Below are 53,989 nucleotides of genomic sequence, written 5' to 3' on the forward strand. Positions count from 1 at the left end.
CGACCTCGGCGACCCGAACCTCCGGGTGGGCGTCGTCGAGGCGGGCGACACCGTCACCAACCCGGCGGACGAGACGGTCTCGTCGATGGCGAAGCGCACCCACGCGGTCGCCGGCGTCAACGGCGACTACTTCGAGATCCACGCGAGCGGCCGTCCGCTCGGCGGCGTGATGACCGACGGCCGGCTGCTGAAGAGCCCGAAGCCGGGCTTCGCCTCCCAGTTGGGCATCCGCCCCGACGGCTCCATGGTGATGGGCCCCGAGTCCTTCTCCGGGACGATCACGGACGGCGCCGCCACCCGCGCGCTCACCTCGGTGAACACCGTGGGCGACCTGACGGCCGACGGCATCACCGAGGTCACCCCCGACCTCGGCGCCGCCACGGGCCTGGCCGCCGGCACCCTGGTGCTCGGCCACGCGTCCGCCGGGGGCTTCACCGTCGACAGCCTGCAGACCGGCGTCACCTCCCTGCCGCAGCTCGGCAAGGACCAGCTGGGCCTGCTCGGCGGCGGAGCCGGCGGCACGTGGCTGTCGGCGAACCTGCACACCGGCGACACGGTCGGCATCACCACGCGACTGTCTCCGGACAACGATGTCACGCAGCTGGTCAGCGGCGTCACCACGCTGGTGAAGGACGGCAAGGTCTACAAGGACCCGACCGGCACCCCGCCGAGCGGAGCCAACCCGGAGACCGCCGTCGGCATCACCAAGGACGGCAAGCACGCCATCGTCGTCGCCGTCGACGGCCAGGGCGGCGCCACCGCGGCCTTCGGCGTGACCTCCGAGCAGGCGGCCGGCTACATGGTCGCCCACGGCGCCGACACCGCGATGCTCTTCGACGGCGGCGGCTCGACCACGATGGCCGTCCGCGCGCCCGGCGCCGAGCGTGCCGAGGTCGTCAACACCCCGTCCGACCAGCCCGGCAACACCGAGCGCCCGGTCGCCAACGGCATCTTCTTCTACTCCACGGAGCAGGAGCCCGGCGAGGCCCACAAGGTCGTGGTGAACGGCGGCGACCGCATCACCACCGTCCCCGGCAGCACCATCCCGCTGTCGGTGTACGCCACGGACAAGGTCGAGAACCCGACCGACGGCGCCGTGGACGTCCGCGTCGAGCCCGCGTCCCTCGCCTCGTACGAGAACGGCAGGCTCACCGCGCACACCAGCGGTGAGGGCGAGGTCATCGCCACCAGCGACGGCCGCAGCACCTCCGAGAAGCTGGAGGTCGCCGACACCCTCAAGGACCTCTCCCTCTCGCCGGACACCGTCGACATGGGCAACGGCGGCACCCAGCAGCTGACCCTGACGGGCACCGTCAAGAGCGGCCGCACCACGGACATCTCCGCCGACGCGGCCGACTGGACGGTCACCCCGTCCTCCCTCGGCACCGTCGACGCGCACGGTGTCTTCACCGCGGACGCGAACAACGGCGGTCTCGCCGAGGTGACCGCCGAGGTCGGCGGCAGGACCGCCACCGCCTCGGTGGCCGTCGGCAGCGTCAGCAAGACCATCGACCCGGTGAGCAGCACGAGCGTCTGGCGGCTCAGCAACAACACCACCGGCAATCCGGCCACCCTGACCGCCGACCCGGGCGTCGTCCCGCCGGGCTCCACCGAGTCCGGCTCGCTGCGCCTGGACTACTCGATGCCGGCCGGTTCCGGCGTCAAGCAGCTGGTGCTGTCCCCCAACGTCACCCTGAAGACCGACACCAACGGCGGTCACGTCCCCACCGGCATCGGTGTGTGGATCAAGGGTGACGGCAACGGGATCGAGCTCGCCGAGAAGTACATCAACGTCAACGGGTCGTCGACCACGCTGTACCCGACGTTCGTCACCTGGAACGGCTGGCACCTGGCGGTCGCCCAGCTGCCCGCCGGCATGCAGTTCCCGCTGACGATCAGCTTCATCGACTTCCTGGCGATCAGCCCGAGCACCGCCTACAGCGGCTCGCTCAACGTCTCCGGGTTGCAGGCCCTGTACTCGCCGCGACCGGTCACGGTGCCCGACTACAAGGCGATCCCGGACAACCCGTCCTGGCTGAAGTTCGAGGAGAACGCCGACGACTTCGCCAAGAGCGGCAACACCGTCCTCGCCGGCGACGACGCGCACATGCTCGCGAGCGACCCCGGCTCGGTCAGCAGCAACGTGATGGACTCCATCGCCAAGCGGCTGCCCGCCCTGAGCCCGCAGGCCCACCCGGACGCCGCCCAGTTCCTCGGCGACATGGCCGATGACGGCAAGCCGGCCGACCTGCGGTTCGCGAAGTCCAAGATGGACGCCCTCGGCATCCCCGAGCGCGACATCGTCGGCAACCACGAGATCACCCAGGGCGCCGACTCCGAGAACGGCAACTACAGCGACACCTTCGGTGACACGCGCTACGCGTACACCCAGGGCGAGGCGCGGCTGATCGTCACCGACAACTCGCACGGCAGCCTGCAGTCCTCGGACCCGTTCCAGGACCCGGCCGGCGCCCAGTACCCGTGGCTCGTCCAGCAGTTGACGGACGCCACCGCCAAGGACGTGCTGGTCGTCACGCACATGCCCGCCTACGACCCCCACCCGGCCGCGAACAGCCAGTTCACGGACCGCTGGGAGGCGCGCATGTACATGCGTCTGGTGCAGAAGTTCCAGCAGTCGCACCCGGCGCAGCACGTGATCATGATGTACGGCCACGCGCGCGGCTTCTCCGAGCAGATCCTCGACCCCGAGGGCCACAGCGTGACCACCGCCCAGGGCGGCATCCCGCAGTTCGCCTTCGCGGACCTGGGCATGCCCGCCTACGCCCCCGCGGACCAGGGCGGCTTCTACCACTTCGGCCTGATCCGCATCGGCTCCGACGGCAACCTGCAGTACTCCGTCGAGCCCTCCCTGGCGTCCATCGCCATCACGGCGCCCACCGCGCCGATGGAGCGGAACGACGAGGTGACCCTGACCGCGACCGGCCTCCAGACCGGCGGCGACAACATCGCCCCGCTCAGCATGCCGATCGCGGACCCGGCGTCCCACGTCTGGTCGTCCAGCAACACCAAGGTCGCCGAGGTGGACTCCACCACCGGCCGCCTGAGGGCCCACCGCGCCGGCACGGCCACCATCACGGTGACCAGCGGCGGCGTCACGGGCACGGTTCAGATCACCGTCAAGTGAGGTACTGACCCCGCACGGTTCCGCCTCTCCCGGCCCACCAGGCCCGGGAGAGGCGGCCGTGGGGCCCGCACCCGAACGCCCCGGACCGATCCGCGGTCCGGGGCGTTCTGCCGCTTCAGAGCCTGCGGGAGCCGGCGCCGCCCTCGCCCTCACCGGGGGTGGGGACCAGGTGGCGCCCGCGTCGTCCAGGGTGCGCACGATCCACCGGCGCCCGGCCGGGTCCGCGGTCCTCCAGGGCCACACCAGCGGGCGATGCCGCCGCCTCCGCCACGGCGGCCACCGACGCGTCGGTCCGACACCTCCGGCGACGTTGTGGACCAGGTCCGCCAGCCAGGCGATCCGGGCCACGCAGTCGTCGTCCGGCCGACTGCTCGGCGCCTTGCGCCTCCTGGCCATGGCCCGGACCTCAAGGACGTCGCAGTGCGTCAGGTACCGAGCCGCCTCCTGATCGTCCACCGGCCGCTTGCCGTGCACCCCTGTCGCCTCCCGCACACCCACCAAGAGCGCCAGTCAGGCCCTGGAACGGGCGACGCAGGACGGTACGTGGGCCGTGGCCTTCGACACAGCGACCGGATGGGTTGTCCGCATTCGGGGCAGGCGGGACGTCAGATGACCGATGCCCTGCAGGGATCGGTGGGCACGATCCCTGCCTCGTCGAAGAGTTGCTCCAGTGCCTCGTGTCCGTGGCGTCGGCGGAACTCGATTTCGGCGGTCGTCACTGGCATGGTCCACACCTCCGGCCCAACAGCAGCGTCCCTTCGCGAAGGTTGCTCGAAGTGCCGCTGCGACTACCCCTGAGACAGCGTGCCCTGGTCCGTCTCCCACAGGGATATGCCGCGTCGAATGTCCTCACGGGTGTACGGCATCGGCGGGAAGCCTTCCACGGTCATCACGTAGTTCTCGGACGCGCCAGGCACCTTGAAGAGGAAGCCGAATTCGCACGTCTTGAGGGCGAATCCGTTGGCAAAGCCCGGCTCAAGCCGGGAGGTGCCGAGAATCTTGCCATCGCCATCCGTCACACGGACCTCAGCCCCGGACTTGACCTTGGAGCCCGGCGGAGGCGTACACGGCTTGCCGGTGTCGGGACCCTTGCCATGGGTGGACAGTTCGACCTTTACCCTCCCGCTGATGGCGAGAGTCACGGCGGATGGCGTGGCACTGGGCACTGCTTCCTTCGATGCCTCGCTTGTGCCGGAGCATCCGACGAGCCCCGCCATGCCAAGTGCCAGGCCGCAGACCCACAGTTTCCTCATGCGCTTCCCACCCCTCGTGACCTGCGGCGGAGTATCCAGTGCAGGCAGCATGCACCCTATCGATGAGCTCATAGTTAGTCGGTTCCGGGGCTGGCGAACGACATTCAGCGGGGCCTGAGCGACATCAACTGGTAGACGCCTCCTGAACGCACGAAGGCGCCCCGCCACCCGTGAGGGCAGCGGGGCGCGATCAGTTCTGGAACAGGGCGAACACGGCGGTGACGGCGCCGCCGACGAGGGCTGCGATCGTCGGCAACGGCCAGCGCCCCCGTTCCAGGGTGCGCAGCCGCGTCTCGTGATCGGCGAGGGTGTCGCGGCTGTCCCGCATATCACCGATGATCTCGTCGAGTTTGGCCTCCATGCGGATCTGGCCGTCAGCGATGCGCCTTACCTCCGCGTGCGTCTGGGCCGGGCTGATGTACACGCCCAGGTCTTGCGGGGTCACGGGCTCAGACCTTGGTGGACAGCGACGCGCTGTTCGGGTCGCCGAAGACCTTCGCGGCCAGGCCCTTCACGAGGGAGAGCGCCGCGGCGACGCCGCCCATAGCGGCGGCCTGCCACATGTGCAGGTCGAACGGCGTGGTCAGGACGAGGCCCCCGACGAACACCTGCAAAGCCGTAGGTGGTGACGTCCTTCTCCCTCGACCTCGACCGCGACCTCGGCCTTGGAGGTGTAGGTAGACAGGTCGGTGCCGCTGATCGACAGAAACTCACTGGTCAGCACCATCTTGGGCATGACGGTTCTCCTTACGGGGCGATGCCGACAGCGGCAGGCCTCGATGAACGGCTGGGCATGGGCAGCGATGGTGGTGATGAGCTGGTCGGGGCGCCTCCAGACCACGTACTCGCGGCCGCGGGGCGCAGGCCGAGCGGCGCGGGCTCCGGCGCCGGCGGCCGGGTACTCGGCGGCGATCCACTCCAGGTTCATGGAGATCCAGCGGCACGCCGCGCCACGTGGGGCAAGCGGTCCCGCCCGCCGGCCGCCGAGCGTGAGCGCCTGGCCGCAGAGCGGGCCAAGCTCGACGAGATGCCGCCGCACCGGAAGCTCACCGGCCCGGCGACAAAGCTGGAGATCCGCAACACGCTGCGCTCCGCCCTGAACTTCGCGATCCGCCGGCAGTACGTCACGTTCAACCCGGCCGCCTTCGTCGAGGTCGGCACCGTGCGCAGGGCCAAGGGCGTGCTGTGGACCGAGGAGCGGGTCGCCCGCTGGATGGAGACGGGCGACAAGCCGTCCCCGGTCATGGTCTGGTCGCCCGCCCTGTTCGGTCAGTTCCTCGACGCGGCCGAGTCGCACCGCTTGTACTGCCTGTTCCACGTCATCGCGCACCACGGCCTGCGTCGCGGCGAGGCGGTCGGCCTGGACTGGGTGAACATCAACTTCAAGGCGCGGACGATCGGCGTGGCACGGGAGATCGTGGTCGACGGCTGGAAGCCCGTGGAGACGGCCCCGAAGACCGAGGGCTCAGCGGCGGACGTGAAGGTCTACCGGGCCACCGTGGCGGCGCTGCGGGCGCACCAGGAGCGGCAGGCCGCGGAGCGTGCCGCGCGGCTGGCGGACGGGCTGCCGTGGACAGACACGGGCAAGGTCTTCGTCCAGGAGGACGGCAACTGGCTGCACCCGGACTCGGTGTCGGACGCGTTCCGGGAGATCGTCGAAGAGGCTGACCTGCCGCCCATCAACCCGCGTGACCTTCGTCACGGGGCGGCTGCTCTGGTGAAGGCTGGCGGGGGCGATCTGCACGACGCGAAGAAGAAGCTGCGGCACTCGACGATCGTGCTCACGTCCAACACGTACATGGAGCTATTCGAGGAGTACGAGGACGAGTTGATGGAGAAAGCGGCCGCGGCCGTACCGAGGGCCCGGAAGCCCGCTGTTGACACCGCCGCTCACGCATCGCTCAAGCAGAAGCCCGGCGAGTAGATCACTCACCGGGCTTCACGGGCCCTGAGCTGGGCCTTAGTTGAGCCGCCTGTCGGATTCGAACCGACGACCTTCGCTTTACAAGAGCGGTGCTCTACCAGCTGAGCTAAGGCGGCACAGGTGGCCCCGCGCCCGCCGTGCTGACCGGTGGGTGGGGTCAGGGAGAAGTGTACCCAGGCGGGGAGGGGGGGAGGGTCGGGGAATTGGGAGGCAGGGGGGTGCTGACAAAGCGGGGCGCGGGGGGTAGCGTCACGGAAAGTCCACCCCGCGTGGACTAGACCTTATTTTCCTTTACTCGGATCGTCCGGCACGTTCCTGCCGGTGAAGGGACCACTGCACCATGGCTACTGTCACTTTTGACAAGGCGACCCGGATCTACCCCGGGACCGAGCGCCCCGCCGTCGACGCGCTGCAGATCGACATCGCGGACGGCGAGTTCCTCGTCCTCGTCGGCCCCTCGGGCTGCGGCAAGTCGACCTCGCTCCGCATGCTGGCCGGCCTCGAGGACGTCAACGACGGCATCATCCGGATCGGCGACCGGGACGTCACCCACCTGCCGCCCAAGGACCGGGACATCGCGATGGTGTTCCAGAACTACGCGCTGTACCCGCACATGACCGTCGCGGACAACATGGGCTTCGCCCTGAAGATCGCGGGCATCAACAAGGCCGACATCCGCAAGCGGGTGGAAGAGGCGGCCAAGATCCTGGACCTCACCGAGTACCTGGCCCGCAAGCCGAAGGCGCTCTCGGGTGGTCAGCGCCAGCGTGTGGCGATGGGCCGCGCGATCGTGCGTGAGCCGCAGGTCTTCCTCATGGACGAGCCGCTGTCCAACCTGGACGCCAAGCTCCGTGTCCAGACCCGTACGCAGATCGCCTCGCTGCAGCGCCGCCTCGGCACCACCACGGTCTACGTCACCCACGACCAGACCGAGGCCATGACCATGGGCGACCGCGTGGCGGTGCTCAAGGACGGTCTGCTCCAGCAGGTCGACACCCCGCGCCACATGTACGACCGGCCTGCCAACCTCTTCGTCGCGGGCTTCATCGGCTCGCCGGCGATGAACCTGGTCGAGGTGCCGATCGCCGACGGCGGCGTGAAGTTCGGCAACTCGGTGGTGCCGGTCGAGCGCGACACGCTGCAGGCCGCGGCCGACAAGGGCGACCGCACGGTCACCGTCGGCGTCCGCCCGGAGCACTTCGACATCGTCGACGGCGACAGCTCGGCGCTCTCGAAGGACGAGCCGGCCGGTCTGGCCGTGACGGTCAACGTCGTCGAGGAGCTGGGCGCGGACGGTTTCGTCTACGGCTCGGCCCAGGTCGGCGGCGAGCACAAGGACCTGGTCATCCGCGTCGGCGGCCGCCAGGTGCCCGAGAAGGGCTCCGTGCTCCGCGTCGTGCCGCGCGCCGGCGAGACGCACGTCTTCTCCACCTCCACCGGTGAGCGCCTCAGCGACTGACGCGCAGACGGTACGCACCGTGGCCCGGCCCCCGCGCAAGGGGGGCCGGGCCACGGTCGTTCCCACCCGCCGCAAGGGCCCCGGGAGACCACACCATTTACGGGCACACAGCCGCGTTTCGAGCATGTTCGTCAATGGCCCCATAGTCGATCAAGAGGTATTCATCACTCGTCAGAGTGGCTAAATGTCGCCAAATCATCACTCCTCGCTACCATCACTGCCGTGAACCAGGTAGCCCGCCGTATCGGCAAGTCACTCGCCCTCGTCCTCCCGGTCGTCCTCGTACTGTCCGGCACCCTCGCGGTCACCCGCGTCCCGTGGGCCACTTCGGCCTCCGAGGCCCAGGTGCTCACCGCCTCCCACGACAAGGAGGCCGTCTCGGCCGGCAGGTCGGCCCCGCAGGAGGTGCTGCGCCGCAACCTCCTGTCGGAGCTCCAGGCGAAGAACCCGGGTGTCGCCCTCACCTCGCTGCAGCGCGAGATGGCGGCCCGCCCGTCGCTGGCCCAGTACTGCGGCTCCCTGGCCAAATCGCTGGGGCGTGCCGCGGTGGCCAAGTACGGCTCGCAGCGCGCGCAGTCCTGGTCGCGGCCTGTCTGCGACACCGCCTTCGCCACGGGCGTCGCCTCCGTCGGATGACCCGACGCCCCGGTCCCGTAGGGTGCGGCCATGACCGGCGCGCCCACGACCTCCCAGGCGGTGACCCAGGCCGTCCTCCTCGCCGGAGGACAGGGCTCCCGTCTGCGCCCGTACACCGACACCTGCCCGAAGCCGATGATCGAGATCCCGGGAACCGGGACACCGATCATCGGCCATCAACTCGCCTGGCTGGCCGCCGAGGGCGTCACCGACGCCGTGATCTCGTGCGGCCACCTCGCTGAGGTCCTCCAGGACTGGCTCGCCGGCGCGGCGGCGGCTCTGCCGCTGCGCATCACGACCGTGGTCGAGCGCGAGCCCCTCGGGCGCGGTGGCGCCCTGAAGTACGCCGCCGCCTCCCTGCCCCGGCCGGACGAGGCCTGGTACGCCACGAACGGCGACATCTGGACCCGGTTCTCCCTTGGCGAGATGGCCGACTTCCACGTCGAGCGCGCCGCGGTCGCCACCCTTGCTCTCGCCCGCCCCCGCATTCCGTGGGGCGCCGTGGAGACCGACGAGTTCGGCCACGTCCTGGATTTCGTCGAGTCGCCGCCCTCGCCCTTCCTCATCAACGCGGGCGTCTACGTCTTCTCCCCCGGCTTCACGGCGCTGCTGCCGGACCGCGGCGACCACGAGCGCACGACGTTCCCCCAACTCGCCCGGGAACGGCGGCTGGCGGGCTTCTCACTGCCGCAGGGCGCCTACTGGCGGGCCATCGACACCGAGAAGGACCTCACCGAGGCCGCCAAGGAGCTCGCCTCCCGGCCCTGAGAGCGCCCGACACAACGACGAGGCGGCCGGAGGAGCACGTGTGCTCCTCCGGCCGCCTCGTGGGCGTACAGGCCGTTATGCGACCTTTCCTGACCCCGCGGGGCGCGCCGGGGCGCCGAGCAGCCAGCCGGAGGTCTCTCCGCTGCCGAGCAGGCCGCCGAGGGCGCCACCGCTGTCGGAGGAACCGCCGCCGCTGCCACCGCCGCTGCTCGAACCGCCGCCGGTGGAGGTCGGCGGGTTGCTGGGCTGGGTGGGCCGCGGCTGGGTCGACGGCGTGGTGTGCGTCGGGCTGCTGCCGGTGCCGCCGCCCGCCGAGCCCGTGCCGGCCGAACCGGAGGTGGAGCGGCTGACGGTCGGCGCCGACGACGGAGCGCTCGGCGTGGAGGGCGAACTGGACGGCGAGGGCGACGCCTTGCCGGACCGGGAGGCCGAGGGCGCCGCGGACGGCTTGGCCGAGCCCTCACCGGGCACCTCGGGCAGCGGGGAGCCGTTGAGGTCGTTCGTCGGCAGGTCGGTCGGGCCGGGCAGTTGGGAGTGCGGAGACGTCGACCGCACGGCGGTGCCCAGCGTGGCACCGACCACCAGCGCGACGCCGGCGAGCACCGTGGCGAGCACCGCACCGCGCCGCAGCACACGGCGCCGCAGCTCCCACAGCGGCGCACGCGGGCCGAGCCGGCGCCAGGCCTCGGAGGCCAGCCGCCCGTCGGCGGAGTAGACCGGCGCGCCCGCGATGATCAGCGGGCTCCAGGCGGCCAGATAGACGATGTCGGGCGCGTCGTACGCCGGGACGGTCCGCCAGCTCACGGTGACCAGCAGCGCGGCCGACAGCAGGGCGCCGATCGACGCCGCGAACCGCTGCCAGAGCCCGAACACCGTCAGCACACCGGCGATGACCTGGAGGAAGGCCACCGTCAGCCCGGCCCCGATGGGGTGCGCGAGCGCGAGGTCGCGCAACGGCTCGGCAGCCGCCCACGGGTCCAGCGAGTTGAGCCAGGTGACCATGGAGCCGCGCTTGCCGCCGTCGAAGTAGACGGGGTCGCAGAGCTTGCCCATGCCGGCGTAGATGGAGATGAAGCCGAGGAAGATCCGGAGCGGCAGCAGCACGATGCCGAGGTTCATCCGGCGCCCGGGGTAGTAGGCGTGCCGGATCGGCTCGCCCCGGTCGGCCCGGCGCGTGCGGCCGTGGCCCTGGCCGTAGCCCTGGTCGTCGTCCGGGCCGAACTCCGCCTCGTCGTCGCGGTCGTAGGGACCCGAGTACGCGAACTCGCCGGTGTCCTCGGCCGCGTCGCGGTCGTCGAAGGCGCCGCGCGCGGGGCGCAGGCCGCCGAGCATCTCGTCGGGCGCCTGGGGACGGCGGGGCGCGCCGACGAGGGGCTGCGGGTGCTCCTCGATCCGCGGCAGCACCTGGGTCGTGGCGCCGGCGTCGAGGTGGTCGGAGTTGCTCTGCCTCACGGCCGAGAGCAGTTGTGTGGCGGCCGCGTCGCCGGGGCGGCTGCGCCCGGACCACACCAGCGGCGCGCCGCGGCGCTGCGCGGCGGCGGAGGGATGCACGGACGTGGGAATGACCGGGACGCGCGCGGTCCTCGCCATCGCACGCGCGGACGACGCGCCGAGCTGCACGCGGAAGCTCGCGTGATTGACGATGACCTGGGCCGGGTCGGACGCGATCTTGTGCATGGTGAGCACGGGCTCGTCGGGTGCCGCGGCCCGTCCCCCCGGAGGAGTGCGGGGTGTTCTGGTGTCCACACTCATCTAACCGAGTGACACCCGATAAGGACACTGTGTGACGGGCCTCTTCTGTCCGAGGCCCGTCAACCAGCGGTTTTGTCGTGAATCGAAACGGTCAGGCCCGGCGGCGCGCCGCCTCGTAGAGCACGATGCCCGCGGCGACACCCGCGTTCAGCGACTCCGCGCCACCCGGCATCGGGATGCGTACCCGCACGTCGCAGGTCTCGCCCACGAGCCGCGACAGCCCCTTGCCCTCGGAACCGGCGACGACGACGACCGGGCCGGCGAGCGCTTCCAGTTCGTGCAGCTCGACCTCCCCGTCGGCGGCGAGGCCCACGACCGTGAGCCCGGCCTTCTGGTACGCCTCCAGGGTGCGGGTCAGGTTGGTCGCCCGGGCCACCGCGACCCGGGCGGCGGTGCCGGCCGAGGTCTTCCAGGCGCCGGCGGTCATGCCGGCCGCGCGGCGTTCGGGGACGACGACCCCGTGCCCGGCGAAGGCCGCCACGGAACGCACGACCGCGCCGAGGTTGCGCGGGTCGGTGACCCCGTCCAGCGCCATGATCAGCGGGGCCTCGCCCGCGTCGAAGGCGGCGGCGGCCAGGTCCTCGGGGTGGGCGTACTCGTAGGGCGGGATCTGCAGCACCAGGCCCTGGTGGTTCAGGCCGTTGGTGATGCGGTCAAGCTCCGGGCGCGGGGCCTCCATGAGCGGGACGCCGCGCTCGGTGGCGAGCTTGATCGCCTCGCGCACCCGCTCGTCGTTGTCGATGAACTGCTGGACGTAGACCGCCGTGGCCGGGATGTCGGCGCGCAGCGCCTCGACCACCGGGTTGCGCCCCGCGACCAGTTCGGACGTGGACTTCGCGCCGCGTCCCGAGGGACGACGGGACTGCGTGGAGGTGGCGCGCTTCACCTTCGCGTTGGCGGCACGCTGTTTGGCGTGCCCCTTGCGCGCTTCGGCGGGCGGGGTGGGGCCCTTGCCCTCCAGGCCCCTGCGCCGCTGCCCGCCGCTGCCGACCGTCGCGCCCTTCTTGTTGGCGGTGCGGCGGTTCCTGCGCTGGCTGTTGCCGGCCATGGGTCACCTGTTTCCTGCTACACAGCCGGGTACGGCTGCTCCTGCGTGAACGTACGTATCAATGATGGCCCGGAGGCCGGGCGCGGCGCCTACCGCGAGCCGAGCGACCAGCGCGGGCCGGAGGGCGTGTCCTCGATCTCCAGACCGGACTGCTGGAGCTGGTCGCGGATGGCGTCGGCGGTCGCGTAGTCCTTGCGGGCCCGCGCCCCCTGCCGCTGCTCCAGCACCAGGCGGACCAGGGAGTCCACGACCCCGTGCAGGTCCTCGCTGCGCTCGCCGCCGGACCAGTGCTCGTCGAGCGGGTCCAGACCGAGGACGCCCAGCATCGCACGGACCTCGGCGAGGCGGGCGACCGCGGTCTCCTTGTCGTCCGCGGTCAGCGCCGAGTTGCCCTGGCGGACGGTGGTGTGGACGATCGCCAGCGCCTGGGGCACACCCAGGTCGTCGTCCATCGCCTCGGCGAACGCGGGCGGTACCTCGGCGGCCGGCTCCACGGGGCCCGCCATCTCGACCACGCGCTGCACGAAGCCCTCGATCCGGGCGAACGCCGACTCCGCCTCCCGCAGCGCTTCCTCGCTGTACTCGATCATCGAGCGGTAGTGCGGGGTGCCGAGGTAGTAGCGCAGCACGATGGGCCGCCAGCGCTTGGCCATCTCGCTGACGAGCACCGAGTTGCCGAGCGACTTGCTCATCTTCTCGCCGCTCATGGTGACCCAGGCGTTGTGCACCCAGTAGGCCGCGAAGTCGTCGCCGTACGCCTTGGACTGGGCGATCTCGTTCTCATGGTGCGGGAAGATCAGGTCGATGCCGCCGCCGTGGATGTCGAAGGCGGGGCCGAGGTACTTGTGGGCCATCGCGGAGCACTCCAGGTGCCAGCCGGGACGGCCGCGGCCCCACGGGGTGTCCCAGGACGGCTCGCCGGGCTTGACGGCCTTCCACATCGCGAAGTCGCGCGGGTCCCGCTTGCCGGTCTCGCCCTCGCCCTCGGGCTGGCGCAGGTTGTCCAGTTCCTGGTTGGACAACCCGAGGTAGCCGGGGAAGGAGCGCACGTCGAAGTAGACGTTGCCCTCGGCGGCGTAGGCGTGGCCGCGCTCGATGAGGCCGCGCATCATCTCGATCATCTCGGGGACGTGCCCGGTGGCGCGCGGCTCGTAGGTGGGCGGCAGGCAGCCGAGCGCGTCGTAACCGGCGTTGAACGCCCGCTCGTTGTCGTAACCGATCGCCCACCATGGGCGGTTCTCGGTGGCCGACTTGACGATGATCTTGTCGTCGATGTCCGTGACGTTGCGGACGAACGTCACGTCGTAGCCGCGGTGGGCGAACCACCGCCGCATGATGTCGAAGTTGAGCCCCGACCGGATGTGGCCGATGTGCGGGGCCGCCTGCACGGTCGCGCCGCACAGGTAGATCGAGACGCAGCCCGGCGTGAGCGGGGTGAAGTCACGGACCTGGCGCGCGTTGGTGTCGTACAGGCGAATAGTCACGCATCAAGGGTAGTGGTCCGGGACCCCTGCGGCGGACGGCCTGACACCGGCTTCACGGGGTTGTGACACCGGGCGTCACCCGTATGTGTGCCGTGGGGCGCTACACCCGGTAGACCAGTGCGGTGGCGACGGCCGCCAGCCCCTCGCCGCGGCCGGTGAAACCGAGGCCGTCGGTGGTGGCACCCGACACCGACACCGGCGCGCCGACCGCTCGGGCCAGCACGGCCTCGGCCTCGGCGCGGCGCTTGCCGATCCTGGGTCGCGGGCCGATCACCTGCACGGCGATGTTGCCGATGCCGAAGCCGGCCTCGCGGACGATCCGGGCGGCCTCCGTGAGCAAGGTCACACCGGACGCTCCCGACCACTGCGGGCGCCCGGTACCGAAGTGCGCACCGAGGTCGCCCAGACCGGCGGCGGAGAAGAGCGCGTTGCACGCGGCGTGCGCGACGACGTCCGCGTCGGAGTGGCCCGCCAGCCCGTCGCCCTCGCCCTCCCACAGCAGTCCCGCGATCCACAGCTCGCGGCCCGCCTCGAAGGCGTGGATGTCGGTGCCGATGCCGACCTGGGGGATCAGGCCGGGAGTCCGGTCAGTACTCATCGGAGGCCCTCCGTCGTGCGAGGACGGCCTCGGCGAGGACCAGGTCCAGCGGGCGCGTGACCTTGAAGGCCTCTTCGTGGCCGGGGACGACCAGCACCGGGACGCCCAGCCGCTCGACCATGGAGGCGTCGTCCGTGACCTCGCCGGTGACCGTGGCGTGCGCCTTGGCCAGCGTGACGCGGTCGAAGCCCTGCGGGGTCTGCACGGCGCGCAGCAGTGCGCGCTCGGGGGTGCCGACGACGGCGCCGGTGGCGGGATCGATCTGCTTGACCGTGTCGGCGAGCGGCAGGCCCGGCACCACGGCCGCGGCACCCTCGCGGACGGCGGCGGCCACGGCCTCGACCATGTCGACCGGCACCAGGGGGCGGGCCGCGTCGTGCACCAGCACGACCTCGATCTCGCCCGGGAGGGCGGCCAGCCCCAGCCGTACCGATTCCTGGCGGGTGTCGCCGCCGGGAACGATCCTTATGTCCTTGGCCTCGGGCAGCCCGTGGCTGTCCAGCAGCGCCCTGACCTCGGCGACGCCGTCCGGGGGCGCCACGACGACGACCAGCGACACCGCGCGGGCACGGCTCATGGCGCGCACGGCGTGCACGAGGATGGGAACGCCGCCCAGGGTGCGCAACGCCTTGGGCGCACCGGGGCCGAGCCGGACTCCGCGTCCGGCGGCGGGAATGACTGCGGCGGTAGTCAGGTTTGTGTCCTTGGCCGAGATGGGTATCGCCTCAACGTGCCGGGCACGAAGCCCCTGTCGGACCCTTCCGTGACACCGACAGGGCCAACTGCCCGGGCCCGGCACTCAGTATGCAGGGGGAGTCGACGCACGAGCGAACGCTGATGGACGTCAGGTGCGCCGAACGGTGTCCGCATCGGGCCCGCGCACGGCACGGGGGACCATCCCGCACCCCGTTTCACGGGTCATCCGGCCATGCCGCCGCGCCGTCCCACCGGACGGCCGGGGCCTGACGGGCGGCGCGCCGCGCAGGCCTGTGACGGCCTCCGGGTACGCAACAGTGCCCGGCGTACGGGACGCGCCGGGCACTGCGGAAATCCGCGTCAGGACGCGAGCACCTCGTCAAGAAGGGTCTCGGCCTTGTCCTCGTTGGTGTTCTCCGCGAGCGCGAGCTCACTCACCAGGATCTGACGGGCCTTGGCGAGCATGCGCTTCTCACCGGCCGACAGTCCTCGCTCCCGCTCGCGCCGCCACAGGTCGCGCACGACTTCCGCGACCTTGATGACGTCGCCGGAGGCGAGCTTCTCCAGATTTGCCTTGTAGCGGCGGGACCAGTTGGTCGGCTCCTCGGTGTACGGTGCCCGCAGCACCTCGAAGACCCGGTCCAGCCCTTCCTGACCGACCACGTCGCGCACGCCGACGAACTCCGCATTGTCCGCGGGCACACGTACCGTCAAGTCGCCCTGGGCGACCTTGAGCACCAAGTAGGTCTTGTCCACGCCTTTGATCTGGCGAGTTTCGATGGCCTCGATCAGCGCGGCCCCGTGATGGGGATAGACCACGGTGTCGCCAACCTTGAACGTCATGTGACAGGTACCCCTTCCGTGGCTATCCAGGGTAACACGGAAACGGCCGGTTCTGAATGGCGTTTTCGCAGGTCAGGGCATATCTCGGGGCTTGACAAGGGCGCCCGGGACGTGCTGCGGAAGCCGAACGGAAGGCGGTATTCGCAGGTCGGAGCGGGTATCAGGGGAGGCTGAAACACGCCCGTCACACCGCGCGGAGACCCCGATCATGGGCCGTAACATCCGGTTTTGTCCCTCCCTTGCGGGGGGTCTGCCGCTACTCCGTTCGGCCGCCACGGACTGCGGTGATCCATTTTCGCACCCCTCCGCATTTCCGTCCGGGGGATCAACGGTAAATCGATCATGCCGGGCCGGCGGGAATCGTTCGGCGTAATGCCGGAATGGATTCCGGGAGGGTGCGGGCGGGGCACTCGGTGGGGTCCCGCGGCGGCCCGAGGGGGCTATCGGGACACCCGGGAGGGTGAGGCCGCCCCGCCGAAGGGTGGCCCGGTGCGGGCCCGGGAGGCGGGCTCGGTAACCTGAGCCCGCACTTGGTAAGTCGTCAGTCCCGTACGTCCCTACACCTGTACCTCCGTACCCTGCCCAAGGAGATGCCGTCGCCGTGAGCCTCCCCCAACCTCCGGCCGGGGGCGCCCCCTGGCTTCGACGTGGCGCCCTCGCCACCGTCCTCGCGCTGTCGCTGTTCCCGCTCGCCGCGTGCGCCGCCGGGAACCACGCCGACACGCTGCAGGTCCGGCCCGACCACGCGGCCACCAGCGTGGGCGACATCGAGGTCCAGAACGCCGTTGTCCTGACCCAGGCCACCGGGTCGACCGGCTCGTCCGTGATCTCCGCCAAGGTGTTCAACAACGGCGCCGACGAGCAGACGATCGAATCCGTGACCGTCGGCGACCAGCAGGCCGAGCTGTCCGGCTCGATCAAGGTCCCCGGCCACGGCTCCGTGCTGATCGGCGGGGACGGCAACCCGTCCGCCACCGTCGCGGGCGGCACGGAGAGCAAGAACAACGGCGACTTCCAGAAGGTCGTCTTCGACTTCAGCAGGACCGGCGAGGTCACGCTCCAGACCCTCGCGCTGCCGGCGACGGGCTACTACGCCTCGTTCGGTCCCACCGGGTCCGCCGCGAGCCCCACCGGGTCCGCGTCCGCCGGCGCCACCGGGAAGCCCTCCGGCAACCCCTCGACCCGCGTCAGCGAGTCCGCCACCGGGTCGCCGACCCCGTGACCACCTGACACCGCGAAGGGGCCCCGGGAGCACACGCTCCCGGGGCCCCTTCCGCGTTGCGGACGCCCGGAGGTCCGGAGGTAGCAGCGGTTTACGGCTCGAACTTGTAGCCGAGGCCGCGCACCGTCACCAGGTAGCGCGGCGCACCCGGGTCCGGCTCGATCTTGGCGCGCAGGCGCTTGACGTGCACGTCCAGGGTCTTGGTGTCACCGACGTAGTCGGCGCCCCAGACCCGGTCGATCAGCTGCATACGGGTCAGGACGCGGCCCGCGTTGCGGAGCAGCATCTCCAGGAGGTCGAACTCCTTGAGCGGCAGGTCGACCTTGCCGCCGCCGACGGTGACGACGTGGCGGTCGACGTCCATGCGGACCGGGCCGGCCTCCAGGGCGGAGGGCGAGATCTCCTCCGGCTCGCCGCGCCGGCGCAGGACGGCGCGGATACGGGCCACCAGCTCGCGGGAGGAGAAGGGCTTGGTGACGTAGTCGTCGGCTCCTATTTCGAGGCCGACAACCTTGTCGATCTCGCTGTCCTTGGCGGTCACCATGATCACCGGGACATTGGACTTCAGCCGCAGCTGGCGGCAGACCTCGGTGCCGGGCAGACCCGGCAGCATCAGGTCGAGCAGGACGAGGTCGGCGCCGTTGCGCTCGAACTCGTCGAGCCCGTCGGGGCCGGTCGCCGCGATGGCGACCTCGAAGCCCTCCTTGCGGAGCATGTACGACAGGGCATCACTGAAGGACTCTTCGTCCTCGACGACGAGTACTCGGGTCACGGGAGGACCTCCGGAGCGGGGATGTGATCAGGGAACGTCTCGTAGAGAGCGGAGGAGGTTTCGGAGTCCTCCGACGGCACGGCGGCGGCGGAGCGGTCCCGGGACTCCCGGGATGTCGCGGCCTCCGGCAGCCGTAGGGTGAAAGTGGAGCCCTGGCCTTCAGCACTCCACACCGTGACCTCCCCGCCGTGCGAGGCGGCCACGTGCTTGACGATGGACAGACCGAGCCCGGTGCCGCCGGTCGCGCGCGAACGCGCCGGGTCCACCCGGTAGAACCGCTCGAAGACGCGGTCCCGGTCCTTTTCTGAGATACCCATTCCCTGGTCGGTCACGGAGATCTCGATCAGGTCCCCGCCCGGGGCGGGGATCCGACGGCCCGCGATGCCCACGCGGGTGCGGGCCGGGCTGTAGTTGACCGCGTTCTCGACGAGGTTGCCGAGCGCGGCGGCCAGCTGGCCGCGGTTGCCCCAGATGAACAGATCGGGGGCGCCGCCGGTGGCCATGGTGATCTGCTTGGCGTTGGCGGGGTGCCGGCAGCGGTCCACCGCCTCGGCGACGAGGTCGTCGACGGCGACGGGTTCCGCGTCGTCGAGGGGGTTGTCGTCCTGCACCCGGGAGAGGTCGATGATCTCCTGGACCAGGCTGGTCAGCCGGGAGGCCTCGATCTGCATCCGGCCCGCGAAGCGCTGCACCGCCTCCGGGTCGTCGCTGGCGTCCATCACCGCTTCGGAGAGCAGCGACAGTGCGCCGACCGGCGTCTTCAGCTCATGGCTGACGTTCGCGACGAAGTCGCGGCGCACCGCCTCGATCCGCCGGGCCTCGGTGAGGTCCTCGACGAGCAGCAGCACCAGGCGGGAGCCCAGCGGTGCCACTCGTGCGGACACCGCGAGGCCTTCGCCCCGTCCGGCACCGCGGCGTGGCAGGTCCAGTTCCACCTGCCGTATCTCGCCATCCCGCCGGGTCTCACGGGCCATCTGCAGCATCTGGTCGACGGCGAGCCTGCCGCCCCGGACCAGCCCCAGGGCGTACGCCGCCGAGCTGGCCTTGACCACCGTGTCGCCCTCGTCCAGGACGACGGCCGACGAGCGCAGCACGGAAAGCACCGTGTCCACGCCCGGCGGAAGTACGGCTGCGGCGTCCTGCCGCAGGGATGTGCGCGTGGGGCGGGCCTGTTCCCGCTCGCTCCAGCGGAACGCGAGCACAGCGATCACACCGGTACAGAGACCGGCGATCGCACTGGCTGCGGCAACTGCCGCGTTCACGTCCATAGACCCAGGTTAGGCGGACGGAATGAGTGACCCACAGCAGTCGGAGCTTCTTATCGAACGCGCGTTGCCAAGAGTTCACCGTGGTGTCAGGGTCGATTCATTCCCGGGGCTCGAGCGATACGCGTGCGGGGGCGAGCGTGTGAGCGTGCCGGCGTGGAGGACAATCCTCTTTGTTTGATCGGGAACGGAAGGAACGCGATGCGCGACGCATACCACGAGGAACTCGACTCGATCGGTGACGGCCTGGTCGAGATGGCCCGGCTTGCCGGCTCTGCGATCGGCCGGGCGACCACGGCGTTGCTCGACGCCGACCTCAAGCTGGCGGAGAGCGTGATCGCCGCCGACGAGAAGATCGACGACCTGCAGCGCGAGCTCGAGAGCCGGGCGATCACGCTGCTCGCCCGCCAGCAGCCGGTCGCCACCGACCTGCGGATCGTCGTCACGTCGCTGCGCATGAGCGCCGATCTGGAGCGCTCCGGCGACCTGGCCCGCCATGTGGCGAAACTCGCACGGCTGCGGTTCCCGGAGAGCGCGGTGCCGAGCGACCTGCACAGCACCATCCTGGAGATGGGCCAGCTGGCACAGCGCCTGATGGCCAAGGCCGCCGAGGTCATCGTCACCAAGGACGTCGACGACGCGCTCCAGCTGGAGCAGGACGACGACCGCATGGACGAGCTGCACCGGACCCTCTTCCAGCACCTGCTGGACGACCGCTGGTCGCACGGCATAGAGACCGCGGTCGACGTGACCCTGGTCGGCCGCTACTACGAGCGCTTCGCCGACCACGCGGTCTCGGTGGCCAAGCGCGTGGTCTACCTCGTCACGGGCGAGCACCCGGACGAGCTGACCCCGCCGCCGGTCCCGATGCCGGCGGACTAGCCTCCGGCGGTCCGGCGGTGGAAGCGGCATATTCCGGACGCGCCGAAATGCTTCCGCGCGCCGTTGATGCGCCCGTGGGGGACGCCCTTCACTGGTGGATGGCATGCACGCAGCCGTTCACCGGACCAGGAGGGTAAAGATGCCCGAATCCCCCACATCGTCCACCGCCCGCGACCAGCCTTCCGCGGAGGGAACCCCGCACTCCCCCGGTGTCCGTGAGCTGCCGCTTCTCGGAGCGTGCGGCTGCGGATCGGGCTGCGGGTGCGGCTGCCAGTCCGGAGCGCCCTGCCGCTGCGGCGGGTGCAGCTGCTGACCCCACCCGTGAATGCTTTCCGTGGCCGAGGGCCCGTCCGGTCGTTCCGGACGGGCCCTCGGCGTGTGCTCGCTCACTCCCCGGCGTACGCCCGCCGCAGCGCGGCGAGGTCCATCCTCTTCATGGACAGCATCGCCTCGGTGGCCCGGCGGGCCTTCTGCGGGTCCGGGTCGGCGATCATGTCCAGCAGCGCTTGCGGGAAGACCTGCCAGGAGACCCCGTACCGGTCCTTCAGCCATCCGCAGGGGCCCTCCTCGCCGCCCTCGGTGAGCCTGTCCCAGTAGTAGTCCACCTCCGCCTGGTCGGCGCAGCGGATCTGGAACGAGATCGCCTCGTCGAAGGTGAACTGCGGCCCGCCGTTCAGCGCGACGAACTTCTGGCCGTTGGCCGTGAACTCCACCGCCAGCACGGAGCCCGCGGGACCCGGGCCGGCCTCGTTGTAGCGGCCGATCGTGCCGATCGCGGAATTCTTGAAGACCGAGACGTAGTAGTTCGCCGCCTCCTCGGCCTGCCCGTCGAACCACAGGCACGTGGTGAAACCCTCGGTGGTCATCGGTACCTCCCTGACGCGGAGCGCGCGTGAGCACTGTCACACGTACCGACCGCCCGGGCGCGGCGAACTCATCGGTCGCCGCGATCGCCGTCCGCGGGTCAGGGCAGTCGCAGCGTCACGAACGGGATGGTGTCCCCCGGCAGCACGTACCGCTCGACCTCCACGAAACCCTGCCGCTCCGCGAAGCGCAGCCCCGCCTCGTTCGAGGCCAGCACCACCGTCTCGACCACCCCGGCGCCCGTCTCCCGCGCCGTGCCCAAGCCCCGCGCGTACAACTCCGCCCCGAACCCGCGCCCGCGGTACCCGGGCAGCACCCGCGCGATCACGGTGGCCGCGGCCTCCTCACCCTCCGGCGGCCGCACGGTCGTGCACCCCACGGGGGTGTCCCCGAGGTACGCCACCTCCAGGTGGTTGCGCCCGGCGCGCTCCCGCACGTCCTCCAACGACAGCACGGCCGTCGGGATGATCTCGTTGTGCACGCGCTGCCAGTCAGCGAGCGCGGCGTCGCTGTGCGGCTGCTCGATCCGAAGCTGGGACATCCCGGCAGTGAACCGGCGCCCGGCGCCGGGCGTCAACCGCTTTGCCGTTGGCCGAGGATGCAGAACTCGTTGCCTTCGGGGTCCGCCATCACGACCCAGGCCTGGTCACCCTGGCCGATGTCGACGCGCTTCGCGCCATGAGCCTCGAAGCGGGCCACCTCGGCGGCCTGGTCGTCGGGCCTGAAGTCGGGATGCAGCCGGCTCTTCGCCGTCCTGTCCTCCTCGGCCCGGACGAAGTCCAGCCCCGGCAGGCGATCCGGCTCCGGGCCGATCTCGAACTCGTCGTCGGAGGAGTGGACCACGACCCAGCCGAGAGCCTCGGCCCACCACTGCCCCAAGGCCGCGGGATCCACGGAGTGAACGAGCGGGCATCCGCGCGCGGGAAGTCACCCAGGTCGTGCACCGGCTGACGGAGCTGAGGGTTCCGGCCTCACGGATCTCCGCCGGGATACTCGACGGCGTACTTCAGGAAGGCGCTGCGGCAGCCGTCGCGGCCCTCCGCGAGGTGGGAGCACAGCCGGAGAGGAGGGCCCGGAGTCGGCCCCGGAGCAGCAACGAGCCCCCTCCCCGCGGAGAACCCGCAGGCAGGGGGCTTGATCGCGTCGAGTTACTTCTTCTTGCCCTGGTTCTTCACGGCCTCGATCGCCGCCGCGGCCGCATCGGGGTCGAGGTAGCGGCCGCCCGGGGTGACGGGGCGGAAGTCGGCGTCGAGCTCGTAGGCGAGCGGGATGCCGGTGGGGATGTTCAGGCCCGCGATGTCGGTGTCGGAGACGCCGTCAAGGTGCTTGACCAGGGCGCGGAGGCTGTTGCCGTGGGCGGCGACGAGCACGGTGCGGCCGGTCAGGAGGTCCGGGACGATGCCGTCGTACCAGTACGGCAGCATGCGCTGGACGACGTCCTTGAGGCACTCCGTGCGCGGGCGCAGCTCCGGGGGGATGGAGGCGTAGCGCGCGTCGTCGGCCTGCGAGAACTCGCTGTCGTCGGCGATCGGCGGCGGCGGGGTGTCGTACGAGCGGCGCCAGAGCATGAACTGCTCCTCGCCGAACTCGGCGAGGGTCTGCGCCTTGTCCTTGCCCTGGAGGGCGCCGTAGTGGCGCTCGTTGAGGCGCCAGCTGCGGTGGACGGGGATCCAGTGCCGGTCGGCGGCCTCGAGGGCCAGCTGCGCGGTGCGGATCGCGCGCTTCTGGAGGGAGGTGTGGACGACGTCGGGGAGCAGACCGGCGTCCGCCAGCAGCTCGCCGCCCCGGACCGCCTCCTTCTCGCCCTTCTCGTTGAGGTTGACGTCAACCCATCCGGTGAAGAGGTTCTTCGCGTTCCATTCGCTCTCGCCGTGGCGGAGGAGGATCAGCTTGTACGGAGCATCAGCCATGCCTGGAGTCTAAGAGAAAACCCTTTGGTCCCCCGCGGAGGGCACCTGTAAGCTGCGCAGGCCGCCTTGGCCTATTACGCTCACCAGCCGCGAGGAGTCGCCGCCGTGCCCGCTGTCGTACGAGTTGTACGGGAGACCGTGTCGGGGCTTCCCCGGACCTTCTGGTGGCTGTGGACCAGCACGCTGATCAACCGGCTCGGCGCCTTCGTGGTGACGTTCCTCGCGCTGTACCTGACCCTGGACCGCGGCTACTCCGCCACCTACGCGGGTCTGGTGGCCTCGCTGTACGGCCTGGGTGGCGCGGTCGGCGCGGTCGTCGGCGGCGTGCTGACCGACCGGGTCGGCCGGCGGTCGACGATGCTCCTGGCGCAGCTCGGTGCCGCGGCCGGGACGGCGGCGCTGGCTTACACGAACGGGCAGGTGGCGATCGCGGCGGTGGCGACGGCGCTCGGCATGGCGAGCAGCGCCTCGCGGCCGGCGGTGCAGGCCATGATGGCGGACATGGTCCCCGCGAAGGACCGCGTACGGGCCTTCTCCCTCAACTACTGGGCGATCAACATCGGCTTCGGCGTGTCCTCGGCGGCGGCCGGGCTCATCGCGTCGCAGGGCTACTTCTGGCTGTTCCTCGGCGGCGCCGTGATGACGCTGCTGTGCGCCCTGGTGATCTGGGCCAAGGTCCCGGAGACCATGCCCGGGAGCGACGGCGCCTCGGTCGCGGCGGCCGCGACGTCGCGGGCCGGCCTCGGCATCGTGCTGCGCGACCGCCGCTTCATGGCGTTCGTCGCGCTGACCTTCCTGCTCGGCACCGTCACCCAGCAGGGCTCGACCACGCTGTCGGTCGACATGGGACGGCAGGGCTTCAGCGCGAGTCAGTACGGCCTGGTCATCGGCCTCAACGGGCTGCTGATCGTGCTGTTGCAGATCCCGCTGACCCGCATGGTCGAGGGCCGCAGCCGGGCGGCGCTGCTCACCGCGGGCACCGTCCTGATGGGCTGGGGCTTCGGGCTGACCGCCTTTGCCGGGTCGGTGGCCTTCTACGCCTTCACCGTCGCGGTGTGGACGATCGGCGAGATCCTGCACGCGCCCGCCTCGATGTCGCTGGTCGCCGACCTCTCCCCGGCCCACGCCCGCGGCCGCTACCAGGGCATGTACTCCATCGCCTGGCCGGCCGCGTCCTTCGCCGGGCCGCTGCTGGGCGGCATTGCGCTGGACCGCTGGGGCGGCGGCGTGGCGTGGGGGGCGTGCGCGGTGGTCGGCACGGTGGCGGGTGCCGGGTACTGGCTGCTGCTGCGGGAACGTACGCGGCGGCGCGAGCCCGTCGGCGCGGTGCCGCAGGCCCTGGACCGCGTGCCGGAGCCGACGGCCGACCACTAGTCAGGGCCTGCGCAGCGCCCGCTTGGCCTCGTACAGATTGCGCGGGGTGACGGCCGGATTCCCCGACGAGGCCGGCCGCGAGTCCAGCGGCCCGGTGACGTCGGGAACGTCGGTCCGGCCGAAGGCGGTGACCTCGCAGATGCCGGCGGTGGCGCTGCGCGGGGCGATGCCGTCGTTCTTCACGCAGCCTGCGCGGCCGTCGGTGACGGTGACGTTCCAGTGCGCGAAGCCCGCCCCGTACAGCGGTCCTGCCGAGGCGTCGCCGCCATGGGAGCCGTCGGTGTTCACGGTGATCTCGGTGCTCTCGGTGCGTACGTTGGCGAAGGGCAGGCCGCGGCGGGTGTCGGGTGCCATGACCCCGTAGCGCGGGGAAGAGTTGCGACGCGTGATGGCGAGCGAGGTTACTGATCGGCCTTGCCGGTCAGATGCGTGAACGCCTCCAGGTTTCGCGTCGACTCCCCGCGCGCCGTCCGCCAGGCGTGCTCCTTGCGGATCGCCGTCGCGAAGCCCAGCTCCAGAAGGGTGTTGAAGCTGCCGTCCGCGTGCTCCACGACCGCGCCGAGCAGCCGGTCGACCTCCTCGGGGACGACCGCGACCAGCGGCAGCCGGCCCGCGAGATAGACGTCGCCGAGCCCGTCGATGGCGTAACTCACCCCGTACATGCGGGTGTTGCGCTCCAGCAGCCAGCGGTAGAACGCCTCGTGGTTCTCGTCGGGACGGCGTACGACGAAGGCGTTGACGGAGAGGGTGTGCCGGCCCACCGCCAGCGCCACGGTGGTGGAGAGCTTGCGCGTGCCGGGCAGCTTGACGACGTACTCGCCGGACACGCCAGTCTCCCAGTCGAGTTCGGCCTCCCTCAGCGCCTGCTCGACCGCCGACCGTGCCGCCGCCTGCTCCCGCTCACCCATGCGGCGATCGTAGGCGACGCCGCCGCTCGGCCATCGCACCCGCGTAGACCTCGGCGGTCCTGGCCGCCGCCGCGCCCCAGCCGAAGCACTCCGCGTGGCGGGCCGCGGCCACGCCCATCGTGTCGACCAGATGCGGGTGGTCGATGAAGCGGCGCAGCGCGCGGGCGTAGTCGCCGGGATCGTGGCCGGGTACGAGGAAGCCGGTCTCCCCGTCCTTCACGGCCACCGGCAGACCGCCGACCCGGGCCGCCACCACCGGCGTGCCGCAGGCCTGCGCCTCGATGGCCACCAGCCCGAACGACTCGCTGTACGAGGGCATGACCAGCACCGAAGCGGCCCGGTACCAGTCGGCGAGCCGGTCCTGGCCGACCGGCGGCTGGAACCGCACGAGGTCGGAGATGCCGAGCCGCGCCGCCAGCTTGTGCAGCCGCTCCGGCTTCGCCAGGCCGCTGCCGCTCGGGCCGCCGACGACCGGGACCACCAGCCGGTCGCGCAGCGAGGGATCCTCGCCGAGCAGGATGGCCACCGCCCGCAGCAGCACGTCCGGCGCCTTGAGCGGCTGTATCCGCCCGGCGAACAGCGGGATCACCGCGTCCTGCGGCAGCCCCAGCCGGGCCCGCGCGGCGGCACGCCCGTCGGAGCCCCCCAGCGGATCGGGGCGGAAGCGGTCCAGGTTGACGCCGGGGTGGACGACGGCGACCTTGTGGGGGCCGGCGTCGTAGTGCCGGATGAGTTCGTCCGACTCCTCCGCCGTGTTGGCGATCAGCCGGTCGGCCGCCGTGACGATCTGCGTCTCGCCGATCACACGGGCGGCGGGCTCGGGCGTGTCGCCCTCGGCCAGGCAGGCGTTCTTGACCTTCGCCATCGTGTGCATCGCGTGCACCAGCGGAACGCCCCAGCGCTCGGCGGCGAGCCAGCCGACGTGCCCGGACAGCCAGTAGTGGGAGTGCACGAGGTCGTAGTGGCCCTGCCGGTGGCTGGCCTCGGCGAGCATCACGCCGTGCGTGAAGGCGCACAGCTGGGCCGGCAGGTCCTCCTTGGCCAGGCCCTCGTAGGGGCCGGCGTCCACATGCCGCACCAGGACACCCGGGGCGAGCTCCACGGAAGGCGGCAGCGCGGCCGTGGTGGCCCGGGTGAAGATCTCCACCTCGATCCCGGAACCCTCGGCGAGCCGTTTGGCCAGCTCCACGATGTAGACGTTCATCCCGCCCGCGTCGCCGGTGCCCGGCTGGTGGAGCGGAGACGTGTGCACGCTGAGCATCGCCACGCGCCGCGGCCGGCGCCCGCCGACGCCGTGCCGGCGCAGCCGGCGGGTCGCACCACCGCTCAGGACCCTCGCCACGTACTGGCTCACGTCGCCGTGCCTCCTTGTTGTTCTCAGGGCGGGCCGCCGCTTGCGCACGGACCGGCCCCGAACCTGTACAACCGGTCATTGGCCGGGATCCATTTCCGCTTTGCCAAAGCGTGACCCTGCGGGCCAGGCGGGCACGTCGCGGGCGGCATCCCCCGGTGGCTCCGGGCGTCCCTCCCGCGGCCACCGGGGGATGCTGCCCGGTCGCCGCCGTCGCACGCCTCCACGCCGTCGGCGGCCCCGCGGGGCTCGCATAGGCTCGGCATATGCGAGCGAGGCGGCCGGTCGGGGAAGTGACGCGGGGGACGACCAATCCGAACCGCCTGCGCCGCATGGACCGGTGGATCGTGGCGGCGCACGGGGCCGCGCTGCGGCGCGCGGAGGATCCGCTCGCCGTGGACCTGGGGTACGGCGCGGCGCCGTGGACGGCGCTGGAGCTCTTGCAGCGCCTGCGGACGGTCCGCGCGGACGCCGAGGTCGTCGGCATCGAGATCGACCCCGGGCGGGTCGAGGCCGCGGCCCCCTATGCCCGCGAGGGGCTCGCCTTCGCGCACGGCGGCTTCGAGGTGCCGCTGCCCGGCGACCGCAGACCCGCGCTGATCAGGGCGGCGAATGTGCTGCGGCAGTACGACGAGACACGGGTAGCGGAGGTGTGGGACCGGTTGCGTTCCCGGCTCGCCCCGGACGGGCTGCTGGTGGAGGGCACCTGCGACGAGATCGGCCGCCGTCACGTGTGGGTGGCGATCGGCCCGGAGGGCCCGCGCACAGTGACGTTCGCGACCCGGCTGGGCTCCCTGGAACGCCCCTCCGACCTGGCCGAACGGCTGCCGAAGGTGCTGATCCACCGCAATGTGCCGGGCGAGCCGGTGCACGCCTTCCTCACCGACTTCGACCGGGCCTGGGCGGCTGCCGCGCCCTTCGGGTCGCTGGGCGCGCGCCAGCGCTGGATCCGGACGGTGGGGAGCCTGGCCGGCCCGGGCGGCTGGCCGGTGACGGACACCGCTGCGCGCTGGCGGCAGGGCGAGGTGACCCTGCGCTGGGAGGCGTTGGCACCCGCCTCCGGCTGATCACGGGTCCCCGCGACGGGAGCGCATGACGATCCGTCAGACCTTCTTTCGGGCGGGCGGGCGTCGATGGGGGTTGTCGCCGATGCCGGCGCCCTGCGCCACCCGCCGGCCGCCCCGGGCCGAGGCCGGGCGGCGGAATCTTGTCCACACCCTGTGGACGGACGCCGCTCCGGTAGCCCTGTCCCGCCGGCCCGGACCGGCCGGAAGGCCCCCTGCGCCTTCGCCGGAAGCCGGATGACCTGCGGCGCACGGCCCGCACCCACGTGACGGGCGCCACTCGGCCTCCGCGGGGACGTGACGTTGCTCATGTCCGATTCACCCCCCGAAAGCCGAAATCCCCAGCTCGCAGGCGCATATGACACGGGCGGTTCACCGGCCGGCCCTCCCCCGCGGGCACGCGCTACCGCTATGGTCGCCCTTCAGTGTGCTCGGAGCCGACGGTGGCAACACCGTTCCGGGACGTTGCCCTCGGGGGGAGGGAAGGAATTGTCCGATGTCGCCGATGCCCGCGACCGAACGGCGAGCCGACCGGTTCGCCACCGTGCCGGGGCCGCGCCAGGAAGTGCTGCCCGCCGAGGGCCGGACCTCCCCTGCCCTGACGCTGCTCGTCATCGGTGAGGACCCCTCCGGCACCTTCACCGTCCCCGACCTCCTGGACGTCTCGGGGACCCGGGTCCGTATCCGCCGCGCCCGCAACCTGACCGAGGCCGAGCGGCTGCTGCGCGACGACGTCAACTGCATCCTGCTGGAGCTCGGCCCGGACACCGCCGCGGGTCTCGACGGGCTGCGGCAGCTGCTGCGGCTGGCGCCGCACACCGCCGTGCTGGTCCTCACCACGGGCAGCGACACCGACGCCGAGCGCGCCGCCGAGGCGGTCCGCGTCGGCGCCCAGGACCAGCTCACCCCGGCCGACCTGCAGCCCTCCCATCTGACCCGGGCCATCCGCTACGCGGTGGAACGGAAGCGGGCCGACGTCGCACAGCGCCAGCTCACCGAGACCCGGCTGCTCGCGCAGGAGAACTCCCGGCTGGAGCGCGGCCTGCTGCCGACCCCGCTGCTGCACGGCGCCGACCTGCGCTTCGCGTCCCACTACCGGCCCGGCCGCAGCCGCGCCCTGCTCGGCGGCGACTTCTACGACACCGTGCGCACCCCCGACGGCACCGTGCACGCCATGATCGGCGACGTCTGCGGCCACGGCCCGGACGAGGCCGCTCTCGGCGTGGAACTGCGGATCGCCTGGCGTGCGCTGACCTTCGCCGGGCTCTGCGGTGACGCGCTGCTCTGCACGCTGCAGCAGGTGCTGGAGTACGAGCGGCCCGACGAGGAGATCTTCGCGACCCTCTGCCAAGTCGACATCGCCGCGGACGGGCGCTCCGCCGACCTCTATCTGGCCGGCCACCCCGCCCCGCTGGTCTCGCTGTCCGGGATGGCTCCGCAGCTGCTGCCGTACGAGCACGGCGGCCCGGCGCTCGGTCTGCTGCCCGGCGCCTCGGGCTGGGAGCGCGCGCGGATCGAACTCGGCGAGGCGTGGAGCCTGATGCTCTACACCGACGGACTCATCGAGGGCCGCATCGGCCGTGGCCCGCAGCGACTCGGCCAGGAGGGCATGGTCGAACTCATCGGGCGGCAGCTGGCCGCCGGGCTCGGCGGCGAGGAACTGCTGGACGCGGCCGTCACCGAGGTGCGGGCCCTCAACGGCGAAGAGCTGACGGACGACGTCGCTCTGCTGCTGCTGGAGTCCGGCGCCTGATCCGGCGCCGGATCACAGGGACCGTCAACGGCCCCCGCGGGCTCAGCGGTTGAACGGTCCGTACGGGCCGTCGCTGCTGCTGCCGCCGCGGCGCCCGGGGCCGTTCTTGCCCGCGACCTCGCGGAGCTTCGGCCGCACGTCCACCATGTACACGATCACCGCGACCAGGCCGATGACCGGTAGGAACGACAGGATCGAGAAGATCTTCATCACGACCGCGGAGATCCCCAGCACGATCAGCCAGAACGCCTTGGTCTTCTTGTCGGCCGCACGGTAAGCGTCCTGGCGATGAATCGCGGCGTCGACCAGCGCGAAGAGCGCGAGCAGGAAGAGCGCCCAGGACAGTAGTCCCAGGACACCCAGGAAACCCGTAACCAGCATCGCCGTCCACCTCCGTCGTCGGCTCCCACCGTACCCGTACGGGCCAGGCGGGGGCGCCCCCCGGTGCCAAGCACCCAGGGGGAGGGCCGGGCACGCGATGCGTGCCCGGCCCTCTGGTGCGCGCAGGTATGCGCGCGGGTGTGCTGGGGCCTCAGGAGACCGGCTTGCCCGGAGCGTTCTTGCGGACGGCAGGAGCCGGCTTCTTCGCCTGGGCCTTCTTCGCCGAGGCGGACCGGTCGTCGACCGGGGCCGGCGCCGGGGCGGGCACGGAGTTGTTCTGCACGGGGGCGGCCGCCGGGGACGGGGCGGGCTGCGCCGCCGGACGCGGCTCCGGCTCGCCCTCGATGGCGACCGCGATGTCCTCGACCTGGTCGGCGGCCTCGCCGCGCCAGGTCGCGACCGCGTCCTTGCCGCGCTCGGCCAGGCCGTCGTAGGTCTCCTTGGCGCGGACCGCGTACTCGGCGGCGCGGCCCACCTGCTGGAGCGCGAAGTCCTGGGCGGAGTCACGCAGCTTGCGCAGATCGGTGTCAATGCTGCCGAAGAGCTCGTTGACCTTGGCCTGCGCCCGGTTCTGCGCGCCCTTGGCCTGTGCGGTCACCTTCTCCTGCACGACCTTGGCGTCGGTGCCGCGGATCTTCTCGATCCGGTCCGGGGCCTCGCTGCGGATCTTCTCGATCAGCGGCGGGACCTCCTTCAGCTTCTCGGCCGCGAGGTCGGCGGTGCCGGCCAGCGCGTACAGCGGGGTCGGGTCCTTGAGGGTCTTGACGAGGTCGTCGGTGATCGCCATGAGGGTTTCTCCCGTATGAGGATGGTGGCGTGTACGTCTGTTGAGTCCGCCGGTCACTCCGCGGCGGCCGCGGCGTCGCCGCCGCCCCCGTCGTCCGGTCCGGCGGTCGCCTTCGGCTTCAGCACGGCGGCAGCCGTTTGCGCCGCCTTCTTCGCCGCACGCTCGCGCGGCGCGGCGGACTGCTCGTCCTGAGCTTCCTCCACCACGGCGCTCTCCCTGCGGAACGACTCGTAGATCTGGAGCAGGACCTGCTTCTGCTTCTCGTTGATCGCCGTGTCGGCCAGGATGGCGGTACGGACCTCCCGGCCGTCACCCTGTTCCCGCTCGTCGAGGATCCCCGCCTGCACGTACAGGGTCTCGGCGGAGATGCGCAGCGCCTTCGCCAGTTGCTGCAGGATGTCGGCACTGGGCTTGCGCAGCCCGCGCTCGATCTGGCTGAGGTACGGGTTGGACACCCCCGCGGCGTCGGCGAGCTGGCGCAGCGAGAGCTTCGCGTTGCGGCGCTGCTCCCGCAGGTACTCACCAAGGTTGCCGACGTTGAGTGAAGCCATGTCTTCGAGCATGCCCCGCCGTGCTAACTTTTGCAAGCAGAGTGCTTGCAAAAGTCTCGTTAAGGGGATGTGACAGCCGTCGCAGCCCAGGCGGGCCCGGGTCTGTCCGGCGGGGCTGCGGGCGTGATAGTCATGAAACTGACTGATCAACCCCATGACTGGGCCCCTGGACGGCCCCGGAAGGCGGCAGGCCCATGTCGACCACCACCACGGACCGTTTCCGCACCGCCGTGGAGACCGGTGACCTCGCCGGCCTCGACGGACTCTTCACCGACGGCATCCGGTTCTTCAGCCCGGTCACGTTCACGCCCTTCGAGGGCAAGCCCATGGTGCTCGGCCTCTTCGGCGTCCTGCTGCGCACCTTCGAGGACTTCCGCTACATCGGCCGCTTCGACGGCACCTCGGCCACCAGCGGCGACGGCGGCGACGCGCCCTCGGAGATCCTGCTCTTCCGCGCCACCGTCGGCGGCAAGGACATCCACGGCATCGACCTCCTCCACTTCGACGACGCGGGCCGCATCAAGGAGTTCACGGTCATGGTCCGCCCCCAGTCCGCCGTGCAGACGCTCGGCAAGGCCGTCTTCGCCGGTCTCGTCGCCGACGGCCTCGCCCCCGCCCCGGTCGACGACCCGATCGCACCGTGACCGCGGATTCCTGGTGGCTCCAGTCCGGGCACGGGGTCCGGCTGGAGTGGGGACCGGAGGGCGCGCGGCGGCTGGGACCCGAGGTCGCGGGCCTGGTCGTGGTGGACGTGCTGTCGTTCACGACCTCGGTCTCGGTGGCGGTGGAGGCCGGGACAAGGGTGCACCCGTATGCCTGGCGGGACACGTCGGCACGCGAGTACGCGGACCACGTGGGCGCACGCCTCGCGGTGGGGCGGCGGGAGGTGACCGCGGCGCAGCCGTGGTCGCTCTCCCCCGCCGCGCTGCGAAGGGCGCCCCGCACCGAACGGCTGGTGCTGCCGTCCCCGAACGGTTCGGCCATCGCCGCGGCAGCCGGTGAGGGCGCGACGGTGGTCGCGGGCTGCCTGCGCAACGCGGCGGCGGCGGGAGCCTGGCTCGCGCGGCACGGATACGGCACCCCCGAGCGGCCGGTCGCGGTGGTCCCGGCCGGAGAGCGGTGGCCGGACGGGAGCCTGCGCCCGGCGCTCGAGGACCTGCTCGGCGCCGGGGCGGTCGTCGCCGCGCTGTGCGCCCGGACGCCGCGGGCCACGCCGTCCCCCGAGGCGGGCGCGGCCGCGGCGCTGTGGGCCGCCACCCCCGACCCGGCCGCGACGGTCGCCGCGTGCGCCTCGGGACGGGAACTGGCCGGAGGCGGCTTCGCGGAGGACGTCGCCGTCGCCACCGAGATCGACGCCTCCGACGCCGTCCCCGTCCTTTCCGACGGCGCCTTCGGGATTGCGGACCGGAACTGACCGCATTGCTCCGTACCGTCGAAGACGTAAGAGACGCCGGGAACACCGGCGAACGACGGACAAGGGGTGCACGATGCCGACGGTGGTTCGCAACGAGACGGACGAGCGGGACGCGCTGCTGGCCTACCTGGAGTCGCAGCGCGCCGGCGTGCGCCGGGCGGTGCTGGGGCTGGACGACGAGCAGGCGGCGTCGCGTCCGAGCGCGAGCGGGATGAACCTCGCCGGACTGGTCAAGCACGTCGCCCGCACCGAGGAGGCCTGGGTGCAGGGCCTGCTGCTCGGCCACGCGGAGAAGGCGGGCAGCCAGGAGGACTACGTCAACGGCTTCCGCCTGCTGGAGGGCGAGACGCTGGCCGGTCAGCTGGACGGCTGGGCCGCGATCGCCCGGGCGACGGAGGCGGCCGTCCTCGCCCTCCCCGATCTGGAGGGGACGACTTCGCTGCCGGACGCGCCGTGGAACCCGCCCGGCATGAAGGTCAGCACCCGCTGGATCCTGCTCCACCTCATCGAGGAGACCGCCCGGCACGCCGGGCACGCGGACATCATCCGCGAGTCCCTGGACGGCCGGACGGCCTTCGAATTGGTCGACCTCGCGGCGCGCGAAGGCCGGCCGATGGGCTGACGGATCAGTCCCCGGAGGCCAGCGGTTGCTGCAGTTCCGTCACCCAGGTGCCGGGGTGGCCGCCGGCCTCCAGGTAGAACTCCCGGGGATAGCCGGTGGAGCGGTGATCGTGGGCGTCGATCCAGCGGGCGAGCGTCTGCTCGGTACGCAGGACGTCGTCCATGGACCCGCGGTGCACGATCGTCGCCGCGCTCTCGATCGCCGGCAGGTCCACGACCGCGAAGTCGTATCCGGCGTCGGGCTCCACATCCACCGGGAGCCCGGCGTGCACCACGACCGCGCCCTCGCCGCCGGGCGCCTCCTCGTAATGGGCGATGCTCGGGCCCACCGGCAACACCCCCGCCGCCTCAAGCCGGCGGCACAGCTCGTCGTACAGCGGCTGGATAACCGGGCCGATCTGCGCCGGCTCGAACCCGGCCGCCGTCGCGGTGAGTTCGGCCAGCCGCACGGCGGGCACCCGCTTGACGACCACGTCGTCGGAAGTCATCCGTCCCTCGCTCTCGATGGTCCGCAGCCTCGCCTCGACCCCGGCCAGCCGTGCCGCGTCCGCGGCCATGGCCGCCGCGAGCTCGGCGCGGCGCAACCGCAGCATGCCGCGCAGCTCGTCGGCGCCGACCTTCTCGTCGAGGATCGACCGCACCTGTTCGAGGGTGAAGCCGAGGTCCTTGAGCGCGATGATGCGGTTGAGCCGGGCGAGCTGCCCCGCGGCGTAGTAGCGGTAGCCGCTGGCGGGGTCGACACGGTCCGGGCGCAGCAGTCCGACGGCGTCGTAGTGACGCAGCATGCGAACCGACACACGGCCGTGCCTGGCGAAGTCTCCGATGCCGAACATGACGCCTCCCAGTGCAGGGCCTCACACGGTGTGAGAGTCAAGCGCGCCCGGGAACGCCCGATGCCCCGGCGCACTCGGCCGGGGCATCGGGCATCGGACGACGCGTGGACGGGGCTCGTCAGCCGCGCAGCTCCGCCGCGACCAGCTCCGCGAGCTGGACGGCGTTGAGCGCCGCGCCCTTGCGGAGGTTGTCGTTGGACAGGAAGAGCGCGAGGCCGTGCTCGACGGTCTCGTCGGCACGGATCCGCCCCACGTAGGAGGGGTCCTTGCCGGCGGCCTGCTGCGGGGTGGGGATCTCCGACAGCTCCACGCCGGGGGCGGCGGCCAGCAGCTCGTAGGCGCGCTCCACGCTGATCGGGCGCGCGAAGCGGGCGTTGACCTGGAGCGAGTGCCCGGAGAAGACCGGCACGCGCACGCAGGTGCCGGACACCTTCAGCTCCGGGATCTCCAGGATCTTGCGGGACTCGTGGCGGAGCTTCTGCTCCTCGTCGGTCTCGAAGCGGCCGTCGTCGACGATCTTCCCGGCCAGCGGGACGACGTTGAAGGCGATGGGCCGCTGGTAGACCGCGGGCTCGGGGAACTCCACGGCCGCGCCGTCGAAGGTCAGCCCGGCCGCCTGGTCGGCGACCTTCCGGACCTGCCCGTCGAGCTCCGCGACACCGGCAAGGCCGGAACCGGAGACCGCCTGGTAGGTGGTGGCGACCAGCGCGGTCAGCCCCGCCTCGTCGTGCAGCGGGCGCAGCACCGGCATCGCGGCCATCGTGGTGCAGTTCGGGTTGGCGATGATGCCCTTGGGTCGGTCCGCGATCGCGTGCGGATTGACCTCGGACACCACGAGCGGGACCTCGGGGTCCATCCGCCAGGCGGAGGAGTTGTCGATCACGACCGCACCCGCGGCGGCGACCTTGGGGGCGAGCGCCTTGGAGGTGGCACCGCCCGCGGAGAACAGGACGATGTCGAGACCCGCGTAGTCGGCGGTCGCCGCGTCCTCGATGGTGATCTCGCCGTCCTTCCACGGCAGCGTCCGTCCCGCCGAGCGGGCCGACGCGAACAGCCGCAGCCGCTCCACCGGGAAGTCACGCTCGGCCAGCACCTTGAGCATGACGCCGCCGACCTGGCCGGTGGCTCCGACGATTCCGATCCTCATCCGGTCTCTCCGATCAGTGCGTACGTACCGTCCCGAGTATCCCCCGCCTCGGCGAGTGCCCAAAGGGCCGTCTCGACTGCCGGCCGCCCGGCCGGCAGCAGGGGCAGCCGGACCGCGGGGGTGGGAATGCGTCCTTGAGCGTGCAGCACCGCCTTGGTCACCGTGGGGTTCGGCTCGGCGAAGCAGGCGGCGGCAAGCCTCGCGAGCGCGTGCGCGCGTTCCGGATCGTGGAGACGGGCCAGCTCCACCCACTGCGCGGTCGCCAGGTGCGCGGAGGCCAGGATCGCCCCGGCGGCGCCCAGTGCCAGCAGGGCGGGGGCGAAGACGTCGTCCCCCGCGTAGAGGGGCACGTCCCGCACCAGCAGGACGGTGTCCTGGTCGATGCCGCCGACGGCGTGCTTGAAGCCGTGCACCCCGTCGATGGCGGCGATCCGGCGCACGGTGTCCGCGCTGAGGGTGCGCCCGGTGCGGTACGGGATGTTGTAGACGACCAGCGGCACGGCGGAGGCCGCGGCCAGGGTTTCGAAGTGCGCGACCACGCCGTCCTCCGAGGGCCGCACGAACGCCGGCACGGTCACGAGGGCGGCATCCGCCTCGAGCGACCGCAGTTCCTCCGCGGCCCGGCGCGTGTCCGCACCGCCGGCCCCGACAGTGAACCGCGCACCCCGCCCGCGGCAGACCCGCCCCACGATCTCGCGGACGAGCGCCTTCTCCCCCTCGTCGAGCGCCGCCGGCTCGGCCGTCGTCCCGAGCGCGACCAGGCCCTCCGCCCCGTCGTCCAGCACGTCGTGCGCGAGCCGCTCCAGCGCGGCGCCGTCCAGACTGCCGTCGGCGTCGAAGGGCGTGATCAGCGGTACGTGAATCCCCATGCGACGAGCGTGGGCCACCGAACCGTCAAGGTCCAGTTAAATGTCCTTCACCCCACGGATTAGCAGCACTGCACGATGGCGCTGCCGGTCGAGCTGCCCCAGCGACTCGGCTACCGCCCGACCAGCCGGCTACAACCACGGCGGACCGCCGCCCTGACCACCTCAGCGACACTGACTGCACGTACTCGACGTCCATGTAGGCCCGCACGATGTCATCGCCGGCGCACAGCGAGACTTCACCGGCTTCACCTGCTTCACCTCGCTGCCAGCACCGGCGCTGGAGTCGCTTCGGCGTCCGCGGCTACTGGCTCGCCGCCGCCCTCCGCCACCTCACGCTCCGCACACCGGCTCTCGCACCGGTTGACGAGCCGGTCCCACACACCACGGAACTCCCTGTTGCCATGATGCACGTGGACGGCGGGCGCGCTCTCGAGCGCCATCGCGTGGTGCTGAGCCGCGACGCCTCGGCCGAACTCCCCACGCCACGAGAGGAGCACGGACTCCACCTCGCCCATCGACGGGGTTGTCCTCTTCGCACCGCCGCCGATCCCTTCGACCGCCTTCAAGGCACTGGCGATCACATGCGCCGCCTCCGCCGCAGCCTCGGTCAACTCGGCGGAGCCGTCCGGCAGCAGGGCGAGTCTCAGGCCCGCCCGCATGATGTCCGTGTGGGCCGACTGCACGCGTTTGAATGCCAGGTAGTGCGGAAGGTCGTCGTCCGTGCCCCGGGTCGCACCCTTGCGTGCTGCCTCGACCGTGGCCTTCCAGCGATCGATCACTTCCCTTTCCTGATCCTCGGGGTAGCGCATCAGGTGCAGGTGCGTAGCCAGCTCGTACAGCGGGTCGCCGATCCTGGCGAGCTCCCAGTCGATGGTCCACAGAGCCTTGTCCTCATCAACGATGAGATTCTCGCGGTGCAGGTCCCCGTGGATGAGGAGGGAGGGCCGCCTCGCCAACCCCCCAGAACGAGCCTTGAGGTTTTCGAGCAATTCTTCCGAAACGCCGAACTTACCGAGCAGATCCCGAAACGGAAGGGCCCGGTCCCCGTACGCGGACGCTCCAGTGAATTCCACAAGCCTTCGATAGAAGACCCCCGAGTCCCCCCGACAACGCCATCTCGGCGGGGCACTGCCACAGACCCTTTGGAGGGAGATTTTTCGGGGGTTGATGCGCGCGAGAGCCCCGAAGACCTCCATGATCTGTTCCACGTAGAAGGGATCGACCGGCCCCTGGCTTCCGGAGAGCTCCCCCAAGGTGAGACCCTCGATAAAACTGTGAACGGGGATCACCGACTCCGGGCCAATGACCCTGGGGATTCGCGGAACCCGCTCTTGGAGAAAAATCAGCAATGCCTCTTCGGACTTGAAACACCGCTGGTCGTACCGGATGACGCCCGACTGCGGCGCACGCAGCTTGACCCAGAGGTCCCGGATCCCGGATCCGGAATCGTGCGACATGCGCACGGCATATGACTCGTTATGGTGCCCCCCGAGGGGCCCCACGACGCATTCCCCCCACTGCTGAGCCTCGCGATGGACAGTCGTAGACACCGGTTTCCTCGACCTAGGTCTGAAGGGGCCGATGCTAGTACCGCGCGACCCGGTGCGAAGCCGTTCGCCGGGATCGAGGCCGGCCGCCAAAAGACCCGCACGGGCCTTTCGCCGCCTTCTTCGACAGCTCTCCGGCCCCATACTTATACATTCCGCACGTGAAGACGTACCGAGGTTCGCATAAGTATGCCGACATGTCGTCAGCAAAGGAAATGAACCGGCCTGACCCAAGAGGGCGAATCTGCCCCATCGCGCCTGACACCACAGCGGCACGGCCGTGTTCCAGTCACCACCACCCACCTCGGGAGCCCCGACGAACCGGAACCGGAACGTTCACACGGAGGCCGCTTCAGCCGAGCCCCCTGGCCAGCTCGCCGAGGTGCTCGATCGGGCGCAGATGCGGATAGGCGTCCTGGAGCCCTGTGTTGCCGTCGGGATTCTGGAAGCCGAGGAACCGGACCCCGGCCCTCCCCGCGGCCGCCACATCGTCTGGTGAATCGCCTATCATCAGAATTTTCCCGCGATCTTCGGTCCCGATTCCTGCGAGTGCACGCTCGATACAGTCCGGATCGGGTTTCACTTTCAGTGGTTTCCCTGCCCGAACGCTCAGCCGCCCGTGGATGCGGTCCTGGAACGGTTCAGCCATCCCCCATTTCTTGAGATGCCGCCGCACCGCCGCTTCCGAGTTATTTGTGGTGATCGCAATCGGTATTCGCTCGAGATGGAGCGCCCCCACCAATTCCGCCGCCCCGTCGGTCTCCTTGGCTCCGCCCGCAGCGCGATACTCCCATTCAGCGAGATGCCGTTCAAGGAGCCCGACGTCGTCCAGGTCGCTCCAGTCGGCCGCCGCGCCCTTGAGGATATCCAGTGGGCTGCCGCGCTTGTCGGGCGGCACCGAGATGACGGGTGGAAGTCCCGCTTCCTTGATGAACGTCCAGAGTTCGCGGGCCACAAATGACGCAGACGTCGTGTCAAAGAGATGGCACAGCGGGCCGTCGAAGTCGAAGAGAACGCCCACGACGCCGACCAGAGCATCGTGACGAGCCTGAAGACCACTGCCCATCAGCGGCTCGCCATCAGAAGTCACTCAGCGAGTGTGATTCCGCCCTTCGCCCTGCGCCAGAGTGCGGCCACACATGAAGCAAGACTCTCACCACACCAGGCTTTCCATGTCGGCCATGTGAGAGATCAGTGTGGCAGCACCGGCTGAGGCGAGCTCATCCCTCTTTCGTGGGGTACGCGCGTAACCCACGAAACGGATCGCGACGCTGCGGGCCGCCCGAGCGTCCCGCCATGAGTCCCCGACGAAGAGGCACCGCTGCGGAGGGGTTCCCAGGACGTCCAGCGCCGACCGGAGCATGTACCCGTTGGGCTTCATCAGGAGTGCGTCGCGGGGACGGCCGATGACGGGTCCGTCGAACGCATCCAGCAGCCCGGCGCTGAGGAGGAAGAGCCGCGCGGACTCCTCGGAGTTGTTGGTCACCACACCGAGCCGGGTTCCCCGCTCGTGCAGGGACTTGACGAGCGTGTCCACACCTGGCGTGAGCACGGCCGAACCCGCGGCGACGACCTCTTCCTTGGCCAGCGTGCCATCCAATTCGTCGCCCAGGCCTGCCGCGTATTCGGTGGGCTTGCCGGCCACCATCACCAACAGCGCATGCGGATCGCCACACGACTCCACTTCGGCCGCCAGCGGTCCGTACTGACGCATCCGCTCCTTCAGGACATCGGCGACCCTGTCGGCGGGGTGGCCGGCGAAGAGCGTGCAGAGGGGGCCGTCAAAGTCGAACAAGACGGAGTCGACGGCATTTGCCATCACGCGGTCTTCGCGATCAGCGTCCAGAGTGAGTCGAACCATGCCTGACATTCGTCGAATTCTGCCGATCCCTGTCGATACAGGCGCGCTCCCACACCGAACACGTCGAAGATCTCGACCACCGCTCCGCCCGGCACGTCCACGGCCTGCCGGTGGACGGCGTAGTAGCCGGTCAGCCCCACGTCGCCGTTCAGAAGATAGAACTTGTTCACAGGCGTGATCGCGACTGTCTTGGTCGTGATCTTCACCGAATCAGTCAACCCGCGAGTATGCAAGTCCCCGAGCAGATTGTGGAGTTGCCGGGACTGGAGATCGATCAAGTCGGCGAGCCGCTGTCGCGGACGGGGATCCTCCGGGTCGGCCACGTTGCTGGGCACTGCCAGCAAGGCGTTGGGGCTGGGGAGCAGCAGCCTGACCCTGATCGAGGAGGGGCGCAGCTCGCCACGCAGGACTCGGCTGACCGGACGGCTCAGAGCCGTGTTCAACGACTCGCTCGTCAGGCAGTAGGCGTCGATCGTGATGTCATCCGCCTCGAACGCCTCCGCGACGGCGTCCTCCAGTTCGACACTGGCCGAATCCGAACGATGCGCCGCGCCGTTGGTATGTGCCGGTGTCGGGTTGCGCCAGTTTCGGGCGAAGACTCCCTTGCCCTGCGCTGACTCTACGTAACCCTCATCCTGGAGCTGCTTCAGCGCTTTCTGAACGGTGGCGCGGGAGACATCGAAGCGATCCACCAGCTCAGCTTGGGTGGGGAGTTGCTCCTCGACTACGATCTCGCCGGCCTCGATCTGGTGACGCAGCGAATCGGCCACACGCTCCCATGCGCGCCTGGCTCCAACCTTCCGTCGGTCGTCGCTCACGCAAGAAGACTACAGCTTCCGGTCAGCCAGGTTGAGTTGAGTGCGTTGAGTTTATGGACCTGCAGCCAACGGGAACAACCAAGACATGACCGCAGTCAACTGCTCCGGCTGGCAGACAAGTTGGAGCAGTTGACCCCACGGGGACCGCGGCGTCCCGGCCCGACGATGTGACGGGAATGGCCGCGGGTGATGGTGCAGCGCCGAACTGACGGGCTCGCTCGCACGCTTCTGACCTTCCGCCCCTCCCCCTGATCCTCGCGTCCTCTTCCGCTGCCGTCCCGCGCCACGCGGGACGCGCGAGACAGCGCGCCACAAAGGAGTGATCCGCTATGCCCGCACTCGCTCTGTGCGCCTTCGCCTTCGAGCAACTGTTCCAGTGGCGGTTCGGCGCGGCCGGCGCCCTCGCCTTCGGAATGTTCACGGTGGGCCACAAGGCCCGGAACACGACGTTCACCTGTGTCGGACTCGTGGTGATCGCGCTGCTGCTGACCCGCTAGGGACAGCGGCAGCGGGGCCCGCGCCGTTCGGCGGCCGCCTGCGAAAGGGGTGGGTCATGTTGTGGAGTCACGTGATGGCGGCGATTGCCGAGGAGTGCCTCGGCCGGCGGTTCGGCCCGTTGATGGGGCTGGGTGTCGTACTGGTCGCGGTCGGGGCCAAGGCGCGGTCGAGCCACGCGATGTGCGTGGGCGGGGTGCTGGTCCTGCTGGTCCTCGTCTCGTACAGCGGCCGCTGACCCGTCAGAAGCCGTCCATCGCCCAGGGCTTGCGCGAGGTGCGGAACAGGGCGTCCACCCGGGCCGCCGCGCCCGGGTGGGATTCGGTGACCTGGCCGACGGTGGCGAGGCGGACCGCGGACTCGTCGCCCAGGTAGAGGGCCGCGAGGTCGGCCGCGGTGAGGGTCAGGTCCGGGGCGGCGGAGGGGGCCGCCTCGGCGGTGGCGGTGCCGTCGGGGGCGGCTTCGAGGCGGAAGCGGCCGGCGGCGTAGCCGTACGGGTCGAGGACGTCGAGAACCACAGTGCCCGGGGCGGCGTAGGTACGGGCGGACAGCGCCCGGGGCACGTCGACGAAGCGCAGCCACAGGAAGTCGGAGCTGTTGTCGACCCGGGCGGCACGGCGGTCCGCGAGCAGCAGCGGCATGACGTCGTCGTGGGCGCGGAAGCCCGTACGCACGGTGGAGACCCAGTCGACGGAGAGCAGGTAGCGCCACAGGGCCCGCTCGGCGGCCGGGGTGGCCGCGATCAGGTTCTTGATCTCCAGGGGGGCTTCCGGGTACATGCCGTGCCACGTATCGGCGACGGTGTAGGCGGCCATACCGTCCACGCGGCCCGCGGAGTCCCGGTAGAAGGCGAAGATCGGTTCCTTCCAGGGGTCGTCGGACGACCCCTGGACCTTGCCGGTGAACAGCTCCCACCAGCGGTCGTTGCGGTTGATCGAGCCGGGGGCCTGCACCCGTACCCGCTCGTGCAGCTCCGGGCCGGACTTGAGGACGTCGGCGGGGTCGACGAGTTCGACGCGGCCGTCCTCGTCGTCGCCGGGCGGCCGCAGGCCGGCGCGGGCGGTGTCGACGTGCCACTCGGTGACGCCGGCCGCCGGGCCGAAGCCGAAGCGGCCGTAGATCGGGAACTCGGCGGCGATGAGGATCGCGAGCGGTTCTCCGCGTTCGGCGGTGGCGGCCAGTTCGTTGGCCATCATGCGGGAGGCGACGCCGCGGCGGCGGTGTGTGGCGGAGACGGTGACCTGGGTGATCGCACTGGTCGGCAGGACGGCGCCGCCGGGCACGGTCATGTCGCGCGGCATGCTGCGGAACGTGGCCACGCAGCGGCCGTCGTCGAAGGCGCCCTGGGTACGGGCGAGGTCCGCGTAGGGCCGCCGCAGCTCGATATCCTCGTCGCTGACGGTGGCGGGACGGTGGAAACCGAGTCGGGCGGCGCGCAGCCAGCCGGCGAAGTCGGATGCTTCGAGCGTGCGGACCTCAAGGCTCATGTCCCGCACGGTAGGCGCCGGTCACGCCTCCGCGCATCCCCTTTTTCCGCAGGTTTCTCCGCAGGTTTCCGGCCGGATTCCCTCCCGCGCCCTCAGTCGCCCGACAGCAGGTCCTCGACCCGCGCCTCGCCCGCGCGGTAGCGCCGGGCGATCTCGGTGCTGCACCCGTCGACCGTGTGCTGGAGCGAGTGCCGGCAGCGCGAGACCTGCTGCTCGTGGCGGACCAGCCGCCCCATAGCGTCGTGCAGTTCCTGGTCGGTGCGGGCCTGAAGGTCGGAGAGCTCGACCTCGGCGAGCATCTCCTCGGCGAGCTGCCGGTACCGCTCGCTGCGCGGGGTGCGCATGGTGACGTGCCGGGCGGAGGTGCGGTGCCGGGACGGGGCGTCGGTGAGGATCTCAGAGAGCCGGTCCAGCACGGGCGCGTCGGGGGCGGTGCGGCACGCGAGTTCGGCGCGCAGGATGTCGATGCGGCCCTGCAGCAGCCGTCGAAGGTAGGACAAATCGGCCTCCTCCAGCTGTGCTTCGCGGCGCGCGGTGCGCAGGCCTGCGAGGGTGAGCCCCGCGAAGTCGGGCTGCGGCGCGTCGGGGAACGGTGAGCGCGGGCCCGGTGCCTTGAGCATGCGTTCGCCTTCCGCCGTCCCGGTGGTACTTGTCGTACCGCTGTGCTTCATGTCTGTCCGTCCCCTCGTCCCCCGCGTCGGGCAGATCTCGATCGTGCCACCCACTACCTGTGTCCCGCAGGCACCTGCACCCGAACGGCCGCGCCGGACAGTTGTACGTGAGCCCAAGCGGGCGTACGGCCGTGGTGCCGCGCGCCCCCTGGGACCCGCGAGAATGGTGGCCATGCGAGCGGTGGCCCAGCGGGTGAGCGAAGCGAAGGTCGTGGTGGACGGCGAGACGGTCGGCGAGATCGCCGGTCCGGGATTGTGCGTGCTGGTGGGGGTCACGCACGACGACACCAAGGAGCAGGCGGCGCAGCTCGCCCGCAAGCTCTGGAGTCTGCGGATCCTTCCCGACGAGAAGTCCTGTTCCGACATCGGCGGGCCGCTGCTGGTGATCTCGCAGTTCACTCTCTACGGTGACGCCCGCAAGGGGCGCCGGCCCACCTGGAACGCCGCCGCTCCCGGCCCTGTCGCCGAGCCGCTGGTGGACGAGGTGGTCGCGCAGCTGCGCGCGCTGGGCGCGGACGTGGCGACGGGCCGCTTCGGAGCGGACATGAAGGTCTCGCTCACGAACGACGGCCCGTTCACCGTGGTCCTCGACCTCTGAGATCCCTGATCCGGCGTCCCGGCGGCCCTTGCTCAGGGCTCGACGACGGTCTCCTGGTTCGCGGCCGTACCGTCCGCCAGCAGCAGCGCGTCCACGGGGGTGTTGCGCTTGATCACCGCGAGGGCGATGGGGCCCAGCTCCCAGTGCCGGGCGGAGGAGGTGACGGTGCCGATCTGGCGGCCGTCCGGCCCGTCGGCGGCGATGCGCACGGGCGTGCCGTGGCCGGGGAGCTTGACCTCGCTGCCGTCGAGGTGGAGGAAGACCAGCCGGCGCGGCGGCCGCCCGAGGTTGTGCACTCGGGCGACGGTCTCCTGCCCGCGGTAGCAGCCCTTGTCGAGGTGGACGGCGGTGCCCAGCCAGCCCAGCTCGTGCGGGATGGTGCGGTGGTCGGTCTCCAGGCCCAGCCGCGGGCGGTGGGCCTCGATGCGCAGCGCCTCCAGGGCCAGCACGCCGACCGGGGTGCCGGCGGACCCCCGGGCGAAGGCATCCAGCTCGGCGCGCGGCACGAGGACGTCGCGGCCGTACGGGACCTCGCGCACCGTCCAGCCCTCGGGGACGGCGGCGATGCTGCCCGCCGGGAGGTGGACGACGGCGTGCTCGCCGGTCACGTCGGCGACGTCGACCTGGTAGAAGAACTTCATGCTCTCCAGGTAGGCGACGAGGTCGCCCTGCGTGCCGGGTTCGACGTGCATCCAGGTGGTGGTGCCGTCGTCGACGAGGTAGAGCGCGTGCTCGATGTGGCCGTGCGCGGAGAGGATCAGCGCCTCGGCGGCCTGCCCGGGCGGCAGGTCCGTGACGTGCTGGGTGAGCAGGAGGTGGAGCCAGGCGAGCCGGTCCTGGCCGGTGACGGCGACGACACCGCGGTGGGACAGATCGACGAAGCCCTTGCCGTCCGCGAGGGCCCGTTGCTCGCGGAAGAGGTCCCCGTAGTGCGCGGCGACTCCCTCGTCAGGGCCTTCTGCGGGAACGGCACCGGGGAGCGACAGCAGGGGGCTGGTGAGTGTTTGTCGCTGCATGGAACCAGCCTACGTCTCGGTAGTTGAACCCTCAGACGTTCGGGCCTTCCGCGCGCAGTCGGCGCACCGGCCGAAGATCGCGAAGTGCTTCATGTCGGTCTCGAAGCCGTAGGTGGCGCGCAGCCGGTCGGTCAGCGGCGCGGCCTCGGAGATGTCGGCCTCGGTGACCGACTCGCAGTCCCGGCACACCAGGTGCATGTGGTGGTGCCGGTCGGCGAGGTGGTACGTGGGGGCGCCGTGGCCGAGGTGGGCATGGCTGACCAGGCCCAGTTCCTCCAGCAGCTCCAGCGTGCGGTAGACGGTGGAGATGTTCACCCCGGAGGCGGTTCTGCGCACCTCGGTGAGGATCTCGTCCGGAGTGGCGTGCTCCAGGACGTCGACCGCCTCCAGGACCAGCTGGCGCTGCGGCGTCAGCCGGTACCCGCGTTGCCTCAGATCGCTCTTCCAGTCCGTGGTCACCACGAGGACAGTCTAGGCGGAAGGGCGCCGCCGGCGGCCCGGCGCGACATGGCGGGGCCGCCCGCGCGGACGGCAGCGGCTGCGGACGGCCCGGGCCGGCGCGGCCCGGAACGGCCCGGAACGGCTCAGCGGAAGAAGGCGATGCCGTCGTCGGGCAGGTCCTTGAGGTCCTTGGCCCACTCGCTGGGGTTGACGACCTTCTTCAGGTGCGCCGACATGTACGGGCGCAGCGACACCTCGGGGGTGGCCTTCTCGCCCACCCACATCAGGTCGCTCTTGACGTAGCCGTACAGGCGCTTGCCGCCGCTGTAGGCCGGCGCACCGGACAGCCGGGCCACGGCGTCGGTGACCAGGTCGATCTGCGGCTTGCCCTCGGCGAGCTCGCCGTACCAGATCTCGATGACGCCGTTGTCGCGGGTCATGGTGATCTCGACCTTGCGGTCCTTGTCGATCCGCCAGAAACCGGACTCGCTCTCCAGCGGCTTCTCCGGCTTGCCCTCGGCGTCCAGCACCCAGGTCTTGGACGTGTACTCCAAGAAGGGGCGGCCGTCGTGGGTGAAGACCACTTCCTGGCCGAAGTTGCACTTCTCGGCGCCGGGGAAGTCGAAGACGCCCGCGCCCTCCCAGGTGCCCAGGAGGAAGGCGAGCGGCACGAGCTCCGGGTGGAGGTCTGAGGGGATTTCGATCATGTTCAGCGCTGTCCCTGGTAGAGCTTCTTCACCGCCAGAACGGAGAACGCGAGGACGCCAATGCAGACCAGGACAAGCATGACGTCGAAGAAGATCTCAATGGCGCTCACGAGCGTGCTCCTCGGGCAGGCGCGGACGGTCGGCGGCCCGGTGGGGCCGTTTGCCGAGTCTAGTCGGCCGGTACGGGCGCGATGCGCTGAGGTCGGCCCCCACGCATCGCGCCCGCGCCGGGCACAACCCGGTCAGCCGAGCAGCTGCGACTGCAGCAGCACGGTCTGGTGGAACGGGACGGCCGGCTGCGTCCCGGCCTTGGTCATCAGCACCACGGCCACGGTGTCGCCGGCCTGGACGTAGGCGACACGGACGTGCTGCGGCCCGCGCGGCGCGGTCTCCTCGAAGACCGCGACGGTCTGGTCGTCCGGCACCGCGTCGCTGTCCCAGTGGCGGTCGCGGGCCGTGGTGCCGGCCTGCACCGGGGTACCGGAGATCTCGAGGTCGGTGATCACCCCGAACGCGTACGGCTGACTGGCGAACTGCAGCAGGTAGACCTCCGTGCGGGTGCCGTCCTGTGCGGTCCAGGCGCGCGCCGCGACGTGCCGGAGGGTCTCCTGTTCGAGGGTCCGGGTGAGCTCCGCGCGATAGGTCTTCTGGAAGACCTTGACGAAGTCGGCGGTCGGCAGCCAGCCGGCGCGGTCCGGGAAGCTCGTGTCGAGCTTGGCGCCCGCGGGGGCGGGCAGCAGGAGCGTGCGCGGGTCCGCGTAGTGCCGGGCGGCGGGGTTGTGTGCGCCGTCCATCGGGCGGGGCGCGCCTTCGGGCAGCTTGGGCAGCTTCAGCGCGGGGTAGGTCCAGCGGCCGTCGTCGGGGGTGCGCAGCCCGGGGATCTTCGTCCGTTCGGGCTGGGTCACCCCGTACGCCGTGGCGGCGCCCAGCGCGCCGAAGACCAGCACCACGGCGGTCCAGCGCACGGCCGCGCGCAGCCCGCGCCGGTCCCGCAGCCGCCGCCGCGGACGTGCGGGGGCAACGGGGAGTGCGGCGGCGTCCACGGCCGTCAGCTCGGCGGAGGCCGATTCCGCAGGGGCGCCCTCCACGGGTACGGGCTCCGCGGGGGCCGACTCCACAGAGGCGCCCTCCACCGGTACGGGCTCCGCGAGTGCGGGCTCCACCGGTACGGGCTCCGCCGTGGCCGGCTCCGCAGGAACAACCTCCACAGGCGCGCGCTCCGCCGAGGACGGCTCGGGAGCGGCGGCCTCCACAGGCGTCTGCCCCGCGGACTCCGTCCGCTCCGGGGATGCCTGGGACGGGATCGTCGCCTCGTCGGTCTGGGTCTGCTCGGTCATGCCGCCTCCCCCGGGTCCTGCACGCGGTCGAGCTGCTTCTTGAACAGGTCCGCAGCGTCGTTCTTGTCGAGCGGGGCGATTCCGGTGACCGTCATGCGCACCATCACGTCGCCCTCGGTGGCCTGACAGGTCATGGCGTCGAGCTTCGCCCCGGGGCTCTTCGGCGGCAGGACGCAGCGGGCCTTGTCGTGACCCGCGATCTTCGGCCCGTTCCGGAACACGCCGAGGGCCTTGGTGAAGGCACTGTAGAAATCGGTGCCGGCCCGGGCGAGGCTCTTGTTCTTCATCTGGACGATCTGCATGTTCACGGCGAGCGAGCCCGACGTGTTGCGGTACGAGCGGAAGCCGACGCCCTGGATGTGCATGGCGTCCACGGCCTTGCGCACTTGGGCCCGCTCCTTCTTGGACAGGCCCGCGTAGTCGCCCTGGAACACCGCCACGGCGTCCTTGCCGGTGTACTCCGCGTCGTTGCCGTACTCGGCCATGTCGGGACCCGGCACGTAGCCGTCGGGCATGGGCAGCAGCAGTTTGCCCAGCGCGCCGTAGTGGCTGCCGCCGGACTGGGCGCCGTACTCCCCGGTCCTGCTGGGTTCCGGGGCCTTCCAGGGCCGCGAGGTCGCCTGCTTGCCGTCGTCCTTCTGCTGCTGGAGCACGGCGTAGCCGATGCCGCCGCCCGCGGCGACGGCGACCAGCGCCCCGGCGACGCCGATGGCGAGACCCCGGCGGCTCTTACGGGGCTCGGTCGAGCTCTCCACGGTCACGGGCGCGTCCTCGGAAGGACCTGCGCCCTCGGATGCCGGGTCCGGCACGCCGGGAAGGGTGTTCTCGTCGCTCACAGCCGCTCCCACTGCCGCTCGGCCAGGGACATGATCGTGGACTTCTTGATCGGCTTGGCCGAGGTCAGCCAGACATCGAGCATGACGTTGCCCTTCCGGGCCAGGGCACGCGCCTGGTAGACGGGCAGGTAGCCGGCCTTGGTCCGGGGCTTGGAGTAGACCCAGGCCCTGCCGTCGAATGCGCCGGGCATGGCGCTGCCGTTGTTGTCCGCGTACTTCTTCTCGGACATGTAGTCCTGCTGTTCCTCGAGGAACTGCGGGGTGTAGGCCTGCGAGTCATCGCGGAACTGGATCAGCCGGATCTCGGTCGAGGTCGACGTGTCGTACGTACCGGTGCGCCAGCCGGCGATGGCGATGCGCCGGAAGCCGTTGCTGTTGAAGTTTGTGAAGGCGTTGTTCGGCCGCTCGAAGGTCTCCGCGTAGTCGTACAGCGAGAACCACTGGTCCTGACCGGGGGCGCCGCCCACCCAGTCCTTGGCGCCCTTGGGCCGCTTCAGCAGCAGCTTGCGCAGGTCGCCGTCGTACGTCACCAGCGTGTCCTCGGCCGCGGTGAGCGGCTTCGCCGCCGGCGCGGCCCCCTTGGGTTGCACGAGTGCCCGCTGGGCGAGCGGGGGGAGCGGGGTCTCGGGACGGTCGTACTGGATCGTGTAGCCGGTGCCGGCGCCCGCGGCGACACCGAGAACGGCGGCGGCGAGGACGAGCAGGGTGGTGCGGCCGCGGCGACGGGGTGGCCGGGCCGCGGGGAGCGTCTCCGGAACAGCCGCGGCGGGTGTCTGCGCGGCGGCCTCGGGAGGTGCTTCCGGAACAGGGGGTGCCTGCTCCGGGACAGGGGTGTCCTGGGACAAGGGGTTCTCCACGAAGAGGTCTGAAGGCTCAGCGGCCGGTCGCGAGGCGCTGGTACTGCTGGTCGAGCAGCCGCTTGAGCAGGTCGCGGCCGGGCAGCTTCTCCCCGGTCACGGTGATGCTGATGTGCACGTCGCCCTGGTGGGACAGCGCGGCCACGGCGTCGGTGCTCTCGGCGGAGCCGGAGGACAGCCGATAGGCCTTGGCGGGGTGGGTGCTGTTGATCGTCAGGGCCGGCGAGTCCAGGTAGAAGTCGTCGTAGTAGCCGGCGGCGTCGGCGGCCGAGCCGAAGCGCAGCAGTTCGACGGAGATCTCGTAGTCCCCGTCGGCGGTCAGGTAGGTGCGCTGGGCACCCTTCTTGAAGCCGTAGCGGCTCAGGGCCCGCTTGATGTCGCCGCTGACGCCGACCTCGTCACGGGTGACGGCGCTGCCCGCCTCGTCGCCGTAGATCTCGGCGTCCCTGGGCGGGGTGAGCAGGAACCAGCGCAGGTCCCCGGTGTGCGCGCCGTCGTGGACGGCGCCGGTGACGGTGCTGGAGGGGGTAGCGCTCGGCTCCGCGGTCTTTGTGGAGTCCGGCGAGGGTGGTGAAGATGCTGGGGCCGATGTCGTCGATGCCTTCGGAGCCGCCGTCGACGGCATGGCCACCGCCGGGGAATCCGAGGACGCCGACCCTATGGCGACCACGGCCCCCGCCGTGAGCGTCGCCAGGACGACGAGACCCACGACCACGGCGATCATCACACCGGTCCGTGCGTTGGTACGCGCTTCCACAAGCCCCCCCGGGCAGACACACAGCGCTCGCGCGCGATCTGCGCAGTGAGGCGAACCGCATTATGTCGATCTTTGGCAAGCGCTTCACACTTTTTTCGCTGTGAGACCGGCCACCTTAGGGTGTGGACCATGGCGAAAAAGCTGGTGATCAAGGTGACGGCGGGTGCCGACGCGCCCGAACGGTGCTCGCAGGCGTTCACGGTGGCGGCGGTGGCCGTGGCGAGCGGCGTGGAGGTCTCGCTGTGGCTGACCGGCGAGTCGGCGTGGTTCGCGCTGCCCGGGAAGGCCGCGGAGTTCGAGCTCCCGCACTCCGCGCCGCTGCCCGACCTGATCGAGGGGATCATGGCCGGCGGGCGGATCACCCTGTGCACGCAGTGCGCGGCGCGCCGGGGGATCACGGAGAAGGACCTGCTGGAGGGCGTACGGATCGCGGGGTCACAGGTCTTCGTGAGCGAGGTGATGGCCGACGGCGCGCAGGCGCTCGTGTACTGATCAGGCCGTCAGCGCTGGTCGCGGTGGTCGTCGCGGCGGTCCAGCTCGCGCCACCACTCGTCGGACTTGGGGTCGCCGGTCTCGTCCCACCAGTGCTCGTCAGGACCCCTGCGGTTGGCCACGATGGCCGCGACCGGCGGGATCAGCATCGCGACGACGCACATGCCGACGGCCACCGGCACCGACCACAGGCGCACGACGCTCCACGCCAGGACGAAAAGCAGGACGCACCCGCTCATCATGGCGAAGTACCAGCGCCGCCGACGCCTTGTGGACACCCTTCCAAAGTACGTCGCGAAGGGCCGCACCCCCACTCGGGTGGCGGTGCGGCCCTTCGCGACGTTCCGGCCGTCGGTCAGACGGCGATGGCCACCTCGGTGAGGTTGCCCTGCTGCGCGACGACGGAACGGTCCACCGTCGCGCCCGGCACGAGGGCGCGCAGCGTCCACGAGCCCGGCGCCGCGAAGAAGCGGAACTGCCCGGTCGCGGAGGTGGGGACCTCCGCGGTGAACTCGCCGCCGCCGTCCAGCAGCCGCACGTAGCCGGCGACGGGCTCGCCGTCGCGGGTCACGGAACCCTGGATGATCGTTTCCTTCGCCACGTCGACGCCGGCCAGGTCGGGGCCGCCGGCCTTCGCTCCGCACATGGTGTCTTCCTTCGGGTCGGGGGTCGGGCGGGTCGTGGGTCGGGGTTACTTGGCCGGGCCGAGCTCGATCGGCACGCCGACGAGGGAGCCGTACTCGGTCCAGGAGCCGTCGTAGTTCTTCACGTTCGGCTGGTCGAGCAGCTCGTGCAGGACGAACCAGGTGAGCGAGGAGCGCTCACCGATGCGGCAGAGCGCGATGGTGTCCTTGGAGAGGTCGACGCCCTCGTCCTCGTAGAGGGCCGTGAGCTCCTCGTCGGACTTGAAGGTGCCGTCGTCGTTGGCGTTCTTCGACCACGGGATGTTGCGCGAGGTCGGGATGTGGCCCGGCTTCTGCGACTGCTCCTGCGGGAGGTGGGCCGGGGCGAGGAGCTTGCCGGAGAACTCGTCGGGCGAGCGGACGTCGACCAGGTTGAGGTTGCCGATCGCGGCGACGACCTCGTCGCGGAAGGCGCGGATCGAGCTGTCCTGGGCCTTGGCCTTGTACTGGGTCGCCGGGCGGGCCGGGACCTCGGAGCCGTCGACCAGGTCGCGGGAGTCCAGCTCCCACTTCTTGCGGCCGCCGTCGAGCAGCTTGACGCCCTCATGGCCGTAGAGCTTGAAGTACCAGTAGGCGTACGCCGCGAACCAGTTGTTGTTGCCGCCGTAGAGGACGACGGTGTCGTCGCCCGCGATGCCCTTGGCCGACAGCAGCTTCTCGAAGCCGGCCTGGTCGACGAAGTCGCGGCGCACCGGGTCCTGGAGGTCCTTCTTCCAGTCGATGCGGACGGCGTTCTTGATGTGGTTCTTGTCGTAGGCCGACGTGTCCTCGTCGACCTCGACAATGACCACCTTCGGGTCGTCGATGTGGGCCTGGACCCAATCGGCGTCCACCAGGACGTCACTGCGGCTCATTGCTGATCTCCTCCGGGGCAGTAGCGGATGTCTCGGCACACGGACCGGTGCGCACGGGGGCCGGGGTGCGCTGCACAGGCGCGTCGCGGCAATGCGCGGGGCGGGGAAGGTGGGGCCGGAGTGCGGCGCCGGCGACGGCGCGGAAGCCCCTACGGCATGCGACAGAGCATGGCGGCGACACGGCACAGGTCGACTGCCCGCCGCTTCGTGAGATCCGCCTGTCGCTTCATGTGCTCGATCGTAGGGAAGGGACTGGTCGGTGTCACCGCCAGTCCGTATCACGAGATGAGATTGTCCGCATGGTGATACAGCGGCGGGGTGCCCGGTTCCCCCGGCCGGAGCCGGGACCGGGCACCCCGCGCGAAGGACTGCGGAGCGGACGCCGTCGTCTCAGTTGGCGAGAACGACCTTGGTGCCGGTCGCCTCGACCGTGATGCCCTCGGGTGTCGCGGTGACCGACTTCAGCTCGATGCCCTGCGGCAGCCCGGCCAGCGCGCGCGTGAAGTCGATCCGCCGGCGGATCAGGTCCCCCACCTCCGAGGGCAGCGAGTCCAGGCCGGGGATCTGGCGGGCGGTCAGCTTGATGCTGTCCTTGCCGGTGACGCTGATCTCGCTCACCACGCTGCGCTTGATGTCGCCGATCGGCGTCGAGATCTCGGCGCTGACCTTCACCTGACCCTTGCCGTCGGCGGAGGAGCCCCCATAGGTGACCTTCACCCCGCTCGGCGCGGCCTTGCTCAGGTCCTCGTAGCTGAGGGTGGCCGATCCGGTCGCGGTGTCGGCCACCGCGCTGGAGAAGCCGTTCGACATCCGCACGCCGTGCAGGTCGGCCTGGAAACGGTCGACCCGCAGTGTCTGGCCGCCCGTGCCGGTCGCCTCGATGCCGTTCGCCGTCACCTCTACGTCGTCGAGCTTCTTGGAGAGCACCTGGGTCAGGAACGGGAAGCCCTTGATGTCGACCTTGGGCTTCGAGGTCAGGCCCTGGGTCCGCTGGGCCCGGTCGGCTGCCTCGGACTCCGCGAAGTGCACCGCGATGCGGTCGGCCGCGATGAAGAGGGCGCCGAATATCACGACGAGGATGAGCAGAATCCGTAGAGCACGCATGAGGGGTCCCCCGCAGTGATGTGTACGTTTCCGTCGCGCTGTCCGGCGCCTTCCGGTGCCGGTGCCGCCGCTCGACCCTAACGGTTCAGGCCAGCAGTGCCCTGGCCATGATGTAGACGGCAGGTGCGGCCGCGGTGAGCGGCAGGGCAACGCCCGCCGTGAAGTGAACAAAACGGGACGGGAAGTCGTAACTGGCCACCCGCAGGCCGATCAGCGCGCACACCCCGGCGACCACCGCGATCAACGCCCCGTCCGCCGTCTCCAGGCGTCCGAGGGCGATCCCGCTGCCCGCGGCGGCGGCGAGCGCGACCAGCACCGACACCACGGCCGGCAGCGGAAGGGCGCGCGCCAGGGTCGCCACACCCACCGCGACGACGGCGGTCACGACCGCGTCCTCGCCCGCCGGGACGGCCGTGGCCGCCAGGAAGCCGGTGGCCAGCACGGTGATCAGCGTCGAGGCGGCGGTCGCGGTGAGCGAGGAGAGCCGCTCCTCGGGCGTCCCGTGGTGGCGCAGGTGCATGACGAGCACGAACAGCAGCCACACGCCGAGCGTGCCGATGATGACGGCCGGGGCGTTGTCGGCCCCGTCCACCAGCACCGCGACCTCCGCCGTGACACCCGCGAGGAACGCCAGCGCGATGCCCTGCCGGGCGGGCCACATGCCGTTCAGGCGGAACCAGCCGGCCGCAGTCACCGCCTGCAGCAGCACGGCGGCGGCGGCCAGCGCCGGGCGGCCGAGCAGGGCGCCGCCCGCCAGCAGCAGCGCGAAGGCGGCGGTCACGGCGGCGGGCTGCATGCCGGGCGCGATGATCGGGGACCCGGTGCGCTCCACGGGCGTACGGCCGGCCTGACGGCGCCGGGCGGCCCGTCCGCCGGGGGCGGGTGCCGCGGCGCCCTCGTCGCCGACGGGCGGGAGGACGGCCGTGCTGTCGTGGGTGTGCGCCGGCATGGGGCCTGGGCCCGGGGCGTACCAGTCGTGGTTGTCGGTCACGCGCTCATCCTCCCGCGAACGGCGGGAGCACCTCGACCGTACCGCCGTCGGCCAGCTCGATCCCGGAATGATCCCGGGTGCCGACGGGGTTCCCGTCGACCAGGAACGAACAGTTGGACAACACCCGGGCGAACTCCGGGCGCGCCGCGTGGCGCTCGCGCGCGGCGGTCAGCGCCTCGGCGAGCGTGCCCTCGCGGTACGGCTCCTCCGCGGCGCCGGCGGCGGCCTTGGCCGCGGCCCAGTACCGGATCGTGCCGTGTGCCGCCATGGCGGCTCCTTCCCCTCGCCCGCACGGGTCCTGCCGCCGTCCATGATGACGCAGCCCCTTGTGGTGCCACCCCCGCGGGGCGCCCGCTACCGCCGTTACCGCACGCGGGCCGCCGCCCAGGCCGCGATGCGGCGCAGGAGTTCCTCCGGTGCGGCGTTCTCCGCGTGGCCGAAGCCGGGTTCGATCCACAGTTCGGCCGCGTCACCGGCCGCCTCCGCGAGGGAGAGGGGGTGGTCGAGCGGGAAGTAGCCGTCGCGGTCGCCGTGGACGAGGAGGAGCGGGGTGGGCGCGATGAAGGGCACCGCCTCCACCGGGGGGACGGGGACGGGGTTCCAGTCCCGGTGGTGGATGCGTGTGCCGAGCAGTCCGCGGGAGAGCAGGCGTCCGGCGGGCCGGGTGATGGCCCAGTGCACCCGCCGCATGGGCGCCGTACCGCGGTAGTACCAGCGCGCGGGAGAGCTCACGGAGACAACGGCGTCAACGTGCGCCCCTTCGTGCGCCGTTGTGCGCCCGGCGTGTCGCAGCACGACGGAACCGCCCATGGAGAAGCCGACGGACACCACGCGCCGGTGCCCCGCGCGCCGCGCCCAGCGGA

General features: G+C 71.1%; 62 protein-coding genes, 1 tRNA gene and 1 pseudogene (2 of these 64 only partly in view). 17 read left to right on the top strand and 47 right to left on the bottom strand.

Going from position 1 to position 53,989, the window contains the following annotated elements:
• Positions 1-3,145, top strand: the 3' portion of a protein-coding gene (locus RV983_RS16785) for a phosphodiester glycosidase family protein (RefSeq protein WP_475986587.1). Its footprint begins 278 nt before the window's first position; the window shows 3,145 of its 3,423 coding nt (coding positions 279-3,423); its start codon lies beyond the left edge, outside the window; the stop codon is at positions 3,143-3,145.
• A gap of 788 nt (positions 3,146-3,933) precedes the next feature.
• On the opposite strand, the gene RV983_RS16790 is transcribed toward RV983_RS16785, so the two are convergent.
• The 4 genes from RV983_RS16790 to RV983_RS16805 all read right to left on the bottom strand — a co-directional run bounded on the left by RV983_RS16790 (position 3,934) and on the right by RV983_RS16805 (position 5,134).
• Positions 3,934-4,398 (bottom strand): hypothetical protein, encoded by a 465-nt coding sequence (locus RV983_RS16790; protein ID WP_475986588.1) that lies wholly within the window; start codon positions 4,396-4,398, stop codon positions 3,934-3,936.
• Between the two features lie 190 nt (positions 4,399-4,588).
• Entirely contained in the window at positions 4,589-4,843 is a 255-nt protein-coding gene (locus RV983_RS16795; protein ID WP_475986589.1) for a hypothetical protein, read from the bottom strand.
• Between the two features lie 4 nt (positions 4,844-4,847).
• Positions 4,848-5,006, bottom strand: coding sequence for a hypothetical protein (locus RV983_RS16800; protein WP_475986590.1), 159 nt, complete (start codon positions 5,004-5,006; stop codon positions 4,848-4,850).
• The gene (locus tag RV983_RS16805; RefSeq protein ID WP_475986591.1) at positions 4,982-5,134 is read right to left on the bottom strand and encodes a hypothetical protein; all 153 of its coding nucleotides are present in this window, start codon (positions 5,132-5,134) and stop codon (positions 4,982-4,984) included. The genes RV983_RS16800 and RV983_RS16805 overlap by 25 nt, the downstream gene beginning before the upstream one ends.
• Positions 5,135-5,155: 21 nt before the next feature.
• On the opposite strand from RV983_RS16805, the gene RV983_RS16810 reads away from it, so the two are divergent.
• Positions 5,156-6,322, top strand: a complete 1,167-nt coding sequence (locus RV983_RS16810; RefSeq protein ID WP_475986592.1) for a site-specific integrase — start codon at positions 5,156-5,158, stop codon at positions 6,320-6,322.
• A 43-nt stretch (positions 6,323-6,365) separates the two neighbouring features.
• On the opposite strand, the gene RV983_RS16815 is transcribed toward RV983_RS16810, so the two are convergent.
• A tRNA-Thr gene (locus RV983_RS16815) sits at positions 6,366-6,438 on the bottom strand.
• A gap of 224 nt (positions 6,439-6,662) precedes the next feature.
• Between RV983_RS16815 and RV983_RS16820 the strand changes: the two genes are divergently transcribed.
• The 3 genes from RV983_RS16820 to RV983_RS16830 all read left to right on the top strand — a co-directional run bounded on the left by RV983_RS16820 (position 6,663) and on the right by RV983_RS16830 (position 9,185).
• The gene (locus tag RV983_RS16820; protein WP_475986593.1) at positions 6,663-7,781 is read left to right on the top strand and encodes an ABC transporter ATP-binding protein; all 1,119 of its coding nucleotides are present in this window, start codon (positions 6,663-6,665) and stop codon (positions 7,779-7,781) included.
• Positions 7,782-8,003: 222 nt separating this feature from the next.
• The gene (locus RV983_RS16825) at positions 8,004-8,417 is read left to right on the top strand and encodes a hypothetical protein (protein WP_475986594.1); all 414 of its coding nucleotides are present in this window, start codon (positions 8,004-8,006) and stop codon (positions 8,415-8,417) included.
• A gap of 30 nt (positions 8,418-8,447) precedes the next feature.
• Positions 8,448-9,185: a nucleotidyltransferase family protein gene (locus RV983_RS16830; RefSeq protein ID WP_475986595.1), complete on the top strand. Its 738-nt coding sequence runs from the start codon at positions 8,448-8,450 to the stop codon at positions 9,183-9,185.
• 75 nt (positions 9,186-9,260) lie between these two features.
• Here RV983_RS16830 and RV983_RS16835 read toward each other — a convergent pair whose 3' ends face one another.
• The 6 genes from RV983_RS16835 to RV983_RS16860 form a co-directional block, all read right to left on the bottom strand.
• On the bottom strand, positions 9,261-10,862 hold the full coding sequence (locus tag RV983_RS16835; RefSeq protein WP_475986596.1) for a DoxX family protein: 1,602 nt from the start codon (positions 10,860-10,862) through the stop codon (positions 9,261-9,263).
• A gap of 166 nt (positions 10,863-11,028) precedes the next feature.
• Positions 11,029-11,985, bottom strand: a complete 957-nt coding sequence (rlmB, locus tag RV983_RS16840) for a 23S rRNA (guanosine(2251)-2'-O)-methyltransferase RlmB (protein ID WP_475986597.1) — start codon at positions 11,983-11,985, stop codon at positions 11,029-11,031.
• A gap of 89 nt (positions 11,986-12,074) precedes the next feature.
• Complete coding sequence (gene cysS / locus RV983_RS16845; protein WP_475986598.1) at positions 12,075-13,469, bottom strand: cysteine--tRNA ligase; 1,395 nt, start codon at positions 13,467-13,469, stop codon at positions 12,075-12,077.
• A 100-nt stretch (positions 13,470-13,569) separates the two neighbouring features.
• Positions 13,570-14,067: a 2-C-methyl-D-erythritol 2,4-cyclodiphosphate synthase gene (ispF, locus tag RV983_RS16850; protein ID WP_475986599.1), complete on the bottom strand. Its 498-nt coding sequence runs from the start codon at positions 14,065-14,067 to the stop codon at positions 13,570-13,572.
• Entirely contained in the window at positions 14,057-14,788 is a 732-nt protein-coding gene (ispD, locus tag RV983_RS16855; protein WP_475990353.1) for a 2-C-methyl-D-erythritol 4-phosphate cytidylyltransferase, read from the bottom strand. The genes ispF and ispD overlap by 11 nt, the downstream gene beginning before the upstream one ends.
• Positions 14,789-15,123: 335 nt before the next feature.
• Positions 15,124-15,606, bottom strand: a complete 483-nt coding sequence (locus RV983_RS16860) for a CarD family transcriptional regulator (protein ID WP_018559600.1) — start codon at positions 15,604-15,606, stop codon at positions 15,124-15,126.
• Positions 15,607-16,207: 601 nt separating this feature from the next.
• Between RV983_RS16860 and RV983_RS16865 the strand changes: the two genes are divergently transcribed.
• On the top strand, positions 16,208-16,828 hold the full coding sequence (locus tag RV983_RS16865) for a DUF461 domain-containing protein (RefSeq protein WP_475986600.1): 621 nt from the start codon (positions 16,208-16,210) through the stop codon (positions 16,826-16,828).
• 91 nt (positions 16,829-16,919) lie between these two features.
• Here the strand turns inward: RV983_RS16865 and phoP are convergent, their stop codons facing one another.
• Both phoP and phoR read right to left on the bottom strand, forming a co-directional pair.
• Complete coding sequence (gene phoP, locus RV983_RS16870; RefSeq protein ID WP_475986601.1) at positions 16,920-17,600, bottom strand: two-component system response regulator PhoP; 681 nt, start codon at positions 17,598-17,600, stop codon at positions 16,920-16,922.
• The gene (gene phoR, locus RV983_RS16875; protein WP_475986602.1) at positions 17,597-18,868 is read right to left on the bottom strand and encodes a two-component system sensor histidine kinase PhoR; all 1,272 of its coding nucleotides are present in this window, start codon (positions 18,866-18,868) and stop codon (positions 17,597-17,599) included. The genes phoP and phoR overlap by 4 nt, the downstream gene beginning before the upstream one ends.
• A 198-nt stretch (positions 18,869-19,066) precedes the next feature.
• Between phoR and phoU the strand changes: the two genes are divergently transcribed.
• Positions 19,067-19,747, top strand: coding sequence for a phosphate signaling complex protein PhoU (gene phoU, locus RV983_RS16880; protein ID WP_475986603.1), 681 nt, complete (start codon positions 19,067-19,069; stop codon positions 19,745-19,747).
• A gap of 386 nt (positions 19,748-20,133) precedes the next feature.
• On the opposite strand, the gene RV983_RS16885 is transcribed toward phoU, so the two are convergent.
• From RV983_RS16885 to RV983_RS16900, 4 genes are all read right to left on the bottom strand, one after another.
• On the bottom strand, positions 20,134-20,613 hold the full coding sequence (locus tag RV983_RS16885; protein ID WP_475986604.1) for a VOC family protein: 480 nt from the start codon (positions 20,611-20,613) through the stop codon (positions 20,134-20,136).
• A gap of 98 nt (positions 20,614-20,711) precedes the next feature.
• Positions 20,712-21,152, bottom strand: a complete 441-nt coding sequence (locus tag RV983_RS16890; RefSeq protein WP_475986605.1) for a GNAT family N-acetyltransferase — start codon at positions 21,150-21,152, stop codon at positions 20,712-20,714.
• A 32-nt stretch (positions 21,153-21,184) separates the two neighbouring features.
• Positions 21,185-21,505, bottom strand: coding sequence for a VOC family protein (locus RV983_RS16895; RefSeq protein ID WP_475986606.1), 321 nt, complete (start codon positions 21,503-21,505; stop codon positions 21,185-21,187).
• Positions 21,506-21,759: 254 nt separating this feature from the next.
• Positions 21,760-22,521, bottom strand: coding sequence for a phosphoglyceromutase (locus RV983_RS16900; RefSeq protein WP_475986607.1), 762 nt, complete (start codon positions 22,519-22,521; stop codon positions 21,760-21,762).
• Positions 22,522-22,626: 105 nt separating this feature from the next.
• On the opposite strand from RV983_RS16900, the gene RV983_RS16905 reads away from it, so the two are divergent.
• Positions 22,627-23,895: an MDR family MFS transporter gene (locus tag RV983_RS16905; protein ID WP_475986608.1), complete on the top strand. Its 1,269-nt coding sequence runs from the start codon at positions 22,627-22,629 to the stop codon at positions 23,893-23,895.
• Here the strand turns inward: RV983_RS16905 and RV983_RS16910 are convergent.
• The 3 genes and pseudogenes from RV983_RS16910 to mshA all read right to left on the bottom strand — a co-directional run.
• Positions 23,896-24,240, bottom strand: a pseudogene (locus tag RV983_RS16910) (hypothetical protein); the annotation flags it as partial.
• A 56-nt stretch (positions 24,241-24,296) separates the two neighbouring features.
• Entirely contained in the window at positions 24,297-24,803 is a 507-nt protein-coding gene (locus tag RV983_RS16915; RefSeq protein ID WP_475986609.1) for a YbjN domain-containing protein, read from the bottom strand.
• Complete coding sequence (gene mshA / locus RV983_RS16920) at positions 24,796-26,157, bottom strand: D-inositol-3-phosphate glycosyltransferase (RefSeq protein WP_475986610.1); 1,362 nt, start codon at positions 26,155-26,157, stop codon at positions 24,796-24,798. The genes RV983_RS16915 and mshA overlap by 8 nt, the downstream gene beginning before the upstream one ends.
• A 263-nt stretch (positions 26,158-26,420) precedes the next feature.
• On the opposite strand from mshA, the gene RV983_RS16925 reads away from it, so the two are divergent.
• Together RV983_RS16925 and RV983_RS16930 are read left to right on the top strand one after the other, a co-directional pair.
• Positions 26,421-27,221, top strand: coding sequence for a class I SAM-dependent methyltransferase (locus RV983_RS16925; protein WP_475986611.1), 801 nt, complete (start codon positions 26,421-26,423; stop codon positions 27,219-27,221).
• Positions 27,222-27,576: 355 nt separating this feature from the next.
• A complete protein-coding gene (locus tag RV983_RS16930) occupies positions 27,577-28,971 on the top strand; it encodes a PP2C family protein-serine/threonine phosphatase (protein WP_475986612.1) in 1,395 nt (464 codons plus the stop codon).
• A 42-nt stretch (positions 28,972-29,013) separates the two neighbouring features.
• On the opposite strand, the gene RV983_RS16935 is transcribed toward RV983_RS16930, so the two are convergent.
• From RV983_RS16935 to RV983_RS16945, 3 genes are all read right to left on the bottom strand, one after another.
• Positions 29,014-29,352 carry a DUF2516 family protein gene (locus RV983_RS16935; RefSeq protein ID WP_475986613.1) on the bottom strand — a complete coding sequence of 113 codons (339 nt, stop codon included), beginning with the start codon at positions 29,350-29,352 and terminating at the stop codon, positions 29,014-29,016.
• A 151-nt stretch (positions 29,353-29,503) separates the two neighbouring features.
• Positions 29,504-30,139 carry a hypothetical protein gene (locus RV983_RS16940; protein WP_475986614.1) on the bottom strand — a complete coding sequence of 212 codons (636 nt, stop codon included), beginning with the start codon at positions 30,137-30,139 and terminating at the stop codon, positions 29,504-29,506.
• 53 nt (positions 30,140-30,192) lie between these two features.
• The gene (locus RV983_RS16945; protein ID WP_475986615.1) at positions 30,193-30,690 is read right to left on the bottom strand and encodes a helix-turn-helix domain-containing protein; all 498 of its coding nucleotides are present in this window, start codon (positions 30,688-30,690) and stop codon (positions 30,193-30,195) included.
• Between the two features lie 194 nt (positions 30,691-30,884).
• On the opposite strand from RV983_RS16945, the gene RV983_RS16950 reads away from it, so the two are divergent.
• The 3 genes from RV983_RS16950 (at position 30,885) to RV983_RS16960 (ending at position 32,726) form a co-directional block, all read left to right on the top strand.
• Positions 30,885-31,334, top strand: coding sequence for a nuclear transport factor 2 family protein (locus tag RV983_RS16950; RefSeq protein WP_475986616.1), 450 nt, complete (start codon positions 30,885-30,887; stop codon positions 31,332-31,334).
• Positions 31,331-32,104: a 2-phosphosulfolactate phosphatase gene (locus RV983_RS16955; RefSeq protein ID WP_475986617.1), complete on the top strand. Its 774-nt coding sequence runs from the start codon at positions 31,331-31,333 to the stop codon at positions 32,102-32,104. The genes RV983_RS16950 and RV983_RS16955 overlap by 4 nt, the downstream gene beginning before the upstream one ends.
• A 73-nt stretch (positions 32,105-32,177) precedes the next feature.
• A complete protein-coding gene (locus RV983_RS16960) occupies positions 32,178-32,726 on the top strand; it encodes a DinB family protein (RefSeq protein WP_475986618.1) in 549 nt (182 codons plus the stop codon).
• A 4-nt stretch (positions 32,727-32,730) separates the two neighbouring features.
• Here RV983_RS16960 and RV983_RS16965 read toward each other — a convergent pair whose 3' ends face one another.
• The 7 genes from RV983_RS16965 to RV983_RS16995 form a co-directional block, all read right to left on the bottom strand.
• Positions 32,731-33,558, bottom strand: a complete 828-nt coding sequence (locus RV983_RS16965) for a MerR family transcriptional regulator (protein WP_475986619.1) — start codon at positions 33,556-33,558, stop codon at positions 32,731-32,733.
• A 118-nt stretch (positions 33,559-33,676) separates the two neighbouring features.
• The gene (locus RV983_RS16970; protein WP_475986620.1) at positions 33,677-34,705 is read right to left on the bottom strand and encodes an aspartate-semialdehyde dehydrogenase; all 1,029 of its coding nucleotides are present in this window, start codon (positions 34,703-34,705) and stop codon (positions 33,677-33,679) included.
• The gene (locus RV983_RS16975) at positions 34,702-35,574 is read right to left on the bottom strand and encodes a dihydrodipicolinate synthase family protein (RefSeq protein ID WP_475986621.1); all 873 of its coding nucleotides are present in this window, start codon (positions 35,572-35,574) and stop codon (positions 34,702-34,704) included. The genes RV983_RS16970 and RV983_RS16975 overlap by 4 nt, the downstream gene beginning before the upstream one ends.
• A 254-nt stretch (positions 35,575-35,828) precedes the next feature.
• Positions 35,829-37,265 (bottom strand): phosphotransferase, encoded by a 1,437-nt coding sequence (locus tag RV983_RS16980; RefSeq protein WP_475986622.1) that lies wholly within the window; start codon positions 37,263-37,265, stop codon positions 35,829-35,831.
• A gap of 208 nt (positions 37,266-37,473) precedes the next feature.
• Positions 37,474-38,211 carry an HAD family hydrolase gene (locus RV983_RS16985; protein ID WP_475986623.1) on the bottom strand — a complete coding sequence of 246 codons (738 nt, stop codon included), beginning with the start codon at positions 38,209-38,211 and terminating at the stop codon, positions 37,474-37,476.
• 63 nt (positions 38,212-38,274) lie between these two features.
• Positions 38,275-38,991: an HAD family hydrolase gene (locus tag RV983_RS16990; protein ID WP_475986624.1), complete on the bottom strand. Its 717-nt coding sequence runs from the start codon at positions 38,989-38,991 to the stop codon at positions 38,275-38,277.
• On the bottom strand, positions 38,940-39,800 hold the full coding sequence (locus RV983_RS16995) for a winged helix-turn-helix domain-containing protein (protein ID WP_475986625.1): 861 nt from the start codon (positions 39,798-39,800) through the stop codon (positions 38,940-38,942). The genes RV983_RS16990 and RV983_RS16995 overlap by 52 nt, the downstream gene beginning before the upstream one ends.
• Before the next feature lie 329 nt (positions 39,801-40,129).
• Between RV983_RS16995 and RV983_RS17000 the strand changes: the two genes are divergently transcribed.
• Complete coding sequence (locus tag RV983_RS17000) at positions 40,130-40,297, top strand: hypothetical protein (RefSeq protein WP_475986626.1); 168 nt, start codon at positions 40,130-40,132, stop codon at positions 40,295-40,297.
• Between the two features lie 56 nt (positions 40,298-40,353).
• A complete protein-coding gene (locus RV983_RS17005; protein ID WP_475986627.1) occupies positions 40,354-40,533 on the top strand; it encodes a hypothetical protein in 180 nt (59 codons plus the stop codon).
• A 4-nt stretch (positions 40,534-40,537) separates the two neighbouring features.
• On the opposite strand, the gene RV983_RS17010 is transcribed toward RV983_RS17005, so the two are convergent.
• Positions 40,538-41,782, bottom strand: a complete 1,245-nt coding sequence (locus RV983_RS17010; protein ID WP_475986628.1) for a GNAT family N-acetyltransferase — start codon at positions 41,780-41,782, stop codon at positions 40,538-40,540.
• A 92-nt stretch (positions 41,783-41,874) separates the two neighbouring features.
• Complete coding sequence (locus RV983_RS17015; protein WP_475986629.1) at positions 41,875-42,402, bottom strand: RsiG family protein; 528 nt, start codon at positions 42,400-42,402, stop codon at positions 41,875-41,877.
• A 223-nt stretch (positions 42,403-42,625) separates the two neighbouring features.
• On the opposite strand from RV983_RS17015, the gene dtd reads away from it, so the two are divergent.
• On the top strand, positions 42,626-43,051 hold the full coding sequence (dtd, locus tag RV983_RS17020) for a D-aminoacyl-tRNA deacylase (protein ID WP_475986630.1): 426 nt from the start codon (positions 42,626-42,628) through the stop codon (positions 43,049-43,051).
• 32 nt (positions 43,052-43,083) lie between these two features.
• Here the strand turns inward: dtd and ygfZ are convergent, their stop codons facing one another.
• The 7 genes from ygfZ to RV983_RS17055 all read right to left on the bottom strand — a co-directional run bounded on the left by ygfZ (position 43,084) and on the right by RV983_RS17055 (position 48,969).
• Positions 43,084-44,067, bottom strand: coding sequence for a CAF17-like 4Fe-4S cluster assembly/insertion protein YgfZ (gene ygfZ / locus RV983_RS17025; protein WP_475986631.1), 984 nt, complete (start codon positions 44,065-44,067; stop codon positions 43,084-43,086).
• Between the two features lie 9 nt (positions 44,068-44,076).
• Complete coding sequence (locus tag RV983_RS17030) at positions 44,077-44,529, bottom strand: Fur family transcriptional regulator (protein WP_475986632.1); 453 nt, start codon at positions 44,527-44,529, stop codon at positions 44,077-44,079.
• Between the two features lie 122 nt (positions 44,530-44,651).
• A complete protein-coding gene (locus RV983_RS17035; RefSeq protein ID WP_475986633.1) occupies positions 44,652-45,215 on the bottom strand; it encodes a heme-binding beta-barrel domain-containing protein in 564 nt (187 codons plus the stop codon).
• A 242-nt stretch (positions 45,216-45,457) separates the two neighbouring features.
• Complete coding sequence (locus RV983_RS17040; protein ID WP_475986634.1) at positions 45,458-46,552, bottom strand: hypothetical protein; 1,095 nt, start codon at positions 46,550-46,552, stop codon at positions 45,458-45,460.
• Complete coding sequence (locus RV983_RS17045) at positions 46,549-47,388, bottom strand: hypothetical protein (protein WP_475986635.1); 840 nt, start codon at positions 47,386-47,388, stop codon at positions 46,549-46,551. The genes RV983_RS17040 and RV983_RS17045 overlap by 4 nt, the downstream gene beginning before the upstream one ends.
• Positions 47,385-48,245, bottom strand: a complete 861-nt coding sequence (locus RV983_RS17050) for a hypothetical protein (protein WP_475986636.1) — start codon at positions 48,243-48,245, stop codon at positions 47,385-47,387. The genes RV983_RS17045 and RV983_RS17050 overlap by 4 nt, the downstream gene beginning before the upstream one ends.
• 16 nt (positions 48,246-48,261) lie before the next feature.
• Complete coding sequence (locus RV983_RS17055) at positions 48,262-48,969, bottom strand: hypothetical protein (protein WP_475986637.1); 708 nt, start codon at positions 48,967-48,969, stop codon at positions 48,262-48,264.
• A gap of 162 nt (positions 48,970-49,131) precedes the next feature.
• Between RV983_RS17055 and RV983_RS17060 the strand changes: the two genes are divergently transcribed.
• The gene (locus RV983_RS17060; RefSeq protein WP_475986638.1) at positions 49,132-49,494 is read left to right on the top strand and encodes a DsrE family protein; all 363 of its coding nucleotides are present in this window, start codon (positions 49,132-49,134) and stop codon (positions 49,492-49,494) included.
• Between the two features lie 8 nt (positions 49,495-49,502).
• Here RV983_RS17060 and RV983_RS17065 read toward each other — a convergent pair whose 3' ends face one another.
• From RV983_RS17065 to RV983_RS17100, 8 genes are all read right to left on the bottom strand, one after another.
• Positions 49,503-49,736, bottom strand: coding sequence for a hypothetical protein (locus tag RV983_RS17065; protein WP_401596652.1), 234 nt, complete (start codon positions 49,734-49,736; stop codon positions 49,503-49,505).
• A 113-nt stretch (positions 49,737-49,849) separates the two neighbouring features.
• A complete protein-coding gene (locus tag RV983_RS17070) occupies positions 49,850-50,140 on the bottom strand; it encodes a DUF1416 domain-containing protein (protein WP_319663489.1) in 291 nt (96 codons plus the stop codon).
• Between the two features lie 45 nt (positions 50,141-50,185).
• Positions 50,186-51,031, bottom strand: coding sequence for a sulfurtransferase (locus RV983_RS17075; RefSeq protein ID WP_475986639.1), 846 nt, complete (start codon positions 51,029-51,031; stop codon positions 50,186-50,188).
• Positions 51,032-51,180: 149 nt separating this feature from the next.
• Positions 51,181-51,261: a putative leader peptide gene (locus RV983_RS17080; RefSeq protein ID WP_355342331.1), complete on the bottom strand. Its 81-nt coding sequence runs from the start codon at positions 51,259-51,261 to the stop codon at positions 51,181-51,183.
• 160 nt (positions 51,262-51,421) lie between these two features.
• Positions 51,422-52,135 (bottom strand): LmeA family phospholipid-binding protein, encoded by a 714-nt coding sequence (locus tag RV983_RS17085; RefSeq protein ID WP_475986640.1) that lies wholly within the window; start codon positions 52,133-52,135, stop codon positions 51,422-51,424.
• An 85-nt stretch (positions 52,136-52,220) separates the two neighbouring features.
• Positions 52,221-53,126: a hypothetical protein gene (locus tag RV983_RS17090; RefSeq protein WP_475986641.1), complete on the bottom strand. Its 906-nt coding sequence runs from the start codon at positions 53,124-53,126 to the stop codon at positions 52,221-52,223.
• Between the two features lie 4 nt (positions 53,127-53,130).
• Positions 53,131-53,394 (bottom strand): MoaD/ThiS family protein, encoded by a 264-nt coding sequence (locus RV983_RS17095; protein ID WP_389255571.1) that lies wholly within the window; start codon positions 53,392-53,394, stop codon positions 53,131-53,133.
• Between the two features lie 95 nt (positions 53,395-53,489).
• Positions 53,490-53,989: the 3' portion of an alpha/beta hydrolase gene (locus RV983_RS17100; protein WP_475986642.1), read on the bottom strand. It continues 325 nt past the right edge of the window; the window shows 500 of its 825 coding nt (coding positions 326-825); its start codon lies off the right edge, out of view; the stop codon is at positions 53,490-53,492.

Source organism: Streptomyces sp. RLA123, assembly GCF_056270165.1.

Bases quoted from the DNA above. Each gene is read 5' to 3' on its own strand.
- RV983_RS16900 (WP_475986607.1), bottom strand. From the start codon at position 22,521: ATGGCTGATGCTCCGTACAAGCTGATCCTCCTCCGCCACGGCGAGAGC.
- phoR (WP_475986602.1), bottom strand. From the start codon at position 18,868: ATGGACGTGAACGCGGCAGTTGCCGCAGCCAGTGCGATCGCCGGTCTC.
- RV983_RS16950 (WP_475986616.1), top strand. From the start codon at position 30,885: ATGTCGACCACCACCACGGACCGTTTCCGCACCGCCGTGGAGACCGGT.
- RV983_RS16885 (WP_475986604.1), bottom strand. From the start codon at position 20,613: ATGACCACCGAGGGTTTCACCACGTGCCTGTGGTTCGACGGGCAGGCC.
- RV983_RS16990 (WP_475986624.1), bottom strand. From the start codon at position 38,991: ATGTCAGGCATGGTTCGACTCACTCTGGACGCTGATCGCGAAGACCGC.
- RV983_RS16790 (WP_475986588.1), bottom strand. From the start codon at position 4,398: ATGAGGAAACTGTGGGTCTGCGGCCTGGCACTTGGCATGGCGGGGCTC.
- RV983_RS17055 (WP_475986637.1), bottom strand. From the start codon at position 48,969: ATGATCGCCGTGGTCGTGGGTCTCGTCGTCCTGGCGACGCTCACGGCG.
- RV983_RS17040 (WP_475986634.1), bottom strand. From the start codon at position 46,552: ATGACCGAGCAGACCCAGACCGACGAGGCGACGATCCCGTCCCAGGCA.
- ygfZ (WP_475986631.1), bottom strand. From the start codon at position 44,067: ATGCAGCGACAAACACTCACCAGCCCCCTGCTGTCGCTCCCCGGTGCC.
- RV983_RS16830 (WP_475986595.1), top strand. From the start codon at position 8,448: ATGACCGGCGCGCCCACGACCTCCCAGGCGGTGACCCAGGCCGTCCTC.
- RV983_RS16965 (WP_475986619.1), bottom strand. From the start codon at position 33,558: ATGTTCGGCATCGGAGACTTCGCCAGGCACGGCCGTGTGTCGGTTCGC.
- RV983_RS16890 (WP_475986605.1), bottom strand. From the start codon at position 21,152: ATGTCCCAGCTTCGGATCGAGCAGCCGCACAGCGACGCCGCGCTCGCT.
- rlmB (WP_475986597.1), bottom strand. From the start codon at position 11,985: ATGGCCGGCAACAGCCAGCGCAGGAACCGCCGCACCGCCAACAAGAAG.
- RV983_RS16915 (WP_475986609.1), bottom strand. From the start codon at position 24,803: ATGGGTGAGCGGGAGCAGGCGGCGGCACGGTCGGCGGTCGAGCAGGCG.
- phoU (WP_475986603.1), top strand. From the start codon at position 19,067: ATGCGCGACGCATACCACGAGGAACTCGACTCGATCGGTGACGGCCTG.
- RV983_RS16960 (WP_475986618.1), top strand. From the start codon at position 32,178: ATGCCGACGGTGGTTCGCAACGAGACGGACGAGCGGGACGCGCTGCTG.
- RV983_RS17095 (WP_389255571.1), bottom strand. From the start codon at position 53,394: ATGGCGGCACACGGCACGATCCGGTACTGGGCCGCGGCCAAGGCCGCC.
- RV983_RS16810 (WP_475986592.1), top strand. From the start codon at position 5,156: ATGCCGACAGCGGCAGGCCTCGATGAACGGCTGGGCATGGGCAGCGAT.
- ispF (WP_475986599.1), bottom strand. From the start codon at position 14,067: ATGAGTACTGACCGGACTCCCGGCCTGATCCCCCAGGTCGGCATCGGC.
- RV983_RS16805 (WP_475986591.1), bottom strand. From the start codon at position 5,134: ATGCCCAAGATGGTGCTGACCAGTGAGTTTCTGTCGATCAGCGGCACC.
- RV983_RS16970 (WP_475986620.1), bottom strand. From the start codon at position 34,705: ATGAGGATCGGAATCGTCGGAGCCACCGGCCAGGTCGGCGGCGTCATG.
- RV983_RS17080 (WP_355342331.1), bottom strand. From the start codon at position 51,261: ATGAAGCGACAGGCGGATCTCACGAAGCGGCGGGCAGTCGACCTGTGC.
- RV983_RS17065 (WP_401596652.1), bottom strand. From the start codon at position 49,736: ATGATGAGCGGGTGCGTCCTGCTTTTCGTCCTGGCGTGGAGCGTCGTG.
- RV983_RS17085 (WP_475986640.1), bottom strand. From the start codon at position 52,135: ATGCGTGCTCTACGGATTCTGCTCATCCTCGTCGTGATATTCGGCGCC.
- RV983_RS16820 (WP_475986593.1), top strand. From the start codon at position 6,663: ATGGCTACTGTCACTTTTGACAAGGCGACCCGGATCTACCCCGGGACC.
- RV983_RS16860 (WP_018559600.1), bottom strand. From the start codon at position 15,606: ATGACGTTCAAGGTTGGCGACACCGTGGTCTATCCCCATCACGGGGCC.
- RV983_RS16975 (WP_475986621.1), bottom strand. From the start codon at position 35,574: ATGGGGATTCACGTACCGCTGATCACGCCCTTCGACGCCGACGGCAGT.
- RV983_RS16945 (WP_475986615.1), bottom strand. From the start codon at position 30,690: ATGGCTTCACTCAACGTCGGCAACCTTGGTGAGTACCTGCGGGAGCAG.
- RV983_RS17075 (WP_475986639.1), bottom strand. From the start codon at position 51,031: ATGAGCCGCAGTGACGTCCTGGTGGACGCCGATTGGGTCCAGGCCCAC.
- RV983_RS17035 (WP_475986633.1), bottom strand. From the start codon at position 45,215: ATGATCGAAATCCCCTCAGACCTCCACCCGGAGCTCGTGCCGCTCGCC.
- RV983_RS16940 (WP_475986614.1), bottom strand. From the start codon at position 30,139: ATGGCGATCACCGACGACCTCGTCAAGACCCTCAAGGACCCGACCCCG.
- RV983_RS16930 (WP_475986612.1), top strand. From the start codon at position 27,577: ATGACACGGGCGGTTCACCGGCCGGCCCTCCCCCGCGGGCACGCGCTA.
- RV983_RS16935 (WP_475986613.1), bottom strand. From the start codon at position 29,352: ATGCTGGTTACGGGTTTCCTGGGTGTCCTGGGACTACTGTCCTGGGCG.
- dtd (WP_475986630.1), top strand. From the start codon at position 42,626: ATGCGAGCGGTGGCCCAGCGGGTGAGCGAAGCGAAGGTCGTGGTGGAC.
- RV983_RS17010 (WP_475986628.1), bottom strand. From the start codon at position 41,782: ATGAGCCTTGAGGTCCGCACGCTCGAAGCATCCGACTTCGCCGGCTGG.
- RV983_RS16925 (WP_475986611.1), top strand. From the start codon at position 26,421: ATGCGAGCGAGGCGGCCGGTCGGGGAAGTGACGCGGGGGACGACCAAT.
- RV983_RS17005 (WP_475986627.1), top strand. From the start codon at position 40,354: ATGTTGTGGAGTCACGTGATGGCGGCGATTGCCGAGGAGTGCCTCGGC.
- RV983_RS17000 (WP_475986626.1), top strand. From the start codon at position 40,130: ATGCCCGCACTCGCTCTGTGCGCCTTCGCCTTCGAGCAACTGTTCCAG.
- RV983_RS16980 (WP_475986622.1), bottom strand. From the start codon at position 37,265: ATGGGGCCGGAGAGCTGTCGAAGAAGGCGGCGAAAGGCCCGTGCGGGT.
- RV983_RS17060 (WP_475986638.1), top strand. From the start codon at position 49,132: ATGGCGAAAAAGCTGGTGATCAAGGTGACGGCGGGTGCCGACGCGCCC.
- RV983_RS16835 (WP_475986596.1), bottom strand. From the start codon at position 10,862: ATGCACAAGATCGCGTCCGACCCGGCCCAGGTCATCGTCAATCACGCG.
- RV983_RS17015 (WP_475986629.1), bottom strand. From the start codon at position 42,402: ATGCTCAAGGCACCGGGCCCGCGCTCACCGTTCCCCGACGCGCCGCAG.
- RV983_RS17070 (WP_319663489.1), bottom strand. From the start codon at position 50,140: ATGTGCGGAGCGAAGGCCGGCGGCCCCGACCTGGCCGGCGTCGACGTG.